Origin of the sequence: Nitrosococcus halophilus Nc 4 (assembly GCF_000024725.1) — a bacterium.
GTDB lineage: Bacteria > Pseudomonadota > Gammaproteobacteria > Nitrosococcales > Nitrosococcaceae > Nitrosococcus > Nitrosococcus halophilus.
Genome location: NC_013960.1, coordinates 3,863,611 through 3,920,343, shown reverse-complemented (window position 1 = coordinate 3,920,343; position 56,733 = coordinate 3,863,611). Strand labels below are relative to the sequence as shown.

Here is a 56,733-nt window from a genome sequence, read left to right as displayed (position 1 = left end):
AGAAATAGACTAAGAGCACCAATATCCCATAGGCGGAGGCAAACAATAATACCCCCTTTAGCAGGGTATGGAGGTTCATGGAGCTTTCTCAGTGAGGGTAGCCATCAAAAGCCCCGGGCTTTACGGATCTGATCATAAGCGGCGCCAATGGCTTTCGCCTTCTCGGTGGCGAGCGCCATCATGTCTTCGGGGAGTCCTTTGGCGACTAACTTGTCTGGATGATGTTGGCTCATAAGGCGACGATAAGCACGCTTGACTTCAGTATTGCTGGCATTTTCGCTAATTTCCAGGACAGCATACGCTTGTTTAAGATTGCTCTGCCGAATTCTGCCACTGCCCGCCGTTTCTTGCCTCCAGGTTCCCTGGAGCAGAGAGAGTAGAGCTTCAAACTCCCGCCGGGAAATCCCGAGGCGAGCAAAGATGTGCCATAATAATTGCTGCTTTGCGGTGTTGATAGGGCCATCCGCCGTGGCGGCTTGCAACTGAATCTGTAGGAATACTCGCACCAGGATATGGCGATAATGGCAATCGCGGTAGAATTGATCCAGCACCTCATCAAGGGGAAAGTTAGACTGTTTGCCTTGATTAAAGAGTTCAATGGCGGCTCGGCGCCGCTCCGGTGAGAGCTGCATTCGGGCCATGATGGACTCCGCCATCCGGATTTCATTGGGTGAGACCCAACCGTCTGCTTTAGCCAGATGTCCCATGACCGAGAAAGTGGTGGTGAAAAATGTGTTTTGGATCCGTTTTCGCTCTTCCGGACGGAGTCCCAGGGAGGCGATTTTTTCCAATCCGGTATCAATTTGGTGGCCTAGGGCGACTCCTAGCAGCCCTCCTAAGGGGCCTCCCAGCAGAAAGCCAAATGCACCGCCAAATGCTTTACCCCACCAACTCATTGTTTTAGCTCTCTCCTGTACCCTTTTTTAGGGGGTGCGTTTGTAAAAACCCCCGGTCTTGGGTGCCGGGGCTTTTTTCCCTTTGTCTTTTTTAACGCGGCTTTTTCTTGCCGCTGGATTTTGGAAAATATTCCATTTTAGACTGCTTTTCCCTGGAATTGGTGGGTAAAGACAAGTATAAATTGTGGCCTTGAGGTTATGCTGAGGTCGGGCGGACGTTGGAAATATTCTCCATTCAGTGAAATAATGGTTACTAATCCTTTGAAAGAAAAGCATATCCTACTCGCTGTTAGCGGTAGTATCGCGGCTTACAAGGCCGCTGACTTGGTTCGCCGGCTGGGAGAGGAGGGGGCGGAGGTGCAGGTGGTCATGACGGCCGCCGCCCAAGGATTTATTACGCCCCTTACCTTTCAAGCACTCACTGGAAAACCCGTGCATACGGATCTTATGGATCCAGCTCAGGAGGCGGCCATGGGGCATATCGCCTTAGCCCGCTGGGCAGATCTGCTATTAGTAGCGCCAGCCTCGGCTGATTGCTTAGCCCGGCTAGCCCAGGGCCGGGCGAATGATTTGCTCACCGCCATATGCTTGGCAACGGCAGCCCCTTTGGCCGTGGCCCCCAGCATGAATCAACAGATGTGGCAAGCGCTAGCGACTCAAGAAAACATCGCCATTTTGCGCCGCCGGGGGATACAGGTATGGGGGCCGGCGAGAGGAGATCAAGCCTGCGGTGAGCAAGGCCCTGGTCGGATGTTGGAGCCCCTGGAATTGATAGGGGCGGCAGCTAGGCTTCTGACTGAGCCTTACCTGGCAGGTCGGTCTGTGTTAGTGACGGCCGGACCGACCCGTGAATACTTGGATCCAGTCCGTTTCCTGAGCAATCGAAGCTCCGGCAAGATGGGGTATGCTCTAGCGGCGGCGGCGGCTGAGGCGGGAGCCGAGGTGACGCTGATCAGCGGTCCGGTGACCCTTGAACCTCCCCCAGGGGTACAGCGGGTTCAGGTGGAGAGCGCGCAGCAGATGTGCGATGCTACGCTCACCCGGGTGGTCGGCATGGATATCTTTGTTGCTTGTGCTGCGGTGGCGGATTATCGGCCCACTCGGCAGGCAGCCCAGAAAATTAAAAAGGGCTCCCAGGGCCTTACCCTGGAGCTAGAGCGAACTCCCGACACCCTTGAACAGATTGGTAAATTGGCCGATAAGCCCTTTATGGTTGGGTTTGCTGCGGAAACCGAGCATCTAGAAATCAATGGGCGCCACAAGCTTAACAGCAAGGGTCTTGATATGATCGCCGCCAATTGGATTAAGCAGGGGCGGGGATTTGAAGTAGATGACAATGCCTTAACCGTGTTATGGCATGGCGGCAAAGTAGAGCTGCCCATGGCTCCCAAAATTCAGCTAGCACGAGGACTGATAAAATTGATTGCGGAACACCATCATGCCAAAGATTCAGCTTAAGATTCTGGACTCGCGTCTGGGAACAGATTTTCCTTTGCCAGATTATGCCACTGTAGGGGCGGCTGGTTTGGATCTGCGAGCTTGTGTGGAGAGTCCCCTGGTGATTCCTCCAGGCGCTACGGAATTGATTCCGACGGGGTTGGCGATTTATATCGCCGATCCCCAGCTTGCCGCGGTGCTGCTTCCCCGCTCCGGGCTGGGGCACAAACATGGCATTGTCCTGGGTAATCTGGTGGGCCTAATTGATAGTGATTATCAGGGAGAGGTCCTCGTTTCTTGCTGGAATCGGGGTTCGGAGACTTTTACCCTTGCCGTAGGAGAGCGCATTGCACAAATGGTTTTTGTGCCAGTAGTGCAAGTAGAGTTCGAACAGGTGCAAACCTTTACCACGAGCCAGCGAGGGGAAGGAGGGTTTGGTCACACGGGGCGGCACTGATCGGCAAGTTATACCAATTTAGTTAAAGAATGCAATTTATTGAGGCTTCAAGTGGTTGTTTAGACTGAATCTATAGAATGCAAAATTACATGAAATTGGTATTAGCCCGGATTCCCCCATGCCGTGCCGGGGTTTTCAAGACCTATTTGGAGCTGTTGAGCAAGAACACAGGATCTTGGGGCAAGAATTGAATTTAAATTTAAGTAGTAAAATTAATAAAACAAGGGATGGAATCTTTGGCGGTTAAGTTTCCCTTCTTTAACAGGCAAAAGCAGGCTAAAGAGGGGCAGGCCTTGGGGCACTATACTCTGGCCGCTTTTTTGGCCGCAGGGTTAGTCTTCGCGGGTTTGGCGCTGCTTTTTTATCAACAATGGTTGCTTTCCTCTGAGCAGCAACTCAGTAAACATATTCAGTTGGAGGTTCAACGCCAAGCGGCGGCGGTCCATGCGAAGATTCGTGCTTATGGGCAAACCCTTGCTTCCATGGCCCGTAATCCTGTCCTTCTGCGCTTAATCGAGGAGGGAGATAAGCGGTTATTGCAGGTCAAAGAACGGGAATTGAGATATGCTTTCCCTGGGGCGGTACGGGTTCGGCTGCTACCCCCGGGGGTAAGTGATGTCGATGAGCAATCGGTGCCGCCACTGAGTTACTCCACGCTAGCCTTGTTGCGAACGGCAGAAAGCAGCGACAGGGCAACGCTTGCCGAGGTGCAGTTGCTAGGCCGCCCGGAGCAATATGTGGCCATGGCCCACCGCATCCCGTCACCGAATGGGGAGGTGGCGGGAATTCTCTTCTTAGCCCTTGATCCCAGCGTGTTTGCAAACGTTCTAAGCCGGTTAGGTTTATCGGACAGTTATCTGGAGCTGCGCCAGGGCACCAATCAGCGCCAGGTCTTTGCCAGGTATGGAAATGGGCAATTAGCGAGTCATCCACCCCAAGGGCTTATCCCTATTGAGGAAAGTCGCTGGCAGTTGGCCTACTGGTTATCCGCCCCAGGGGAAAGTGAAAGCGCCCACCTAATGTTTTGGGGGGGAGTGGCTGCTGGATTGCTAATATTAGGCCTTATTTTTTATGCCCGAGACCGGGTATTTGCCCATCTTTTGCGGGGCGATCTTATCACGCTAGTTAATCTGGTCCGTGACCTCCAAAGAGGCCAGCCGCAGGACCGCTATAAAGTCCATTTAGCCGATTTTAAAGGGGCAGTTGCCGTTATTCAGCGTATGACCTCGGAAGAGCAGGGGGAAGGGGAAGCCGTAGTTCCTGCCGCGGCTTCTAGCGGCAATGCCATCAGTGATGTGGTTTTTGAGGCAACAGAGGGCATGAAGGTGGAAGAACAGCTTCCTAAGCAGGGCGGTCCTATCGCCGCCTCTATTTTTAAAGCCTATGACATTCGCGGCGTGGTGGGAGAGACCCTCACTTCGGAGACCGTTTATGAGATTGGGCGGGCCATTGGGAGTGAGGCCCACGCTCAGGGTCAGCAAAACATTATCGTGGGTCGGGATGGTCGCCTCTCCGGTCCGGATTTGTCCCATAGTCTCATTGAGGGGCTTCGGGCAACCGGCCGAGAGGTGGTTAATATTGGCGTGGTGCCGACTCCCCTATTGTATTTCGCGACTCAATATCTGAGTACGGGTTCAGGGGTGATGCTAACAGGGAGCCATAATCCCCCTAACTATAACGGCATGAAAATCATGCTTCGTGGTGAGACGCTTGCGCTAGATGCCATTCAGGCGCTGCGGCGCCGAATCGAGTCGGGGGATTACACCAGCGGTACAGGAGATTTGCAGGCGGTGGATGTGGTGCCTGATTACATTGAGCGGGTAACCAGTGATGTAAAACTCATTCGCCCCCTGAAAATTGTAGTGGATTGTGGGAATGGGGCCGCCGGCGAGGTGGCCCCCCGTCTCTTTCGGGCTCTCGGCAGCGAGGTCATCGAATTGTATTGCGAGATTGATGGCCAATTCCCCCACCACCATCCCGATCCTAGCCAATCAGAGAATTTAGAGGATCTCATCAACAAGGTAAAGGAAGAGGGAGCCGATTTAGGGCTAGCCTTCGATGGGGATGGAGATCGTTTAGGGGTTATTGATTCCCAGGGCCGCATTATTTGGCCCGATCGCCAGCTCATGCTCTATGCGATGGATGTCCTCTCCCGGCATCCAGGAGCCACCATCCTTTACGACATTAAATGCTCTCGCCACTTAGATCAGATCATCACCGAATATGGGGGGAGTCCGCTGATGTGGAAAACCGGGCACTCCCTTATCAAGGCTAAGATGAGAGAGACCGGTGCCCTTTTGGCGGGTGAAATGAGCGGCCATCTCTTTTTCAAGGAACGCTGGTTTGGGTTTGACGATGCCCTCTATGCCGGGGCTCGGCTATTGGAGATTTTAGCGGCCGATACCCGGACTTCGGGGGAAGTATTTGCTGCCTTGCCAGAAGCGGTCAGTACGCCGGAGTTACGGGTAGAGATGGCCGAGGGGGAACATTTTCGATTTATGGAAAGATTATTACACCAAGCCCAGTTCCCAGATGCTGCCGTGACTACCATTGATGGGCTGCGGGTGGATTTTGAGGAGGGTTGGGGCCTGGTCCGTCCTTCTAACACCACCCCTTGCCTGGTGTTACGTTTCGAAGCCAATGATGGCGAGGCTTTAGAGTGCATTAAAGACACTTTTAGGCGCTTGCTGCTAGAAGTTGACCCTAGCCTAGCACTGCCGTTTTAAACGAAGGCGTTAGCTCGAAATTTTGGAAGTTGTCGAATTATGACTTTAACCGCTGATCGTGCCATGAATATTGCCCGGGTGCTGACGGAGTCCCTTCCCTATATCCGGCGTTTTGCAGGAAAGACGGTGGTCATCAAATATGGCGGTAATGCCATGGTGGATGACGATCTCAAAAATGGCTTTTCCCGTGATGTGGTCCTAATGAAGCTCGTGGGGATTAACCCGGTGGTGGTCCATGGAGGGGGGCCGCAGATTGGGCGCTTGCTAGAGCGCATCGGTAAGCAGAGTGAGTTTGTCCAGGGTATGCGGGTCACGGACAAAGAAACCATGGACGTAGTGGAGATGGTCCTTGGAGGACAGGTTAATAAGGAAATCGTGAATCTTATTAACCGGCATGGAGGGCGCGCCGTGGGCCTGACCGGCAAGGATGGCGCCCTAATCTATGCGGAAAAGTTACGTTTGACCCGGGATCAGGAGGATCCGACCGTCAATGTGCCCGAAATTATTGATATCGGGCATGTGGGTAAGGTGAAGCAAATCAATACCCGCATCGTGGATATGTTGGTTCAGAGCGATTTTATTCCGGTAATCGCCCCTATTGGGGTGGGGGAAGATGGCCAATCTTATAATATTAATGCGGACTTGGTCGCGGGGAAACTGGCGGAAACTTTGAGAGCTGAGAAATTAATTTTGCTCACTAATACGGCTGGTCTCTTGGATAAAGAGGGGAAATTATTGACAGGTCTTGATGCCGCCCAAGTCCAGAGCTTGATTGCAGATGGGACGATATCAGGTGGGATGTTGCCGAAAGTACAATGCGCTCTTGAGGCCGTAGATAGGGGGGTAAAGTCGGCTCATATTATCGATGGTCGGGTCGAACATGCGGTGATTTTAGAACTCTTTACAGACGAAGGGGTGGGTACCCTCATTCGTCAGGGTGGTGGGCCCCAAAGTTGTCACCCGTAGCCATCTGGTCCGGGCTGGGGGTTCCTAGGGGGAGGTGAACTACCTAAGTTCCCTAAAGCGTTTAAGATCTTTAGCAAATTTTTGCCGAATAGCGTCTTGTTCTTGGCGTTTCTTGGCAATATAGCGCTGGTTATTCATTAAACGGGTTTTGGCGGTTTGGATATTATTAAGCAATGGTTGCGGAAGGGGCTGGCCGTTACGCTCTAAATGAGCAGCTTGGTTTTGGTATTCAATCAGTGCCTGTCGCAGCGTTCTTATTTTGCCCTGAGCGAGTTTGATTAACCCTTCGATGGCTTCGAGCTGGCTGTCTCGGATTCGTAGCAGATCGGTTTCGGAGCTAAAGGTCGCTAGGAGAATACGATCATAGTTTGCTTGTTCTTGGGCCCGCCGCTGCTTTTCAGCCTCGATTTTGGCGAGGCGTGCTTCCTCAGCAAGTTGCTTTTTAGTCTTCGCTGGGGGGACGCGCTTAATCACCACCATCGTCTGGTCATTGATAACCTCATACCCTCCCTGGGTTGCTTCTGGGGGGAGATGACCGCTGAGCACCTGAGTCCCGCTTTCATCAAGGTAGCGGTAAAGCTCTCCCCCATAAACTGAAGGGCCAAAATGGCAGAGGACAGTCAAGCTCAAAACGCCTGGTAGGAATCGAATCTGGATAACGTTGCTTACTTTGGGCATAGGACAATTAAATGAAATCCATTAACTTGACCGTTCGCCACAATGCATTGGTTTGATCAAAGTGCTTTATTTCTGATTTCCCTGCTCGCCAATTTGTTTTCAGCCTTTAGTGGGGGAGGGGCAGGGCTAGTGCAGTTGCCAGCGCTCATTTTCCTGGGTTTGCCATTTGGTATCGCCTTGGCAACCCATAAGGTGGCATCCGTCGCCTTAGGTATCGGCGCGACTCTCCGACACTTGAGAGAAAATACCTTAGAGCAGCGCTTTGCCCTCTTTATCCTGGCTTGTGGTCTACCCGGGGTAGTCTTTGGAGCCAATGTGATTCTCAAGATTCCTGACCGTACAGCGGAGCTTGCTCTCGGTTGCCTAACCCTGGGGTTAGGTACTTATTCCCTGCTCAAACCGAATCTGGGGCAAAACTCCCACCTCCTAAACCGTCACTGGCAGGGGTATTTAGTCGGTGGCGGCATTTTATTCCTAATCGGCGTATTGAACGGTTCCTTGACCTCAGGCACTGGTCTATTCGTCACTCTCTGGCTGGTCAGATGGTTTGGCTTAGACTATAAGCGGGCAGTGGCTTACACTTTGGTATTGGTGGGGCTGTTCTGGAATGGGACGGGAGCCCTAACGCTGGGATGGCTGGGGAGTATCCAGTGGTCCTGGTTGCCGGCCTTGCTGTTGGGGTCTCTGCTGGGTGGGTATTTAGGGGCCCACCTTGCTATTGTCAAAGGTAACCGTTGGATTAAGCGAAGCTTTGAAATAGTCACTTTACTGGTTGGCTTTAAATTGGTTATAGGGTAAAAACCGTCTCTACGCCGTATTGTTTTTTGTAAGCTTGCATTTGATTGAGATGTTTCTCCATTGCAGGCTTTCCTTCTAGATGCCAGATCAAATGGTCTAAGCGGGTGATACTCACTACTGGGATACCGTGTTGAGCTTCCACCTCTTGGACCGCAGATTGTTTCCCTTGGCCTCGTTCCTGGCGGTCTAGGGAGATCACCACGCCAGCAGGGATGGCACCTGCAGCATGAATAATGGTGACTGATTCTTGCACTGAAGTGCCGGCGGAAATAACGTCATCGACGATCAAAACCCGCTGGCCTTCAAGGGGAGCTCCCACCACATTGCCTCCTTCCCCATGATCCTTGACCTCTTTGCGGTTGAAAGCGTACCCTACGTCTCGCCCGTGTTGTTCCATCAAGGCGATGGCCGTGGCCGCCACTAAGGGGATGCCTTTATAAGCGGGTCCAAATAAGACCTCAAAAGCAATCCCTGAATCGGAGATGGCGTGGGCGTAGAATCGACCAAGCCGTGCTAAGCTGGCGCCGCTGTTGAACAACCCGCTATTGAAAAAATAGGGGCTCACCCGGCCGGACTTTAGGGTAAATTCTCCAAAGCGTAATACTCCCTTTTCGATTGCAAACTCAATAAACTCATTTTGATAGTCCTTCATTGGTACCTCGTGACCAAAAATTCATTATTGTAGCGGGGCAGCATGTCCTTAGGAAACCCAGATTGTGAGCGCCTTTTTGTGAGGATACCCCCAGTTGATGATAAACGTTAAGGGCGCCTCTACTTGATTAAAACAAGGCAGGAGTACCTGCGCGTTATTTTTTCAGGGCGCATGCTGGTGGTTTTTCTGATGGGATTTTCCAGTGGTCTGCCTCTTTTGCTTACAGGGTCGGTATTGCAGGCCTGGATGCAAGAGGAAGGGGTGGATTTAGGGACCATTGGTTTATTTGCCCTGGTGGGGTTGCCCTATACGCTTAAGTTTCTATGGGCTCCCTTTTTGGATCGCTATTCATTGGGTCGCATGGGCCGCCGTCGGGGGTGGCTGTTGCGGGTGCAGGTGGGGCTTATCCTTGCCCTGATTGGACTTGGGCTCACCGAGCCGGCTATCAGTCCCTTGAGCGTTGCTGGTGCTGCTCTGCTGGTGACCTTTTTTTCTGCTACTCAAGATATCGTTATAGACGCTTATCGCCGGGAAAGCTTGGCTGACCATGAGTTGGGCTTAGGGTCCTCTTTTTACGTCAATGGTTACCGGTTGGGGATGCTGCTGGCCTCTGGCGGAGGATTAATTCTTGCCGATTATCTGCCTTTTCCTCAGGTTTATCAGTTGCTGGCCCTGGTGATGTTAAGCGGTGTCTTCACAACCCTGTTGGCTCCAGAGCCCGGGACTTCCGCTAATCTGCCTAAGACACTCCGTGAGGCGGTCATAGCGCCTTTTTTGGAGTATTTTCGTCGCCCTGATGCCTTCTTGATTCTGCTTTTTATCCTGCTTTATAAGATCGGCGATACGATGGCTAGTCACATGACGATTCCCTTCTATCTTGACTTAGGCTATTCCAAGACTGAGATCGGCGCACTTGTCAAGGGGTTTGGGTTTTGGGCCACTATTGTGGGAGGCTTGATAGGGGGAGGTGTCATGCTGCGGCTAGGGATCTACCGGGCACTATGGGCATTTGGTTTGCTCCAAGGAATTTCTACTGCTGGTTTTGCGGTGCTGGGAATTTATGGTTATAGCTTGCTAGGCCTTGCTGCCGTCATCGTCTTTGAGAATTTAAGCGGTGGCATGGGGACGGCTGCCTACATGGCATTCATGGCGAGCTTGACCAATAGGAAATTCACGGCCACCCAGTATGCTTTGCTTTCTAGCCTAATGGGGATTCCCCGTGTGATTGTTGCGGCCCCAACCGGTTTTTTCGCCGAGAGCTTTGGGTGGGTGCCGTTTTTTTCTTGCTGTGCCTTGATTGCAATTCCAGGGCTACTTTTGTTGCGCCGCTTTCAGTCTTGGTTATGACTTAGGTTCTTGGATAGCCTTTCTCGGCCCGTTTATCCAACCCTATCCTTCAGCCTTACTCTTAGGGGGAGCCATGCCCGGCAATAATTTAGCGGGTTTTTCAATGCACACCCGTTTGTCTCGGCCAGTGGCTCCTGAGAGCAGGCGGACTTGGCTTTTGCTGACCCGGAAGGTTTTGGCAAGAAAGCGGATCAAGTCAGCATTGGCTTTACCTTCCACGGGGGGAGCCGTGATTCGAACTTTTAGCCGGTCCCCATGGGGACCAATAATTTCGTCGCAACTAGCCCGTGGTTGGAGCCGTATTTGGATAATCAGAGCATCCTGTTCCCAATGATACCAAGGAATGGCCATGGGCAATCAGATGATGCGGGGAAACCAGGGCTCGATAAGCATGGAAGCCATTTGTAGACCAATCAGAACCACTAGTGGTGAGAGATCTAAGCCGCCGATGGGCGGTACTAAATTCCGGGCCGGCCGTAACAGCGGTTCGGTGAGATGGTATAGCAGTATGGTCGCCGGGTTGTAGCTGGTGGGCGCTACCCAGCTTAAGATCACCTGGATTAAGATGGCAATCTTGAGGATATCGAACGTTAGACTGATGAGGTCGCCGATGCTTGCCCATGCCAGTATGGATATGGCGGGGACTTTTACGGCTAAACTTGAGATGATGGCGAGTTTAACCATCGTGAGTACCAAGAGTAGGAAGAGGGAAGCCGTATCTAGGTTGCCGATAGGGGGTATAAAACGGCGCAGGGGACGGAGCAGTGGCTGGGTAATCGTGATCAGAAACTTTGCCAAGGGATTATGGAAATCAGCCCGTACCCATTGCAGGAGCAGGCGCAGCATTACCGCTAGAATATAAAGGCTAAAAAGGGTATTAACCAGAAAAATGAGCGGGGTGGAGAGATAATCGCTAGGCATGATCGGTTCCAAGTTCCTCGGCTAGTTCTCGGGTACGGTCACGGGCAGCACGCAAGGCATGAGCAAACGCTTCCCGGATGTTGGCTTCTTCTAAGGCGGTAATGGCTCGCTCGGTGGTCCCCCCCGGCGAGGTGACCCGCTGTCGGAGGCGGATACTGTCTTCTTCACTTTCCAAAGCCATTTTAGCGGCTCCGAAGGCGGTTTCGAGAGTCAACAAACGGGCAGTGCTGTCGTCCAGGCCTAAATCGATAGCGGCTTTTTCCATCGCCTCCATGACTAGGAAAAAATAGGCAGGACCGCTGCCCGATAGGGCGGTGACCACTTCCATGAGATTTTCATCCTTCAGCCATAAGGTGAGTCCCACCGCTCGTAGTACGGATTCTGCCATTTGCCGTTGCTGGGGGTTAGTTTGAGCATTGGCGAATAAAGCTGTAGCGCCTGCTTGAACTAACGCCGGGGTGTTAGGCATTGCGCGCACGATGGGTGCCGGACCACCGAGCCAGCGCTCTAAATCCGGGATCCGGATTCCCGCAGCAATCGTGAGCCAAAGGGGCTGGGAGGATGTGACCACGCTTTTGAGTCCGGTGGCCACCGTCCTCAACTGTTGGGGTTTGACTGCCAGGACAACCACTTCCGCTTCTTGAGCGGCCTGAAGATTATCGGGGGTGGTGTTGACGCTGAAGCGGTGATGGAGGGCATCTAGCTTGCTCCGATCCGGATCAGCGACCCAAATAGTCTGGGCATTGCGGCCATCGGCAATCAGGCCACCGATGAGACTGGTTGCCATGTTGCCGCCACCGATAAAAGCAAGGGTTTTTTCATTCATGGCTTCACTTTTAGCTCCATTCCAAATCCTGAGTTTACCTCATAATGGGGGTTAAGCTGAATGTTGCAGCAGGGTTTTAATGGAACCGGCCGGTTTAAGCGTCTTTTGGCGGCCGGCGACCAAATATCGCTGCACCGACCCGAACCAAAGTGGCGCCTTCCGCAATGGCGGCTTCTAGATCGTCGGTCATGCCGATGGAGAGGGTGTCTAGCTTTAGCCCCCCCTGGCGAAGCTCCTGCCATAATTGGTGTAAGGCGCGAAAAGGCTGGCGTTGCGCTTCAAAGTCAGAATTAAGAGGGGGCAGAGTCATTAGGCCTCGCAATGAAAGCCGGGGCATTTCAGCGACTGCTTTGGCTAGCTCGGTAAGTTCTTCGGGAGTGGTGCCAGATTTGGAATCCTCGCCACTAATATTCACCTGTAAACAGACATTAAGGGGCGGCAGTTCCGGCGGCCGTTGTTGGTTGAGGCGCTGGGCGACTTTTAAGCGGTCAACGCTGTGAACCCAATCAAAGTGGGCGGCGATATCCCGGGTTTTGTTGGATTGAATAGGACCAATGAAGTGCCATTCCAAATTTTCCGATTCCAACTCTTTAATTTTTGGCAAGGCCTCTTGCAGATAATTTTCTCCAAAAGCACGTTGTCCGCAGGCTATTGCAGCCCGAATGGCGGAAACTGAGCAGGTCTTGGTGGCTGCTACGAGGGTAACGCTTCCTGCTGGGCGGCCAAAACGCTGCTCAGCTTCGGCAATGCGGGTCTGAACTTGAGCTAATTGCTGTGCGATCTGGGTCATGTTTTGTATTTGTCGCCTCCTCGCGAACGTCTAGTCATTTTAAGTTTGGCTAAGCCTAGCCGATATTCCCAACGAAATAAGATACTCCATCAATACTGCGGAAACCATCTGAGGAAATCTATGGATATCGCCGAACTGCTTGCCTTTAGTGTCAAGAATTCTGCCTCTGACTTACATATCTCTGCTGGACTCCCTCCGATGATCCGGGTAGATGGCGACGTCCGCCGGATCAATTTACCACCCATGGAGCACAAGGAAGTCCACGCCATGATTTACGATATTATGAATGACAAGCAGCGTAAGGGTTATGAAGAATTTCTTGAAACCGATTTTTCCTTCGAGATCCCTGGATTAGCCCGTTTCCGCGTCAATGCCTTCAATCAAAACCGTGGGGCAGCGGCAGTATTCCGCACCATTCCCTCCCAGGTACTGACCCTCGAGGAGCTGGATGCCCCCGCTGTGTTTAAGGATATCGCCAACCATCCTCGGGGGATTGTGTTGGTGACTGGACCTACCGGCTCCGGAAAATCAACCACCTTAGCGGCCATGGTTAATTATAAAAACGAGAATGATTTTGCCCACATTTTAACTATCGAAGATCCTATTGAATTCGTTCATGAAAGCAAAAAAAGCCTTGTTAATCAACGTGAAGTTCATCGGGATACCCATGGTTTTAGCGAAGCGCTACGCTCGGCATTACGTGAAGATCCTGACATCATCCTAGTGGGTGAGATGCGGGATCTGGAAACCATTCGTCTCGCCTTAACGGCGGCTGAGACAGGCCACCTGGTTTTTGGCACCTTGCATACCAGTTCTGCGGCAAAGACTATTGACCGTATCATCGATGTATTCCCTGCGGCGGAGAAAGATATGGTGCGCTCAATGCTCTCCGAATCCTTGCGGGCGGTCATTTCTCAGACCCTCCTTAAAAAATTTGGCGGTGGTCGGGTTGCGGCCCACGAGATCATGATTGGCACTCCAGCCATCCGCAACCTCATTCGTGAAGATAAAATCCCCCAAATGTATTCTGCTATCCAGACGGGCCAAGGAGCAGGCATGCAAACCTTGGATCAGTGCCTGTTAGAGTTGACCCGCCGCAATGTGGTGACCAAACAGGAGGCAGTCAAGAAAGCAGTAAGCAAAGAACTTTTCCGCTAGGGTAACCCATGAAAGATCTAGCAGTTGACCTAGAGATTCTGCTGCAGGCCATGGTCAAGCATGATGCCTCAGATCTCTTTATTACGGCAGGATTTCCTCCTAGTTTCAAGATCCACGGTAAAGTTACACCGACAAGCCAGCGGTCTTTGTCAGAGAGCCAAGCAAAAGAGTTAGTGTTCAAGGCGATGACTCCCCAGCAGCAGGAGGAGTTTAACCAAACCCATGAGGGAAATTTTGCCCTTAGCAGAGAAAATCTCGGCCGGTTCCGTGTTAATGCCTTCTATCAGCGGAGTAGTGCAGGCATGGTGCTACGCCGCATCAAGACGGAGATCCCCAGCTTTGAGCAACTTCATTTGCCCACCACACTACGTCAGCTCACTATGATTAGCCGTGGCATGGTGATCTTCGTAGGGGGAACAGGATCAGGTAAATCCACTTCCCTTGCTGCCATGGTAGGTTACCGTAATCGCAACAGCAAGGGCCATATTGTAACTATTGAAGATCCCATCGAATATATTCATGAGCATGAAGACTGTATCATCACCCAGCGGGAAGTGGGTATCGATACCCAGTCTTACGAGGTGGCCCTTAAGAATACCCTACGGCAGGCCCCAGATGTGATCCTGATTGGCGAGATTCGGAGTCGGGAAACCATGGAATATGCGATGGCCTTTGCCGAGACCGGTCATCTGTGTTTATCCACGCTCCATGCCAATAATGCCAATCAAGCCTTAGAGCGCATTATCAATTTCTTTCCTGAAGATCGACGCCAGCAATTGTTGTTGGATCTTTCTCTGAACCTTAAGGCGGTGGTCGCCCAGCGCCTGATTCCGACCACGGATGGTCAGGGGCGGCGGGCAGCAGTAGAAATCCTCATTAATACGCCACTGGTTGCTGAGCTTATTTATAAGGGAGATGTCATCGGCATCAAGGACTTGATGAAACGCTCGACCGAACAAGGGATGCAAAGTTTTGATAGGGCCGTTTATCAATTGCATAAAGAAGGGGCCATTAGTTACGAAGATGCACTCCGCAATGCTGATTCGGCCAATGAAGTGCGCCTAATGGTAAAACTAGGGGGTGAGGGAATGGCCGAGAAACTAAGTGCCGCCATCGAAGGAGTCACTCTCCAAGGGCCGGAGCAGGGTTGAGCCCTTTGAAACAAGACTCAAATATAGAAGCCGGCTATGCAATAGGGTCTGGTAGCGGCGGAAGGGGGGGCTGTGGGCGGCGCGGCATGTCCATTCTCGCTAACATACCGCCATCCACTACGAAAGATTGACCGGTGACCCAATCGGCCGCTTTGCTGCAGAGATAGACCGCCATTTCCGCAATATCTTGTGGCCGTCCAAAACGCCCTGCAGGAATATGGGGCATCCAGTTGTCCTGTTGGGCTCGTAAGGTTTCCTGCGTCCGCTCTACCGGCACTACCCCTGGTGCAATACAGTTAACGCGGATGTGATAGGGTGCCCATTCTAACGCCATGACTCGGCTCATGGCCTCTAGGCCCGCTTTAGAGGCTGCATAGGCGCTGAAGTAGGGGACGCTCTTGGTGGCATGAATGCTGGAATTATTAAGGATAACACCCTCAACCCCTTCTTTAATCATTTGGTTTGCTACCTGGCGGCTAAGGAGATAGGGGGCTCGAAGGTTCACATTGAGGCTATCATCCCAGTAGGTCGCACCCGCATCGAGCGCGCTGGCCTTTAATACTACGCCGGCATTGTTGACTAACACGTCGATGCCATTCCAGGTTTCGACAATGAAATTAACCAGCTTCTCAATGGCTTTTTCTGATCGCAAATCAGCAGGGTATTGAAGGGCGGTGCCTCCTGCTTGCTGGATCGCTCTAACTGTCTGATCCGCCCCTTGTTCTCGGGTGCGGTAATGGACTAGAACGCGGCAACCTTGGCCCCCAAAGGCTTTGGCTATAGCGGCACCCAGTCCGCCCGAAGCCCCAGTGACGAGAACACGTTTGCCTGCAAGGTCTTTATGCATCCTTTTCCCCTTTTAGTCAATATCTTAATTGCTTAACTATAGTCGCGAAAATTACCCTATTTCAGCTATTCAACTCCTCTAGTATACAGGGGATGATATGGTACCCAAAAAAGATCTGACTTATTATTGGAAGTTCTGCCTTGGCGAAATGTCCATGTTCTCGTTAGGGGATATAAAAACCCTAGCTTCATCAAGTAAGGGCTTACAAGGGAGGGTTCCTTAGAGAAGGTGTGGTATAGCCAAGAGGTCAACGCCACAACGTGGGTCAGTTATCAAAGGCAGATGGGGAAATAAATGGTAAACAGGTACCTAAATTGAAAGAGCGTATCGACTTACAGCCATATCGCAATGATGAGGTTTAATTATAATTTGACCCAAAAATAATCCACCTGCTCTCCTGCTCCAAAGGGGGTGGCAGGTTGGAAAGGCAGGAGTAACAATGAATAAAGTAATGAAAAAATTATCGCAGAATGTTTTTTTTCTTATCGTAGCTGTTCTTTTTTGCACCCCTTTCGGGTGGGCGCAGGAGGAGGATCCGGTACAGGCTCCTGAGGTAGGAATACCTTGCGTGACAAAGGCTAAGGGGTTTATGGTGCACTTTACTGCTTATCAGCAAGTGGACATAGAAAAAGAGGAAGAAGAAGAGGGAAAGCGGAAGCTGGAATTTGAACGTTTTTGCCATGATCTACCCATCACCGGCATAACCCTTATTACCATTGATCTTATGGACCGTTATACCAGAAGCCGGCCAGTCGCTCTTCGAATTGTAGAAATCGCTACGGGTGAAAAGCCGGGCAATGTCATGGAAACACGCACACTTGTACAAGCTCCTGAAAAAAAATACCGTGCTGGTTTGATAGAAACACGGGTGGATTTTGACAAGCGAGGCCTCTACGCCGCTATCCTGACCATAGAGGGGGAAGAAATCAGTATCCCCATTCGAGTAGGTATAGAAGAAGAGATACCTTTAGTGCGGCGTATGTTGCCCATTATTTTTGGTCTCTTGATACTCGCTGCGCTCGGTTATGCTATTTATCGCTTTAGAAGCTCAAGCGCGGCAAAAGCAAAAGATAAAAAAGAAGAAGAAAAAGAAGAGAACGAAGAAAAAGAAGAAGAGAAGGATAAAGATTAATTTATAATCCATATCATTTTTCATGTAAATGCTCCGATCTCCCGGTCAAATTAAGCGAATAAATTACATCTAATAGAAAATTTCTCTTGTTGAAAAAATTTTCTGATCGGGTGATCGGAGTCTGTACTTTTAAGGTGAGTTATGAAATTGAAATTGTTAGCCTTGGTGTTGCTATTATTTTCTACGGCTCCATTGGCCGATATGCTTGAGGATCGGGGTCTTGCCCGATGGGATGTGGACTCAAGGAATTACTTAGAATGTTCTGAGGTAAATTTGTTCTTAAGGATACTTTGTGAACCTCTTGAGTTTGTCGGTAACATGGGAGCCCGTTGGCCCATCAATATTATTGAAGAAGGAGGGTTAAGCGCAAAAGAGTGGGGACGTTCTGCGGGGGATAAAGTTCCTGTGTTCGGCCATATTTTAGGTGGAATGGTAGGGCTTGGAATAGGTGCTTTTAAGGGTGTAGGAGAAGGTTTTATCCATTCCTTTCCTGCAGTGATTGAAAAGCCTGCGGTAATTGATTGATAAAGATATTTTTGAGTGCTTAATCGCCGCCGCGGCCTCCACCACAACTTGAACCGCAACCGCTGGTATCAGCAGAATCGCTAAAAAATCCTCTTGAACTCCCGTCACCTCCAGAATCTCCGGCACAGTAATTATTTTTATACATTGGAGGGGGCTCAGTTTGACAGTCAAGGGAATATTGAAACCCATCAGAATATTGAGCATTTATCGTTTGAGTTTCTAAGAAACTTTAATTAGGTTTCTTATAGATCGGCATTTTTCGGTTAAATGCCACTGTTACAACGACTAATAAAGCAAAGATGATCGTGGCCATATCCATGGTTTCCCCAATTAACATTACTGAGGCAGTAATTGTGATGAAAGGTTGAACTAATTGAGTTTGGCTTACACGCGCGATTCCGCCAAGGGCAAGGCCCTTATTCCATAGAAAAAAGCCGAACAATTGGCTCACCAACGCTAGATATAAGAAACTTATCCATACTTTACTGGGAAATTCATATATTTCCTGGGGAGCTTTCATTATTGCTGGAACTAAGATAATAGGTAAGGAGAGTACTAATGCCCAGCAAATGACTTTCCAGCCCCCTATTTCTCTAGAGAGCTTTCCCCCTACGGCGTAGCCTATGCCAGCGGCAATAACGGCGCCAAGCAAAGCGAGGTCTCCCCATAAAAAATCCCCTACTCCCCGGAAAAGGGAATAGGTCACCACCAAGGTAGCACCAAGGATCCCTGAAGTCCAGAAGCCTAGGGATGGCTTTTCCCTTGATATCAATACGCCGACAATCGCTGTTGTTAAGGGTAGAATGCCTAAAACTACGCCACCATGGGAAGCAGGTACAGTTTGCATTGCCCAGGCCGATAGAACAGGGAATCCGATAACTACTCCTAGGGCGACAATAATGAGCTGTATGATTTGCTTTTTATGAGGAACAGTTTCCTTTGCCAGTAAGAGCAAGACTCCTGCAACTAAAGCGGCAACAACTGCTCGTCCTAAACCAATAAATAGGGGATCAAAATAAGGCACCACAAAGCGTGTGGCAGGCAGAGTCAACCCAAATGCAGTCACTCCGAGAAAGCCTAAAATCAGTCCTTTGGTTTCATGATTCATGTTAATGTCAGTGAAATAGATTAAGGGATTACGGCAAAGTCAAGCTAAGAGACGTATAAATATACGATTAGCTAAAAAAGTATACCAAGAGTTCATAGGGACAGTGGGCCAGGGACCGGAAATGGAAGTCCGTTTTCGGTATGATAGAGCTACTTTATCAATATTAACCATCCCACTCTAGCCTTGAAAGTTCTATTAAGTCTGGAGAAGTAATCTTAGCGTCAGATAAAAAATAGTTAAATAATGGATATACTGAATATTGTTACTCTGCTGACCGTATTAGCTGCGACTTTTGGCTATTTAAATGCCCGTTTTTTGAAACTGCCAGACACCATTGGGTTAATGGTTATTGCCATCGTGTTCTCTACGGTGACCATAATGGTGGGTAGTATTTTTCCCGATATTCTCCAGTTTGAGAAAGAGCTTGTTGCGCAAATAGACTTCAAGGAAGTGTTGCTTGATGGCTTTTTGAGTATTCTTTTGTTTGCTGGTGCTTTGCATACCGACCTGGACTCACTCAAGGCGATGCGTGGCCCTATTATGATGTTTGCCACCTTGGGGGTGTTGGTCTCCACCTTTTTGGTGGGAGGTATGATGTTTGCCGGATTCCAGTTGTTAGGTTTGGAAGTTCCTTTTATCCATTGTTTATTGTTTGGCGCGCTTATTTCACCGACCGACCCCATTGCCGTTCTGGGCGTTTTGAAAAAAGCGGGGGTCTCTAAAATTTTGGAAATCAAAATAGTTGGAGAAAGCCTGTTCAATGACGGCATCGGGGTGGTGATATTTCTCACCATTTTTAGCATTGCCCATCTCGGTAGTGGGGAGATAAATAGCACAGGGATTGCCCTATTATTTTTTGAAGAGGTAGGAGGGGGTATCCTGCTGGGATTTGGTTTGGGCTATCTTGCTTATGGGCTAATGAAGTCTATTGATAACTACCAAATAGAAGTGCTGATTACATTGGCTATTGTTCTGGGGGGGTATTGGCTAGCCAACTACCTGCATTTCTCCGGACCCCTTGCCATGGTGGTTGCAGGACTCGTGATTGGCCATGAACGTTTCCGTTCTGGCGGCATGTCAGAAATCACCGAGGCTTATGTGGATAAATTTTGGGAGCTGCTCGACTTATTATTTAACGCCATCCTTTTTGTGCTAATTGGCCTGGAACTTATTATCATTTCCTTTGACGGTCAATATCTCCTGGCAGGAGTGCTGGCCATACCCGTGGTCTTGCTGGCACGTTATATGGCGTTATTTTTTCCCATTCGCCTTTTCAAAAAACGCCTGGGGTTAGCGCCCCAAACAGGGATAATCATGACCTGGGGTGGTCTCCGGGGGGGTATCTCGATTGCACTGGCTCTATCGCTCACATCGACTATGTCACGGGAACTCTTGATCACGGTGTGTTATGTCGTGGTGGTGTTCTCTATCGTCGTGCAGGGGCTGACTGTTGAGCGGTTGGCCAAAAAATACCGCAGCCTTTAGAAATTTTTGGATAACCTTGAAGTTAGCCTAGAAAGGACAGTTAACCTGAATTTTTTTTCACCACCAAGCTGATTTCTTTGTGCTCTTAGTGCCTTTGTAGTGATCTCATAAATTATCCAGGTTAACCGCTTGGATGAACCCTTTTAACATATTTCTCGAAGGGCCTTTGCCGCAGTTTCAATATCCGTCTGGGAAATGTCAAGATGGGTTACGGCGCGGAGCCGAGCTTTATCCGTGGCACCAATAAGCACGCCATAGGATTTAAGCTTGTCACTGATCTCAACCGCTGACAACCCAGTAGCCGTGACATCAAAAAAGACAATATTCGTTTCCACTGTTTCCAGGGCAACGGAGATACCGGGAATCTCGGCAATATATTCGGCAAATCGGCGCGCATTCCGATGATCCTCAGCGAGACGCTCAATATGGTGCTCTAGGGCATAGAGACCGGCGGCGGCGAGGATGCCGGCCTGACGCATTGCCCCCCCGAGGCGCTGTTTCCACCACCAGGCTTCCTCAATGAAAGCGGCACTTCCTGCCAGTACTCCTCCCACGGGGCAGCCAAGGCCTTTGCTTAAGTCAAACCACACGCTATCAAAGGGTGCCGTATACTTTTTTGCTTCGATGCCGGCCGCTATGACCGCATTGAAAAGACGTGCCCCGTCCATGTGCAGTGCCAGCTGGTGGGTTCGAGCCACTTCCGCTACTGATTGGATCGTCTCCAGGGGCCAGACGGTACCGCCACCTAGGTTGGCGGTTTGTTCTACGCAAACCAGCCGGGAGCGGGGTGTATGTCGGCTCTCTGGACGGATCCCTTGCTGGACTTGTTCCGCGGTGAATACACCATGGCTTCCTTCTAGGGGCCAGATAGAGGCGCCGCTGAGGGCGGCGGGAGCGCCGCCTTCCAAGTTAAGGATATGAGCCGTGCGGTCGGTAATGATTTCATCGCCGGGTCGGCAATGGACGCAGATGGCGATTTCATTGCACATGGTTCCTGAAGGCAAAAATACGGCAGCCTCCTTGCCGGTTAGTTCAGCCACCACCTCACAGAGGCGGTTCACGGTGGGGTCTTCACCTCGCTGTTCATCCCCCACAGGCGCTTCGGCCATGGCTTTTCGCATTGCCGGAGTGGGTAAGGTCTGAGTATCACTATATAAATTAATTCGGATCGGACTCATGGGTATTCAATTGATTGCCGTTAGGTGGAAGGTCAGGAGCCAGCAAGCAACTTCTTGAGGGTTTCCATTGGTGGCGGTTTTGTCAAATGATGGTCAAAGCCCGCCTCTTTTGCACGTTTTTTATCCTGTTCTTGGCCATAGCCGGTCAAGGCAAAAATCTTTATGTGTTGTCCATATTCTGCCCGCAAGTGGCGGGCCACTTCGTAGCCATCCATGCCTGGCAACCCAATATCCAAGAGGATAATCTCCGGCTGAAAGGTGCGAGTGGCTTTTAGGGCCGCTGGGCCGTCAGGTGCAGTTTGCACTTGATGACCCCATAAGCCAAGTAGAGTCTCAAAAGAGTGGGCAATATCCCGGTTATCATCCACCACCAGTACTCGTCGGCAAGAGACCGTCGGGGCCTCTTCTGCCCCTGGGGTAGCGGTAGGTTGGGGGTTTTCCTTGGCCAGGGGCAGTTGTACGGTAAAAGTGCTGCCTTGATCGAGTCCTGGGCTGGTCGCCCCTATCTGGCCGCCGTGCATCTCCAGCAGGCTTCTGGCCAAGCTAAGCCCCAAGCCAAGGCCGCCTTGGGGCGAGGGGTGGTTTAACGGACGCTCGCTATAAGCAAAGCAGTCAAAAATATGGGGCAGCAACTCTGGGGGAATCCCAATGCCGTTATCGGTAACCGTCAGTACTGCCTGTTGCCCTTCTTGGGTTAAGGTGAGCGTAACCCGTCCCCCCTCATGGGTATATTTCGCGGCGTTATGGAGGAGATTTTCTATCACTTGGGCAAGGCGCACTGGGTCAGCTTCTACCTGTAGCGGAAAAGGGGGGAGCTTAAGGGTTAAGTCATGGCCTTTTTCATCCAAGAGGGAGCGGATTGCCTCCACGGCTTGGACGACACAGCGGGCCATGTCTACCCGACTCTTTTGCAAAGTAATGCGGCCGCGGGTAATCCGGGCCACATCGAGCAGATCATCTACTAGACGGGTGAGATGGTTGAGTTGGCGTTCAATAAGCCCGCAAGCCTGCTGGAGATGAGGCAGGGATGGCTCTGACTGAAGTTTGAGTAATTGGACTGCATTGCGGATAGGGACCAAGGGATTGCGCAGCTCATGGGCCAGCAGGGCCAGAAATTCGTCCTTGCGTCGATCCGCTTCCTGTAATGCTTTTTCCGCCCGTTTACGTTCCGTGATATCTTGAAAGACTGCGCAGAGATAAGTATGACCCTGGATCTGTAATGGTCTTCCGGTCACCAACACATCATGGATTTTCCCCCTTTTGGTCCGATAATGGGTTTCGAATTCCTGTTTGTCTATTCCCAGTGCTTGGACAAAATAGCAGGCATGCTCCAGGCTCTGTTCAGGGGAGGTGGCAGCCTCGATATCCGGCAGGGTGAGCTGCGCAAACTCCTCTCGGGAGTAGCCTAGCTGGAGGTGGGCCTGGTCGTTGAACTCGACAAAAGTCAAGTCGGAGGGATTCAGCATCAAGATACCCGAAGGTGAGCCGTCGAAAAGGGCCCGATAGCGGGCCTCACTGTCACGCAGCGCCTCCTCTGCCCGTTTAAGATAGGTGATATCCTGCAAAACATTAATAATTTCTATGACTTTTCCTTCCCGATTTTTAATCGGGTCAATATTCGCCAGGGCAATGACCCGTGAGCCGTCTGGCCGTTCGATGATAACTTCCCGGTTGCGGTAGCTGATGCCCTGGGTCAAGGCAATGGCCATGGGTGATTGGGGGTGGGATAGGGTAGCCACATCTCTTTGGTATAGCTTCAAGGGACCGCAAAGCTGCTCTTCGTCATCGTTGCATAGGGGCTCTCTTCCCCAGAGTTCCACGGCCTGTTGATTGTAATATTGCAGGGTGCCTTTGGGCGCCTTGCAGGTATAGACGGCCACCGGGAGCAAATCCGCCAATTTACGATAGCGGGCCTCACTCTCCCGTAGGGCCTCTTCAGCCTGCTTGCGCATGGTGATATCCATGGCATACCCAATCATCCCTGTGACTGCACCCTCTTGGTCCATCAACAGAGAGAGGGCCAGATGGGCATAGAAGTCCTCCCCCGATTTTCTGCGTAAGCGGACTTCCACTTCATGGTGGCCCTTTTCCTCCAGGGGACGGATGACTTGCTGCTCAAGAAAAGTATGTTCTTCCTCCGGATAGATGAAGGAAATATGCTTTCCCAGTGCCTCTACGGCACTATAACCACTTAGCCGCTCCGCCCCTTTGTTCCAATAGGTAATAGCGCCTTTCAAATCGATGCTGGTGACAGCATCGTGGATCTGATCGATGATTTGTGCTTGAAGCCGATATTGAGCTTCTCGTTCTCGCAGTTCTTCGTTCATTTGGGTCATTATGTAAGCCGCTGAACTGTTAGCAAGCTAGGCAAGGTTTAGCCCACAAAAGGGTGCCTCATATACCTTGAGTTTAGGAGAGGGAAAGGGAAGTGGGTAAAAATTCGTCACTGAGCCTAGGCGCAGGCGACTACTCATGCTTAAGCAAAAGCAGATCTAGCAGAAAGCGACTAAACTCTTTAGCCACAACTTCATTGTGGAGCAATTGGGCCGCTATTTCATGATGATTTTTTAAACTCTCCATGACTGCCTGCTGTACCGCCTGAGAGAAATCATTCAATAGAAGCGGGTCCTGGTCCTGTGGCTGGTTTTCTAGCTGGGCGGCGATTGCTGGGTTTTCTAGAAGTTTGTCTTTGATGGTGTGTAGATAGTTCAAGCGATCTTGGCCACTAAGTCTTTCGCCTGCCAGTAGGGGGTTAAGGCGGGCGATGAGGAACTCCTTCTCCACCTGGCAACCCGTCTTTTCGGCGTTACGGGGTTTGTTTTGGGTTTCCTGCTGGGCAGTTTTAAACTCCTGTTCGCAAATCTTATTCAGCCGGTAGTGCTCAAATTCCCCGGCGGATAGATCATCGATAGTTTCATCCCACTGCTTCTCCTCCAGGAGGGGGTGGAGGTAGCGGGCATAGATATTGAGTTTCTCCAACTCCTGGTCGCCATAGTCCACGATCTGGGAGATGAACTCATAGCAGCAAATAAAGCTGGTCAGATTTTTCTTGAACTGATCCAGGGTTTCCTTGGCTTCCCCAGCCTGTTGAAAATCGTGGCGAGCGTTTTCCCTGCGGATCCTATCGCCGGTAGCGGTGGCCTTCCATTCCGCTTGTTGGGCTGCCTGGGTAATCTTGGTAACCTCCCGGTACCGCTCCCGGAAGCGGTCCACCGCAGGTTGGCAATGGTAGTGCAGCCGATCCAAAGCTTGTTTAGGATCAAAGAAGGCGGCGGCAAAGGATTCCACATCCTGCCAGGTATAGATGCGTGCCTCATCTAATTGAGCTTGGAGCTGATAAATTCCTTCGGGATTGGAGACAGTGGTCAGCTCAGCATCGGGATAATCGGGCCGAAAGGCATTCAATATCTGTTCCGGCGGGTTGACGAAGTCTAGAATGAAGGGGGTCCTTTTGCCGGGATAGGGGCGATTTAGCCGCGATAGAGTCTGGACGCAATCGGTGCCAGCAAGTTTCTTGTCCACATACAGGGCGCAGAGTGTGGATTGAGGAAAGTCCCCTTGAAATTTATGGGTGCCAATTATCACCTGATGATAGTCGTGTAGGGTTTGGATGTCCTGATACTGCTGAGTAGCGGTGTAGTGCTGAAAGGCTTGTTGGTAACGGACTGCTGCTTGAGAGGAGGGGGTGATCAACACAGCCTTGGCTTGACCGCTCAACAGTCGGGCCACATGGTGACGGAAGTGTTCAATAATGACCATAGCCTTCCGCTCAATGTCCAAGCTATCGGGAGGCCATTGCACCCAGGGGAATACGGGGTAGGTACGCTCTCTTTCTTTATCTAGGGAGCGTTGCTGCTCGGCGAGCTTAGAGGCCATGGTGTAGGTCATGTAGCGTTTGAGCACATCAAGGATGAAGCCTTCTTCGATGGCCTGCCGGAAAGTAGATGGGGGGGCCTTATTCACTTAGTCATCCCTATTCCAGATAAGCGCAAAACTCAGTCTCAGCTTCCCTGTTATTCCAGCCGTTAAGTATCTCAGTAAAAGTTTTGACGTATTCCTGGAGCGAGCAGGTGGTGTGGAGCCAGGGGACAGGGAACACCGCTAGCTCGCTCCTAAAACACCTTATATTTTATTCATAGGTATTTATCCTACCCCTGCCGGAATCATGATAAAGGTAATTTTGTAAATTACATGGGAGATATCCATCCGGGGTTCATTGGCTTCTTACGGCTTATTCTTCGCCGTCTGAGTAATCAGAGGCCTTGGTCTTTGCGGCGACGTGTTCGGATGATTCCTCGGTAGGCCCTGGTTTATCGGCTTTGATGCCGATGTGATAAGCGGCGTAACCAGGTATTGTCACCTGATTGAGGGCCATGCCGAGGACCCGGCCGTCATAGGGGGAAACAATAGCTGTCTCCTGATTGGTGATTGGATCGGTAATGATTCCTAGCTGCTGGCCTGCCTTGATTGGCTCACCGAGTTGGACCTTAGAGAGCAGGATTCCCGCACGATGGGTACGTATCCACTTGGTTTGGTGGAACACGGCTTCTGGAACAGATTCTGTTTTGGCCCCCTTAAGCATGCCTAACTTTTTCATTAAGCTTTTAATTCCTTTTAAACCTTGGTTGACTTCCCGAAGTTGCAAGCGCTTGGGTTCTCCGGCTTCAAGGGTAATACTGGGAATACCGACTTCCGTGGCTGCCCGGCGCAGGGTTCCAGAGATGCCTTCGCTGTGGACTACGGCTACGCCACCGAAGCCATAAGCTAGTTCCAGAACTTTGGGATGGCTTAGGTCTGCCCGTACTTGGGGAAGATTAGTCCGGTGAAAAGAACCGGTATGCAGGTCTACCAAGGCATCGCAGTGGGTAATGATCTGATGGAAAAAGGAGTGGGCAATGCGGGCGGCTGAACTGCCATTGGGACTTCCGGGAAAGTACCGATTCAAGTCTCGTCGGTCTGGTAAGTAACGGGAACTGCGGCGATAACCGTATAAATTGACAATGGGGACGCCAATAACAGCACCGTTAAGCTGATCAGGTTTAATATCGGCAATGGCTCGATGGACCATTGCAATACCATTGATCTCATCGCCATGAATCGCTGCGGTGAGACATAGTGTTGGTCCGGCATAATCCCCATTTATGACGAGTACCGGGGCGGAGATGGGGACCCCTTCAAAGGTATAGCCCAAGCTCCAAAAGATTCGTTTTTTCATGCCAGGGTCGATGCTTTTCTCAAGCAGTTGTAGGGGGGGGTTAGTCGCTGTATCCCCCTTAGGCATGGGAGCCTCCTCTGGACGAGGGTTTTCCTGTAGCCCCGTTACGGCTTGTTTTAAGCTGGGGGGAGCCTGGATGCTGTGATCCACGGCTTCCTGCCGTGCCTCTAGGGTCGTTGTTGCAATAGTGAGGCTGAGCAATAGATGAACAGAAAATAGCTTATATAGGAGGTGACGAGTACGTCCTTTTATTCTCTGGAGTGGCCAGCTATGGGTTTTGATATGGTCTTCCATTATGAATCGTCCGTAACCTTTTATGGATGCCAAAGTTTTGACGTGATAAGCATCAAAAAATTGTCAGCGCCATCACTTGAAGCGTAGTGAATTCTAACTGCCCTATATTTAGGTATCGTTTCCCAAATAATTGCGGGAGTTAAGCCCTGTAACTCTAAGTATTTGTCGCGCTAGAAGTAATATCCAGTATATAGTATAGGCACTTTTCTATTGTGCTAATGACGTGCCCGGTTGCCAATACTAACCATACTTTTATGCTGCTATCGACTTTAAATATGCAAATTAAATGCCACATGATCAGCCACGCCTAAGTACTGATTAACGGTGAGATAAGTTAATGCGGAGTGTGAGAAAATAACAAGAATGTGATGGTATTATTAGTTTAATCATCATTTTTATCTTGTTGAGGTCCATAAAAAGCAATGCATTATTCTCAAGTAGGCAGATTCATTTAATGGCTGGAAATATTTAAAGGGGCAGAGTAGTGGCTTCTAAAAAACAAAAATATATTTATTGGTCCCGTATAGGACTAGCCATGCTGACAAGTCTGTTTGTCATTGTTGCATGCACAGAGGATAGTACGAAAAAAACTTTATCTGTCCATGACGCGGAGAAACTACTGACAGAGAAATTAATCTTTGAACCTGTGCTGGCTTATTTTGATGTTCAGGAGTTTATCCATAAATCAGCACTACCTAAACTCAAAGAGTCATTAACGCCTTTAAAAAATAAAGGGTTTATTACTTATCAACAGTTTGAGTCGCAACAAAACTCAGATTATTTTTATGTGTTGATTAATATGACGGAGAAAGGTAAAAAGTATGCCGCTGGAATAAAAAAAGTATACGAAAAGGGGATCTTCATAGAAGTAAAGTCTTGCGAAAAAAAATTAATGCAGGTCACTGAAATTCAACAAAGGAGAAATTCTGAAAACAAGTGGGCCATTGTTAGGTATGAGTGGGTTTATGATAAGCTGACGCCATTTTCCTATCTATCCCCTAAGTGCCAAGAAAAAGGGGCTGTCCATACGGGGAACTACACTTTTACCCTCGATGATGATGGTTGGAAGATAGGAGAGCCTGTTATAGATTTCTAAGGCAAGTTTAAAAAAGTTTTAATCCTCATACGAAGAAGGATTAAATTTAAATTCCGATGTCTTCGTCCAGTTTGCGATTTTCAATGGCGTGCACGGGTGCATCGGGTTTGCAATGGGGACGGGTAGTGAAGGTACGGGTAACGTCAATGAACCCCAGGTGCTCGATGGTACGTCGACCGAACAAGATAGGGTAGGTTAAATCACTGCGGTCATTTAAGGTAAACTGTTCCTCGTAAATTTCACCTCCAAGACAAAGTTTCATCAATACGGAAGGGCGGCGGTTACCGTCACCATTCGAGCTGATGATTTTTACAAAGCGATAAACCGGCCGTTCAAATGCTTGTTGAACCCACTCTTCCTTTCCACGCTGATCCTCGATTTTAATGGTGAATCGTACCCATTCATCGCCATTGCGCTGAAAATATTCCAGATCGGTTGCATGTAGTGAGGAACTTAGTGCGCCGGTATCCATTTTGACTTTGGCGATTGCCCCCCAACCCACAAATTCAGCAAGTTCGACCCATCCGAGTACAGACTGTAGTTCTTTCTCCTCTTTTTCCTGTGCTGACATAGGGGTACTGGCTAAAAGAGAAAGAACAAGCATAATCCAGGCGGAGTAGCGCAAGATCATCAATTTCTCCTTAGGCTATTCTGGGGCTTGTCGAATTATATAGTGGGATCCTTTATCTACCAAGCCCCTTGCATGGAGTTGGAATGGTGGTGTTTCACTTAGTTTCAAAGTGAAGACGCCTATGAACTCAAGCAAATTAGTCCTAGTGAATTGCAATTCCCTTCTAACCCTAGAGAAGAATCCTGGTGAATAATGATGCCTAAGGGAGTGTATAACACGCGTATTGCGGTTTGTCCTCGTCTAGAAGTTGGAGGGATTGGCTATGAGTTTTGTAAAATGGGATAGTTTATTTGTGCCTGTACTGATAAGTATATGGTTGCTTTTTATTCCATCAGTTTCTTTAAGCACCCCTATTCAGGGAAATTTGGGGGAACCTGTATTGGGGGGTGGTATGTGGGTGGTTGAAGACGGGGAAGTCACCGCAGAGTATGTTAGTAAAAATGCTAGATACTCCCACCACTTATATCTAATTCGTCCGACAGGAGAGGATCTATTAATTTTTGACAGCACTGTGGACGCCATTGGCTCAACGGTAAGTCTTGGTCGATTTGACAGCAGTACGGAGCTAATTTTTCGGCTTTTTGCTTTTTATACGGCTCCTAACCTTATCGTACGGGATAATTTTTTCAGTGGTCCGGCTGAGCGTAATCGTGATGGTGTTGCCCACGCCTTAGCCGTCACAATTTTTGATGAGTTATCTTCCCAATATATTACCGAAGTAGCGTTTGAGGACTTGTATGGAGGAGGCGATCAAGATTATAACGATTTCGTTTTTCAGTTGACAAATATCCGAGATCCTCTGCCACCGGCTGCTGTGTCTGAACCGTCTTCTTTGGCTTTGATAGGCATGGGTATTGCCTGCCTAAGTTTTGTTGGCTGGCGAGCCGTTTAGGGGCGGAGTGTTTCTTTTAGTTGCTCCCAGTGAATAGTCGTAAGTGCTATCCTTGAATTTAATTTTCAACGAACGGATAGCGGGAAATCAGATGCCTTACCGTACGATTATTAGTCCAACGGAACTTGCAAGGGTCCTAGGCAATTCTAACAGCGTTATCTTTGATTGCCGTTTCAATCTCATGGATTCATCGGCAGGTCGGTATGCCTATCAGCAGAGTCACCTCCCGGGAGCCCACTATGTTCACTTGGAAGAGGACCTGTCAGGTCCGGTGACTCCTGCCACGGGGCGTCATCCTTTGCCCGATCCGGCGCAACTTGCGGGAAAATTGGGCCGCTGGGGTGTGGACTCGGCTACCCAGGTCATCGCCTACGATGATGCCTCGGGTGCCTTTGCCGGGCGTTTATGGTGGTTGTTGCGCTGGTTAGGCCATGAGGCAGTAGCGGTTCTCGATGGGGGATGGCAACGTTGGCGAGGAGAGGGTCATCCACTGACTACCGAATTGCCCGAGTCGGCTGCGGCTCACTTTGAGACTCGAGTCCAGCCCTCTATGACGGTTACCACAGAAGATGTAGAACATGCCTCTCTGCTTGGATACCTACTCCTTGATGGGCGTACGCCAGAACGCTTTCGGGGTGAACTGGAGCCTATCGATAGGGTGGCCGGTCATATTCCAGGGGCCAAGAATCACCCTTTTCAGCAAAATTTGGATGAGCAGGGAAATTTTTTGTCGCCGCGTGAGCTAGCGCTTGCTTTTCGAGCGCAGATGGGTGAGGTTCCGCCAGAGCAAATCGTGTGCATGTGTGGCTCGGGGGTAACTGCCTGCCATAATTTGTTAGCTATGGAAATCGCCGGGCTCCAGGGGGCCCGGTTATACCCCGGTTCCTGGAGTGAATGGATCACCGATGGGACTCGGCCTGTGGCGACGGGCGATGAAGCCCATGAGTGAAGCTCCTCCGTCCAATCAAAGATTTTGCCGGGAGTGTATTGCGACTCGCTGAAAAATTAAAAACAACTCAATCTTGCTCGAAGGTAAGAGGTAGGATGGTCAGTTTAGAGTGGGGGAGGTTATAGGCGGCGCCGGTATCGATGAAATACACATTACCCACGATTTTGATGTCGCCATCTTCGTTGACAGTGTGCCCACAGTAAACTCGATCAATACCTTCAATAGGGTGGGTATATCTGCCCATGGCGCGATTGCGGCTCCAAAGGGCGTATTCATGGACGGAGTGATTACCCTGCTCGAGGGCGGCGGTAAATTGTGCCCAGCTAAGTTCTGGGGGGACGTCGGCATGGACGATACCAATCTTGCCGCCATCCGTTTCAACCTCTAGAGCAAGCGGGAGTTGTTGGAAGCGATCCGAAAAACGTTGTTGGGCGGCTGGGTCCATAGTAAGCCACCACTCTCCTCCATTGACTAGCGCCCACCACCTCACATCAAAGTCTGGGTTCTGGGCGTTAATCACGAACTCGTCGTGATTTCCTAGGCAGGAGTGGAACCAGGGGTAGTCAAGCCACTTGAGGGCTTCGGGTGATTCAGGCCCCCGATCTACCAGATCGCCTGCTGAGAATAGCCGATCTTGGCTGGAGTTGAAATTGAGGCGTTCCAGTTCCCGGGTCAATAAACTATAGGTCCCGTGTATATCACTCACCACATAGTCTTTGCCCACCAGATTTTTGGAAAAGTATTTGACCCTCACTGTAGGCGATACTTCAGGATATTTTAAAACTAGTCAGTAAGCGGCCCGGACAGGGTGCCAAGCATCGGGCACACTTAATCATGCGCGGGCTTAGGGAATTTGAGTTCTTTTGAGCAAGTAGTCCCTTGAATGCCAAAAAAAGTTCCCTATTACTGGGCTGTTTTAACATCGGACATGTCGTGTATCATTTCTTTATATCTAGCCCACTCGGTAGCCGGCCATACTTCGGCGTGGGCATGGCCATAGGTGCGAATAAGGGTAGATACTTTCGCGGCAACCTCATTATCGGGGGCATTAAAGACATCTAAATAATCATAGGGGCCTAGGACAGCATAGTTTTGTAGCCATTTGACTTGAGGGCATTGAGCTTGAATTTGTTCCATCACCTTATGCTCCAACTCTTCAAGGGATTTTGGTGACTGGGCTCCGTTTGTTTCGACCCGCGTTAGCATAATGAATGTAGGCATAGGGTTTCCCTCCTAAAGCTTATCTGAGGGCGGCCGCCGCCGCCATTGCTAATGGCTTTAGCAAATTTGGGTATCACATATTTCTAAATTGTCCATAATAAAGTGTAGACCATTGCCAGGATTGCAGAAATGCTAAGGGGGCCATTTAGCCGGTTTTCAGCCTTATGCTTTGTCTGCACAGCTATGGGTTTCAATTTGGACGGTGGAGTGATCAATCCCATATTGTTTCCGAAGACATTCCTTGATGGCGACCAAGGTATGATCGTAATTAGCCCCTTGGCGGACACTGGCATGCAGTGTTAGGAGCGGGTTTTCAGAGGTGAGTAACCAGACGTGGACATGGTGGATGTCCTCTACCTCTGGGATAGCCTCTGTCAGCCTCCCACGCAATTCCTCCACATCCAACCAGTCGGGGGTGCCTTCTAGCAGGATATGGGCTGACTTTCTCATCAGCATCCAAGCACTGCGGAGAATGAGAAGCGCAACAAATAAGGACAAAAGGGGATCAACAGGAGTCCAACCGGTTCCTAGAATAACGCCAGCCGCTGTTAGCGCAGCTATGGAACCGAGCAAATCCCCCCAGACGTGCAACAAAGCCCCTCGAACATTAAGATTATGGTGGTCGCCACCATGGAGGATGATGAAAGCTAGGAGATTGATAAGCAACCCGGCGGCAGCCACTATTAGCATAATCCCGCCAAGTACCTCGACCGGTTCCAATAGCCGGGCAACAGCCTCAATCAGGATCCAGATAACAATAAAAAACAAAGCTATCCCATTAATTAAGGCGGCAAGCACCTGAAGTCGTTGATATCCATAGGAACGGCGCGTATCAGCAGGTTTACGGCCAATACGAAAGGCGAGCCAGGCGAGCACCAGGGCGGCGGTGTCCGCCAGCATATGGCCCGCGTCGGCCAGCAAAGCCAGGGAGCCGGAAAGTATTCCGCCGATGGCTTCTACAATGGTAAACGTACCGGTAACTAATGCGGCCCAAAAGACTCGCCTCTCGTTTTTGGAGGGCAAATGTGGTTTTTTTTCTTTTACTTCTACCCTACTCACAGTAAATCGCTTAGAATTGCAAATTCAAGTGGTCGGTATCTGGGGCTTCTGTTTCCGTGAGCCCCAAGTGTTGTGAAATTGGCGTATCTATCCAGACTCTAGCCCAGCTCCAGTGCTATTGTTGCATGAATCTGCCTTTGTCCCTAGGTATTGGGGTATGGTGCACGCAAACGACGGCATTGGTTGAAGAACTGGCCGATTTACCTTGGGAAGTCGGTAAAGGGCTGAAAATGGTTGCAAGATCTTGAACAAGAGGACCGTCCAGCAAGGATCGCTCTTTATCATGAAGGAGGAGCCCCGTGGACGGTCGAATTATCGCGATTCGCTGTTTTTGTATGGTTTAAGCCCACCACGTCTCATGTACTTGCATAGGCGCTAACTTGGATTACTTAACTTCAAGCGTACCGCCACGGCCTAAGCCACCTTTCACATCTTGTGCTTCGTAGTTTCTCAGAGCCTGCACCATACCATTATAGGCGTCGATAAAAGCAGCGACGGTAGCTTTACCCTCGGGTGTTTTTGAAAAACCGCCTAGCCCCCCCGCCGCGGTTCCTCCAAATGCACCTAATGCTGCGCCATAATTGGTGGCTGTTGAACTACCCTCAGAGGCCGAAATTTGAACAGCGGAGCGGATATCATACAGGGAAAGGGTTACTACCGATGCTTTTGCTTCCAGAGCTCCGGCCAGGGCTCCCACGGTGCTGTTGACTAATCCGCCGAGCGCCCCTCCGACTTTACCAATAGAGGAATTATCAATAATGATTTGTGGCTCTAGGTAATAATCGGCGGCAACTCGCTGCCCTTTGTGTTGCTTTGAGCCGGCACGATATTCACCAGAGTTACGCTGTAGTTCAGTGATTCGGGTAAGACGGCTATCGGTGCGCAGATTGCCTATCGTGGTAATGACGAAACAGTTCGATTGCTGCACCGCAAGTCGGAGTAGCGGTTCAATTGAGGTGACATTAGTGGCACTGCCAAAGCGGCCATACCAATCTGCTGCACGGCCATCATCAACTGCTAGTGTTCCAACCGGTTGATCGCATCGTTCTAGAGATGAGTTAGCATCTACGCTGGTTCCTCCCCCCGCTGATCCTGACACTGCGGTGCCTTGCCCTCCCGTTGTAACACAGCCGGTAAAAATGAAACAACAACCTAAGATAAGAAAATTTTGTAATTTAAAGAGATTGGACATAATGTTTTTATTCTCCATTTACAAAGAGTAGGGTCCCGAGTCGGCGTAATTCCAGGATATACAGTTTGATCCCTTCGTTATTATCTAGGGCGCTGGTAGTAGACCCAAAACTGTTTCTGATACTGTTTAACTCATAAAGCGTTATCAATTTTGATTCCCAATCCACTGCCATTCCCCTGCGGCGTCCTTGATTAGGTTGCCTGACACCATAGCGCAGTGGGTTGGTTTACGCTGCCTTACTCCAGGTAGCTCTAAATTCGCATTAAATTTTAAAAGTCACGACATAATATGCCAATTGTGAATTACCAGACAGCTCTATTTTTTTTGGGGCTTTCCTGTCCGATAATGCGTGTAGTGTATCCAGATATTTGTATTGTGCAATTGGTTTTGTACCGAGAAATGTTTGGATGGGCGTTTTGCCGTGGCAGTATTTTCCTGAATATGACCGCAGTTAGGCAAAGCTGAAAGGCCTAAAATTGAAGTAGAAAAAAAGAATTAATTTAAGAGGTAAGGTATGCGACTTTTGTTTTGGTTGGTATTGGGTGCGGTATTGCCAGCCTGCGTACAACCCCCTCCGTCGGAAACCATGCGTGTTTGCAATTCTGATGGTTGTTCATATCGCCCTAGTGATGCCGCCTCCTATGATCCATCTGCTGCGGTGCCAAATGGTGACGCGGAGAGACGTATTGTGGCCCTGGAAGAACTTGCTCGCCAAGATCCCCGTGCTGCGTATGATCTGGGGCTGCGATTCTTTCGGGGTGATGGGGTGCCTCGGGATAGCTACCGGGCATTACAATGGATGCGGGAGGCAGCAGAAAGAGGCGATCTCAATGCGCAATTAGCTCTTGGACAACTTTATCTGACCGGTCTTGAGGAGTTGGGGTCAGATCCCCGCGAGGCTGAAAAATGGTTGTCCATCGCTGCAGGTCGTGGCAATGAAGAAGCGCAGAAGCTCTTGGCAGAAGCAAGAGATGCCCGAAAAACAGAAGATGCCTACTTCCGTTGGCATAACCGTTGGCAACCACTATTCTACCGCTATTGGTTTCACGATTATCGCTATAAATACCACTGGCGTAAGGACAGTTGGCACTACAAATATTAAGTGCAATTTCAGGAAAATTTTGCTGTCGGTGAAAGGTGGAGCAAGACCGGAGGATAAGCCCCTATTAAGTGTTTAAATGTCGGTGGGTACGGCGCTAACACGCCTTAACCCACCCTACCCATAAAGGGATGTTCCAATAGTTTCCAAACCCAAGTGTTTTCAAGGCTATCCACTGGATTTTCTCCATGTGAACGTCAAATTAATCATCGGAGACCCGACAATTAGAAGATGAGGAAAGCCCTATTTATTTTCACTCTCTAGTGTACGTTGGTAGGCTTGTTCTGAAATAGCCTCCCAGGCATCAAACTTTTGCCGGAAAGCGGTGTAGGCTTCATAGACTCGCTTAAATTGGGGATCGTCAGCAGCCTGTTCGTTGAGGGTTTGCTGGGTAAGCCGGCGCAGTTTGGCCAGTACATCCTCTGGAAAAGCTAAAAGCTTAGTATGGCTTTGTTCTTGGAGTTCCTCCAGTGCTTGTGCATTTTTAGCCTCCATTTCTGAACTCATTTGCAAATTCTCGGCCTGGGCAGCCACGGAGATGATGGCTTGGAGGTCTTTAGGAAGGGACTCCCAGGCCTCTTTGTTGACGATAAGCTCCAATACTGTACCTGGCTCATGCCAGCCGGGATAATAGTAGTACTGGGCCGCCCGGTTGAGGCCTAAGCGTTGGTCATGGAAGGGGGCAATCCATTCGGTAGCATCGATAGTATTACGCTCTAAGGCGGTATAGACTTCAGCTCCTGCTAAAAGCACTGGATTACCGCCGGCTTTAGCGAAAACCTTGCCGCCAAGGCCAGGGATGCGCATTTTAAGTCCTTTAAGATCCTCAGCCGATTCAATTTTCTTATTAAACCATCCGCCCATTTGGACTCCGGTATTTCCCAGCGGAAAGGGGACCACATTGAAAGGAACATAAATTTCTCGCCACATTTTCAGCCCGCCACCGTCATAAAGCCAAGTATTCATTCCCTTGGCCGTCATGCCAAAAGGGACAGTGGAGAAAAATTGCGCAGCAGGAATTCTACCCGCCCAGTAATAGGCCGACCCGTGGCCCATATGCACCGCCCCCTGGGAAACCGCTTCAAAGGTTTCTAAGGGGGGGATCAGTTCTCCTCCCGCGAAGACTTTGATCCTGAGCCGTCCCCCACTCATGGCTTCGATATTTTTGGCAAAACGTTCGGCTCCCTCCTGGAGGACCGGAAAACCGGGGGGCCAAGTGGTCACCATCCGCCAGCGAATAATTTGGTTTGAGGGGCCTTCGATGGTTGTGCTTGGAGGTTCGGAGCCACAGGCGTTGAGGTTGAGCAGTACCAGGAAAAAGAAGAATGTTGAAACCAATTTCATCATTCGAACCATAAGTGTTTCCTTAAGTTTTGAACTCTCGACTGATCCCAGCGCTAAGGAGCGGGAGAGGCAAGTTATTTTTATCGAATATCAAACAATTTGGAGATTGGCATAGGTCACTGCCAGCCATTTAGTCCCTGCTTGGTTGAAATTGACTTGCACCCGCCTATGCTCGCCTTTTCCTTCCAAGCCTAGGATCACCCCCTCTCCAAACTTAGGGTGCTTGACTCGTTGACCCCGTTGCAAGCCTCCATCAGAGGCCATGGGTTCTTGGGGAGCATAACCGGGACGGATAATATGGGTTTGCGGCCGGAGTTCATGGGTGAGTTCGGTGGGAATTTCATAAAGAAAACGGGAAGGTTTGGGGTAGCTCTCCGAACCATAAAGCCAACGATGCTCTGCATGAATGAGATAGAGATGATATCGAGCCCGGGTCATTCCCACATAGCAGAGTCGACGTTCCTCCTCCAGCCGCCTGGGCTCATTGAGGGATTGGGGGCTTGGAAATAGGCCTTCTTCCATGCCGACGATAAATACAAGGGGGAATTCCAGGCCCTTCGCCGCGTGTAAAGTCATCAATTGCACGCAATCCTCCCGATCCTCGGCCTGGGTATCCCCTGCCTCCAGTGCCGCATGGGCTAAAAATTCTGGTAACGTTTCCAGGCTAGGATCTTCGGCTTTAAATTGGGAGGCGGCATTAATCAGCTCTTTCAGGTTATCTAAGCGTGATTGGCCTTTTTCGCTACGGTCTTTGCGGTAGTGGTCAAACAAACCACTTTGTTCAAGCACAAGCTCCATTTTTTCCGGGAGGGTAAGGGCCTTGATGGCTGTCGCCATGCCTTCGATAAGTCGGTGAAATTTTTGGAGGGCATTGGCGCTTCGAGGGGAGAGGGTCCGCGTGTTGATCAATTGGGTTGCCGCTTGCCACAGGGAGAGGCCGGCCTGGCGGGCTTGTTCCCTGACTTGGGAAAGGGTTCGTTCGCCAATGCCGCGAGGGGGAGTATTCACCACCCGCTCGAAGGCAGAGTCATCGTTTTGATGGGCCACTAGACGCAAATAAGCCAGGGCATCTTTAATTTCCGCCCGCTCGAAGAACCGCAGTCCCCCATGGACCCGATAGGGGATGCCGGCCTCCACCAGGGCCGCCTCTAGGATCCGGGATTGGGCGTTGGAGCGGTAGAGTACGGCGATATCAGCGCGCCTTTCCCCTTGGTTTTGCCAGGCTTGGATACGCTCGACCACAAAATGGGCCTCGTCCCGTTCATTAAAGGCCCGGTAGATTTGAATGGGCTCGCCCTCTTCGCCATCGGTCCAAAGGTTTTTCCCCAGCCGTTGTGCATTGTGGGCAATGACCGTGTTAGCCGCGGCGAGGATAGTGCCCGTTGAGCGGTAGTTTTGTTCCAAGCGCACTGTCCGTACGGTGGGAAAGTCCTGGGTCAGTTGTTGAATATTTTCAATCCGTGCCCCCCGCCAGCCATAGATGGATTGATCGTCATCGCCGACGATAAAGAGTTTTCCCTGGTTCCCGGCCAGCAATCGTAGCCAAGCATATTGGATGGCATTGGTATCCTGGAATTCATCCACCAAAATATGAGTAAAACGGTTTTGGTAGTGTCCCAGTAGGGCGGGATGGTCTCGCCACAGTTCATGAGCCCGCAGCAAAAGCTCCGCGAAGTCCACCAAGCCGCTGCGTTCGCAGTGGCTCTGATAGCTGTGGTAGATGCGGATCTGTTGCCGGAGATAGGGGTTACCGTCATCCTCAAGATGCTGGGGGCGCAGGCCCTCGTCCTTACGGCCGTTGATAAACCATTGGGCCTGGCGTGGTGGCCACCGGGTTTCATCTAGGTTGAGATTCTGCAAGATCCGACGAATTAGACGGTACTGATCCTCCGAATCCAGAATCTGAAAGTCCTGGGGGAGCTGGGCCTCTTGCCAATGGGTCCGTAACAGGCGATGGGCCAGTCCATGAAAGGTGCCCATCCACATACCCCCCGCCGGCATTCCTAGTAACTCTTCGATTCGCCCTCGCATTTCCCCGGCAGCCTTATTGGTAAAAGTCACTGCCAAGAGACTAAAAGGAGAGATTCCTTGGCTTCGGATCAGCCAAGCAATTCGATGTACCAATACCCGGGTTTTACCGCTGCCTGCACCGGCGAGCACTAAATGATGTCCTGCGGGGGCGGCGACCGCCTCACGCTGGGCTTTGTTAAGCGGATTGAGCAAATAGGAAATATCCATGGGCGCGATTTTAACAAATTGCGCCCCGCTAGGGGATTGGCGGTTCGTTTAAGGGGAATAAGGGCGATGGCCTGCGATAACCTTGACTTGCTCTAGCTTAGCGCTCTCCAGGCGTTTTTGTCCCTGCCAATCTTGGTAGTTAAGCGCATCACCTGTTTGCCGTACTTTGTCGATGGCTTCAAGGTCTAGATCGGTAAATATCCACTGGGGTTCGTTGATTTTACCAATGGTCAGGATACCGTCATCGGGAAAACCCCGAGCTGGAGGAGCATAGGCCGCAGCCGCCCCCATTCTGATCTGGGTTGCTTTGGAGCGCGGTGTAGCGCAGGTGACAGTCGCCGCTTGGAGGACATAGCACTGATTTTCCAGAGCCCGAGCTTGGCAGCCAATGCGAATCCGGTGGTAGCCTGCCAAGCTGTCTGTACAGCTTGGGACCAGCAGCAATTTAGCCCCGGCCTCAATCTGATAGCGGGCAATTAGTGGAAATTCGATATCGTAGCAGACATTGATGCCGAGTTTGCCAAAATCAGTGTCAAAAACCTTAATGTCATCACCGGAACGGAGGCGCATCTGCTCGGTCTCAAACCGGGTGATTTGCAGTTTATCTTGGAAAACCATTGCCCCCCTAGGGCCTAATAGGTGGGCGCGATTGCGAAAGCCTTCCGCGACCCGGACGGGGAAAGTTCCTGCGAGAATGTAGACTTGGTGGGCTTTCGCTAATTGCCGGAAGAGGGCCAAAAAATTAGGTAGGGATTCTTGCAGCGCTGCCAACTGCCGCGCCAGAGTTCCTTCTTTTTCATTGCCGAACAGGGCAGTGAGCTCCAGGGAAAAATATTCGGGAAAAAGCAGGAGTTGGGCTCCTTGGGCCACTGCCCGTTCAACCCATTGGGTAATTTTGGCTTCATATTCGCTCCAACTCTGAAGATCACTAATATCATACTGGGCGGCAGCAGCGCGAATTTTCATACTTAAAATTGAGTCAATCCTTGTCCTAATTTTGAAAGTAGCGAATAGGGATTTAGATGTCTCCTAGTCGCTACTTCATGGATTTATCGGTTAGGGTGATAATTCAGCCAGTACCCGCTCTGCAGCCTGCAGGGTGGCCTCTATCTGTTCGTCACCGTGGGCGCTAGAGACAAAACTGGCTTCAAAGGCTGAGGGTGCAAGGTAAATCCCTTGCTCTAGCATCCCGTGGAAAAAGAGTTTAAAGCGATCCAGATTGCAGTTCGTGGCTTGATAATAGTTGGTGACTTCTTCTTCCTCGGTGAAGAAGAGGCCAAACATGCCGCCTACCTGGTTTGCCGTCATGGGAACCCCCCCGTTGCGAGCCCGCTCAAGAAAGCCCTTAACCAGCTTTTGAGTTTGCTGAGATAAACGTTGGTGAAATTCGGGGGCCTGGATAAGCTTGAGGGTGGCCAGTCCGGCAGCCATCGCCACTGGATTACCGGAGAGCGTACCCGCTTGATAGACAGGACCTAAAGGCGCAATCATCTCCATGATTTCTCGGCGGCCACCAAATGCCCCTACCGGTAGGCCACCACCAATCACCTTCCCCAAGGTAGTTAAATCCGGAGTCACTTTATAAAATTCCTGGGCACCGCCCAGGGCTACCCGGAAACCGGTCATGACTTCATCAAAAATGAGGACGCTGTCGTACTCATTGCAGATAGTTCGCAGCCCTTCTAAAAAGCCGGGGGCAGGAGGGATGCAGTTCATATTCCCAGCGACTGGTTCGACAATCACGGCGGCGATTTGTCCACCGAAATGGGCGAAGGCCTCCTGGACCGCATCCAGATTGTTGTAGCTGACGGTCAGGGTATGCTCGGCTAAAGCCAGGGGAATACCAGGTGAGGTGGGGACACCCAGGGTCAAGGCACCGGAGCCTGCCTTTACTAATAAAGAGTCGGCGTGACCATGGTAGCAACCCTCAAACTTTAAAATTTTGTCTCGCCCCGTAAATCCCCGGGCTAAGCGAATGGCGCTCATGGTGGCTTCGGTGCCCGAGCTGACCATGCGGACTAGATCCATGCTGGGGACGAGGCGGCATACGGTTTCCGCCATTTCGATCTCAATGGCGGTAGGGGCGCCAAAGCCAAGTCCTTCGGCTGCCGCCTCTTGGACTGCTGCGACTACCTCAGGATGAGTATGGCCAACAACGAGTGGGCCCCAGGAGCTGACGTAATCAATATAGCGGTTGCCGTCAACGTCGTATAAATAAGGACCCTCGCCGCGGGCAAAAAATACGGGTTTGCCGCCCACACCTTTGAAGGCGCGTACTGGAGAGTTCACCCCGCCGGGAATATGGGCTTGTGCCCGTTGGAACAATTCATCTGAATAGGTCATGGCAGAACCTCTGCAACTATTTGAAACATGGTGTGAGTTGGAAAAGTTGAATGATCTTCTACCCAAACTCGCCAATAGGGCCTTATTCTTTCCCGCAGCAATATACCATAAGGGTAGGCTAGCCTCCCTCACAGGCGGGTAAAAAGCGAGTTTTGCTGCGGCCTTGAGTCAATAAGGAGCCTTATGATTAGCGGCTAGCCGGTTGTCTTTTCATGGGGGCTAGCTGTATCCGGCTTGGGCAGAGCATGAAATATTTAAGATATAACAGCATTTCTGGTTTGTTCAAATTCGTCCATATCATGAGGTTGAGGGGGCATTCCCCAATTTAATGTTCTTTGGGGGAATGGAATTTCAATCCCGAGCTCATCAAAACGGTTTTTGATCCGCCGTCGGCATTCCCGGGCTACCTCCCACTGTTTACTGGTTATAGTTTTAAAACGGCAGCGAATAGTGATCGCTGATTCTCCAAAATTTTCCACGCCAAACATTTCAAATTCTTTGATTAGCCTCCCGTATTTTGGAGTCTGGCGCATTTCCTCCGCCACCGTTTTCATCACTTCCATGACCTGGTCAACATTTTCTTTGTAGGCGACGCCAATGTCGAGAACAATCCGTCCATAGTCTTTGGTAAAATTAACCACGGTTTTAATTTCCCCGTTGGGAATATAGATGGCTCGTCCCTCAAGATCCCGTAGTTTGGTATGGCGTAAATTGACCCCCTCGACGACTCCCACAAACTCACCGATCTGAACGATATCATTAATGTTATATTGTCCTTCTATCAGAATGAAAATGCCGTTAATGATATCTCGGATCAGATATTGTCCCCCAAAGCCAAGAGCAAGGCCCACAATTCCTACGCTGGCCAAAACCGGAGCCATGTTAATCCCGAATTCATCCAGGATAAGATAACCAGCGGTAAGAATAATGAGGATGGTGCCTAGCCAATTGAGCAACAATACCAAGGTTCTGAGTCTGGCGCTGCCTTCTTGGACTTCCTCTTTTTTAACCGCAGCGCTTTCAAACCGATTGACGGCGACTCTCTTTAGAAACCAAATAATCAGGGCCACTAAAATAATCCAGGCCGCAGTCGTTGCTTTCTCAAGAAAAGTTCGCTTTGCAGCTCTTTGCTTCCTTAATTCAGCAAATTCCTGGCGGAGTTTTTCAATTTCAGTTTCAGTAGTCGTCGCCTTTTCTTGGGCTGCTTGTTCTTTAACCTCCAGGGTGGCAAGCCTTTTTTCCTCGGTGGTGGCGGCTTTTTCAAGTTTTTCTGCTTCTTCCGCTAATTTTTCAACTTCTCTTTGGTCTGCTAAACCCCCCGTAGCCTGAGCTTTGGCTTTTGCTGCCTCTAATTGCTGTTTGGCTGCCAGGGCCTCTTGTTCTCTTTTTTCTACTTCCTTTTGTAGCGCTGCTTTCTCGGTGGCCGCTTGTGTGGCTTCCAGTTTGGCCTCCTCAACGGTTTCTTTGACCTGTTCTATTTTTTCAGTGGTTTCTTCAGCTTTCTTTTCCAGTGCCTCCACTTCAGCTTTTCTTCCTTGTTCTTCTAATGCTTGCTTTTCCTGCCCTATGGCGGCAGGAGGTTTGACTTCAAAGCTGAAGGGGGTGGAGTTTTGTCCTTCTGGGTTGGTCACTTGCACTTTCCAGGTGGAGGGTCCCGTGGAGACGTTGGCGTAAATTGCCAATTCCCCGTCGTTGAGCCATTTCGTTCGTTCAGAAGGGATGGGGAAAATTCGCTCCCCGAGTTGCAGGGTAACCTTCGAGCCCGAGGTAAAGCCTGAGCCGATTATCCTGATCCATTGCCGTTGCTGGGCACCGATAACGGGATTGGGTTTAACTGTCGTGACCATCGGAGGGGCCGATTCTTTTGCTATCGTCGGTTCTTCAGCCTGGCCATTTCCCATCGTTAAGGAAATGGCCATGAGTAACAATATACGCCAATACCCCATTGGAAAACTTATCCTGTACTTAAAATTCTTGCTTATAGAGGATAGAGGAGAAAATTTCGTCTGGCTCAGTGAAGATAACGAAACATTTGTCGCCGGTAACGGGGAACAAGCTCATGATCGGGACCGAGAATGTTAAACACGGCCAGCAAGGCTTTACGGGCTGCCTCATCCCCATATTTTGGGTTTTGTTTAAGCAGTACCATGAACTGTTCCAAGGCATCCTGGTAATCGCCAGCAAGCGCTTGCTGGGCACCGAGTAGATAACGGGCTTCGGAATCCTCCGGATTGGCTTTGAGGCGCTGCTTTAAACTATGGATGTCGGGCGCCTTCTCGGTAAGAGTGGCAAACTCAATTTGCGCCAACAGGCCGCTAGCAGGTTCTTCTCCTCGCACTTCTAAAGGCAGTGCCTTCAGCATCTGTTCGGCCTTGGTCATTTTTCCTTGCTTGAGAAGAGCGCCTGCTAGCGCCACAGAGACCAGGTAATTTTCTGGATCTATCTCCGCGGCTTTATGCAATAAATGAAGGCCTTGTTCCTCTTGTCCGGCCGCCAAGGCTGTTTGGGCTTGTTCTAATAGCCGCTCAGATTCCCGGACCAGGTGCCGATCAATGGCGGCGCGGATCACCGATTCCGGCTGGACGCCCACCAACTCCTCCACCACTTCGCCGTGGCGGAACAATTTCAGGGTGGGTAGGCCGCGTACTCCATACTGGAGGGCTAAGTTTTGTTCTTCGTCAGCATTCACCTTGGCTAACCAAAATTGGCCTTGGTAGTTTTCAGCCAACTGCTGCAAAAGCGGCATGAGCATTTGGCAGGGTTGGCACCAAGCAGCCCAGAAATCCACGAGGACAGGGGCTTGGTGGGATTTTGCCAAAACCTGCTCGGCAAAATTAGACTCAGTGGCATGGATAATATAGTTGTTGTCGCTCATAAACGCATCAATAAGCTCGAATATTCAATGTATTAAGAAAATTAAAAAGAATGGGGCGCAGGTAAATGCTGGCTTAGAAATTGCTGCTGATAGGCAGCAGCCGTCGCGCGGATATCCTGGCTTTTAAAAAGTCCGCCGATAATGGCTACCGCATTAGCCCCCGCCTCAATCACCTGAGGCGCGTTTTCTGTGGTGATGCCGCCGATGGCGACAATAGGAAGTTTTAATTTTTTTCGGGCCTCCCTTAATAGCTCTAGGGAGGCTTGGATAGCTTCTGGCTTGGTTCTGGAAGGAAAAAAACGGCCAAAGGCTACATAATCGGCGCCGGCTTGCTCGGCGGCGATGGCCCGCGCCAGTTCGTTGTAACAGGAGACGCCAATAATGGCGTCTGCGCCTAAGATCTGTCGGGCTGAACTGGGAGCAAGGTCATCCCGCCCTAGATGAACCCCGTCAGCACCAATTTCGGCAGCGAGTAGGGTATCGTCATTGATAATCAGAGGGACCTGATGCTGGCGGCAGATTTGCTGTAAGGACTTGGCCTCTTGGTAACGTCGTTTCTCCTCCTGGCTTTTATCTCGGTACTGGATTAAGGAGGCCCCCCCTAGTAATGCAAGGGCGACGGCGTTGCCCAAGTCCTGGTGGGGCAGAAGATGAGTGTCAGCAATGGCGTAAAGGCCGCGGATTAGCTCATTCATGGGTGTTTATAGGCTGAAGAGTTTAGTTTTAAAGTTTATCAATATCTCAGGTAGGATGCGATTTTCCAATAGTGAAAAAACATGCGAGAATCCGCCCATCGTAACCATTAGTTTTTCTTAATTTTCATAATAATAATTGAGCGAGTAGCCTATGAAGCGCTATATGTGCATTATTTGTGGTTTTATCTACGATGAAGCAGAGGGCTGGCCTGAGGATGGTATTCCCCCTGGCACCAAGTGGGAAGATGTTCCTGAGACTTGGGTTTGTCCAGATTGCGGTGCGGGTAAGGATGATTTTGAAATGGTCGAGATTTGAAATCGTTGGGTACCCTAAGGGTGGGACGTTAATCTTCTTGGGGCTGCTGGGGTTTCCAGGGAAAAGCCTGGTTTGAAAGAGGTTAACCGGTAATGCCTATTTATGAGTTCTATTGTATGGACTGCCATACGATATTTAATTTTTTCTCCCGTCGTATCAACACGGAGAAGCGTCCGAACTGTCCCCGCTGTGGCCGGCCCGAGCTAGAGCGGAAATTATCGCTGTTTGCTATCTCTAAAGGCCGCAAGGAGGAGGATAGCGGTGAGGCGTTTCCGGATCTTGATGAGGCGCGAATGGAGCGAGCCTTTGAAGCCCTTGCAGGGGAGATGGAAGGGGTTGACGAAAACAATCCCAAGGCGATGGCCCAGATGATGCGCAAGCTTTATGACGCCACTGGCCTTAAGTTAGGTCCAGGAGTAGAAGAGGCTATTCGCCGGATGGAAAAGGGGGAAGATCCGGAACGGATCGAGGCGGAGATGGGAGATATTCTAGAGGAAGAGGTTCCTTTTACCTCCCCAGGCAAAGGTAGTCTCAAAAATGTACGTCGGCATTTTCTTCCTCCTCAGGTGGATGAAACCTTATACGAGCTTTGAGGGACTCCTTGAGGGTTGAATTTGTCTAATTTCATTTATTGAGAATCATTTATATTTGCATTAATATTAGCTGTGAGTGGGTTGACGATAGGGTTATTTTTGGTCATTTGCCTGAATCATTCAGTGAAATGACCCAATTTCTTTTCCAGTCTTGAGGAGGGGGCTTTTTAATTTTTGATTTTGCTCGTAGTTTTTTATGGAATGAATATTGCTTATTTAAGCAACTATGTTAAATGCAAAGAATATTTTGGTGCCTGGCTGTGACCCAGGGCGTGGTTGAAACCGTTGTCTTTATCAGTTGTCTTTATATATTATTCAGCGTGGCCGCTGGAATGCAGATGTAATGTGTGCTTACCACTTCGTTATTTAAGTTAAGATATTTTTGATCGCTACTTTAATTCTTTGACCCTAAATTTATTTCTAAGGTAGCAATTTCCTGGTCTCTAAGGCATCCCGAGGGTATTCCCTTTTGCTTTAGGGTCTAAACCAGAAATTCTAGTGGGTCTGCGACCGCCTAATCATATTTAGGGTCTCCCAAACTAAGTTTCATTTCGTCAGCCTTAATTATGGGGTGACGAAGAAGCGTGCTATCTGGAGAGTTGAAGATCAAGATTATGCCACAGAGGATGGTTAAAATAGGGTTCTGTGCATTTTTAGCCCTGAGTGCTGTGTATGGGATGGGGACCATGGCGGCTTCATTGGAAGCGGCTATTGATACTCAGGTCAAGACGGATCAGGCTGCGGCGAAATCCCAGGATAAGATTGATGCCCTGTCAGAGGAAACGACAGAACTGCTAGCGGAATATCGTCAAGTCACTGCCCAGCTTGATAGTCTTCGTACCTATAATCGCCAATTAGGGAAACTCATTCGTTCCCAAAAGGAAGAATTTACCTCCCTCCAGCAGCAGCTTTCGGAGATTGAGGTGACCCAGCGGGAAATCGTGCCCCTGATGTTGCGCATGGTTTCATCACTGGAGCAGTTTGTGGCCTTGGACATTCCTTTTCTTCCCCAGGAGCGCCAGACTCGCATTCAGCAGCTCAAGGCCCTGATGGACCGGGCTGATGTGGGGTTGTCGGAGAAATACCGGCGTGTGGTCGAGGCCTTCCAGGTAGAAGTGGAATATGGGCGTACCATTGAAGCCTATCGAGGCACTTTAGCAATGGAAGGCAAATCTCGTACCGTGGATTTTCTTCGCATAGGACGGACAGCCTTGTTTTTTCATACCCTGGATGGCAAGACCTGTGGCCGTTGGGATGTCCATAAGCAGCGTTGGTCGATCCTCCCCGATCGATATCGCTCTGCAGTTACCCAGGGTCTGCGTATTGCCCGCAAGCAGGCTCCCCCGGACTTATTATTGCTGCCTATACGGGCGCCGGAGACTGTGCAATGAGGGCTATCAAGCTTGGCATGCTGTCCGGGGATAGGCATTTATTTCTAAAAGCTAAGGGAGTCGCTACCCTTATTGGGATCATAGTGTTAGGCGTGCCTATGGGCTCTTGGGGTGCGAATACCCCGGAAACCTTGGATCAGCTTCTGGAACAGGTTCGACAAGATAGCATTCAAGAACGCAAGCTGAATGCAGAGCGAGAAGCTCGCTTTCTCTCCGCCCGAGACCAGCAAAAAAATCTGCTTAATAAGGCCAAGGCCGAGTTGGCGGCGGCGCAAAAACGGGAAGAAAAGCTTAAGCGGATTTTTGAGCAGAATGAGAAGACCCTCGCTGAAAAGGAAGCTGCCCTTAAGGAACGCTCGGCTTCTCTGGGAGAGCTTTTTGGCGTAGCCCGACAGAGCGCCCATGATCTGTTGCATATTATTAATAATTCCTTGGTTTCGGCCCAGCTTTCGGGGCGCACTGAGGTGCTGGAAACCATTGCGGAACGTAAGCAGTTACCTACCATTGATGAGCTGCAGCAATTGTGGTTGAGTTTGCAGGAGCAGATGACGGAATCGGGGAAAGTAGTGACTTTCTCGGCCCCAGTGATCATTGCAGGAGGAGAAGTCGAAGAGCGACAAGTTTCCCGAATCGGTACCTTCACGGCAATCTCCGAGGGCACCTACCTGCGGTATCTCTCTGAGCCGATTAACGGGCTCGTGGAGCTTAGTCGGCAGCCCCCCTCCCGCTTTCTCGAAGCGGCCGCTGAATTTGAAAAGGCAGAAAGAGACGAGGTGGTGCCGATGGCGGTAGATCCCAGCCGTGGCGCTATCCTCGCACTATTCGTCCAGAAACCTAACTTGCAAGAGCATATCCAGCAGGGGGGGTGGATTGGTTATTTAATTTTGGGCCTAGGGGCAATCGCTTTGCTGATTGCGTTGCAGCGGTTTATTTATTTGCAAATCATCGGCCGCCGCATCCATCGCCAGCGACAACAGGAGACGCCACAGGACAATAACCCCCTGGGTCGCATCCTGGGGGTTTACAAGGATAATGGCCAAGATGTGGAAACACTTCATCTCAAGCTTGATGAGGCCATCCTCAAAGAAATACCCCGTTTGGAGCGAGGACTGCCCACCCTAGCCATTTTGGCTGCCATTCCACCCTTGCTCGGGCTGTTGGGTACCGTCACTGGCATGATTGAGACCTTCCAGTCGATCACCCTCTTTGGCACGGGCGATCCTAAGCTCATGTCGGGCGGGATTTCTGAGGCCCTGGTAACTACCGAGCTGGGCTTGTCGGTGGCTATCCCCATCTTGCTGATCCACAGCGGGCTTTCCAGTAAGAGCAATCGGCTGGTGCAAGTGCTGGATGAGGAGAGTGCCGCCATTGTGGCGCAGCGAGCGGAGAAGCAGAATGGGCGCACTGACGGACAACCTGTTTCAGATTGAACTCCTGTTGGAAAGAGGCGGGGGCGTTCTCTGGGTCATTCTGGTGGCTTCGGTCTTGATGTGGGTGCTGATTATTGAGCGTTATTATTTTATGTTGGTCGTTTACCCTTCACAGTTGCAACGTTTGATCGACCATTGGCAACAGCGCCAGGAACGTTATTCCTGGCAGGCGCAGCGTATTCGAGAGGGGATGATTGCCGAGCTTTCCCAGAACCTGCGCAAGTTTCTATTGCCCATTAAAACCCTGACGGCCGTACTGCCCATGTTGGGCCTGCTCGGTACTGTGATTGGAATGATCCAGGTGTTTGATGTGATGACAGTGTTTGGTACCGGCAACGTTCGCGGGTTTGCGGGGGGGATTTCCGTGGCTTTGATTACGACGATGGCGGGGTTAGTGACGGCTTTGTCGGGTCTCTACTTTAGCGCTAACTTGGAACATCGAGCCCAGCGAGCTATCCAGCACGCAAGAGATCTGCTGCGGCGGGAGTAAAATCTATGAGGCAACGACACAGCCAACGGCAGAGTGGCTCGGCGGTCAATATCAACCTGACACCGCTCATTGACATGGTTTTCATTTTATTAATTTTCTTTATCGTGACCACCTCTTTTGTCAAAGAAACGGGGGTAGAAGTCAATCGGCCCTCAGCACAGACGGCGGTTCGTGAGGAGCGGGGCAATATTTTAATTGCCGTGCGCGCCAATAACGAGATCTGGATGGATGAGCGCCAAATTGATATCCGTACAGTACGGGCCAATGTGGAGCGTATGCACGCCGAAAACCCAGAGGGAGCTGTAGTCATTGTGGCCGACAAGGACTCCAAAACCGGATTGGTGATTAACGTGATGGACCAGGTCAGGTTGGCTGGAGTGACGGATGTCTCCATTGCAGCCACTAAAGCGCAGTGAGATTTCTCGTCGCTATTGCCATTGCGGGGTTAGTCAACCTGGGGCTATTCCTGCTGATGTCTTATATGATTGCTGGACAGGATGGCGTGCGGCCAGAGGACGAGAATATGACCATGGTGGAGTTTGTGCGGTTGAAGCGAGAACCGGATTCGCCGGAGCTCAAGCAGCGGAAATTACCGAAAAAACCTCCGCCGCCAGAGAAATTACCGCCGCCACCCACCACAATGCCAAAGTCGCGGCCTCCCCAGCCTAATGTACCCACACTGCCGGCTGAGGTTCCCGCCATTGATTTGCCCCTGAGCCTTAAGGGAACGGGACCCTATCTAGGGGACTATAAGGTCTCTCCTTCTGCCCCGGCATCAGGAGAGACGATTCTCTCGGCCCGTGAAGGTGAAGTCATTCCCTTGGTGCGAACCCTTCCACGTTATCCACGGAATGCAGCGCGCCGCAGGCTTGAGGGTTCGGTTACCATAGAGTTTATTATCATGAAGGATGGCTCGGTGCGTGATCCTAAAGTGGTTGAAGCTCATCCGCCGGGGGTGTTTGACCGGGCTGCCCTAGAGGCCATCAAGAAGTGGAAATTCAAGCCCAAACTGATGGAGGGGGAGCCGGTCGAGCAGCGTGCGACTCAAGAAATCGAATTTAACCTGCCCGGATGAATAGGCAAGCTGTGATCCAATGCTTTCATTTGAGTCCCTGGCTGGAAAAGGGGCCGGCTGACTTAGCAATAGGGGACCGGGGTCGGTTTCAGGGCTGGTTTTTGGGTAGTGCTATTTGGGCTGTCTCACTGTTATGCTCGGGCGTCCAGGCGGCTGCTCCCTATTTACTATCTCCCCCTACTTATGAGGCACTAACGGCGGCCCATGAACTTATGGACCAGCAGCAGTACCGGAAGGCCATAGAAAAACTGACGGTGCTCCAAAAGCGGGTTAAGGGTTCAGGTGAACAGAAGGCCTATGAAGAGGCCATGGTTTTGCAAACTCTCGGGTATGTTTACTCCTCGGTAGAGGATTACCCCAGGGCGATCCAAGCCTTCAAGACTAGTCTGGCCCTGGATGCGCTGCCGGCAGAGGTCGACCGTGATCTGCGCTACAGTCTAGCCCAGCTTTATATCGCCACGGAGCAATATGGAGAAGGGACCAAGTTTCTAGAGGCGTGGCTAAAGGAAGCGGAAGCGCCTCCCCCGGAAGCCCACCTGTTGGCGGCTAGTGCCTACTATCATTTAGAGCAGTACGCCAAAGTGATCCCTCCTATCATGGCAGCCATTGAGCTTGCTGAAGAACCCCAAGAGTCTTGGTATCAACTGCATCTGGCAGCGCGCCTGGAATTAAAGCAATACTCGCAGGCTACCCAGGTGTTGGAAACTCTGATCGAATTGCATCCTGAAAATGAGCGTTACTGGAAACAGCTGGCCGCTGTATATTCGGAAATCAAGGAAGATAAGCGGGCATTGGCAGTGCAAGCCTTGGCGGAAAAAATGGGGCATCTTGAAGGCCAGGCATTGATCAATCTTTCTGATTTTTATCGTTACCTTGATATTCCCTATAAGGGGGGGCAGATTCTGCAACAGGCTCTGGATACAGGGGCTATTGAAAGCACCACCCAGAACTGGGAGCGTTTGGCCAATACTTGGATTGCCGCTCGTGAATGGGAGAAAGGAATTAAGGCCCTAAGTAGGGCAGGACGAGTGAGCCAAAAAGGTAAAGCAGATCTACGCCGGGCCCAGCTCTTTATGGAACTTCAGCGTTGGGATGAGGCCAGCGCTGCCCTGCAGCAGGCGCTGCGCAAAGGGGGTTTGGATAAGGGGCAGGCGCAGTTCCTATTGGGACAAGTCCGTTACGAACAGGGACAATTGGCTGAGGCCATCCAGGCCCTAGAGGTAGCCCAGCGGTCACCGGAATATGCCAAACGGGCTACCCAGTGGATCAAACATCTGCAGCTCCTCCAAAAGCAAAAAGTATCCGGATAGGGTTGAGAAATTTAGCCATCCCAGGCCTGAGAAGCTCAAGCCCGAGACCAATTAGGGAAGCTTTCCCCTTTATCCCAATAAGGTTTTTACTAAAAAGACCTTGCTTTTTCTCAAAATTTTGCTAAATATTTTCTTGAGGGAACTTAACTGTTGTATTACAGGAAGTCATAAACCTCAGTCTAATCACAAAAGGGAGAGAGCTTATGAAGTCTTTAAGACGCTGTTTAATGGCTCTGTGCGCTTTAACCTTCGCAGTAGGGGTGGCAGGGTGTACTGGATCTGGACCGGCGGATATGTCACCGGAAAGTTCGGCACCCTTTAGCCAACTCAACCGCTAAAGTTTATACGTTTCTGCTTTTTATAAGGGGTTCCACCCGCGACTGAGGGAAGATAAGAATATAACTATAGGGAAAGATTACAGGGAAAGATTGCAGGGAAAGCTAAATTTCAAGTATTGAGTAAGCATATAGGGAGAAAATTATGAGATCAGTGAAATTAGGTCTATTATTGCTATGCGCCGTCGCTTTTACGGTAGGATTGGTTGGATGCGAGATGGAAAAGTCTGATATGGCACCAGATCAATCCTCCTTCCTCGAGCAGTTTAACCGCTAAAGCTTGCATGCCTTACACACAGGAACTCCTTAGCTGCGCTAGAGGCAAGACGAAAGGGTTTTTGTATGGGGCTAGTTTCTATCTTAATCAAGATAAGCAATTAGCCTTTGCTCTAAGTAGCCTCAGGTGGAAAAGGTGTGGCGGGTAGTAAGTTAAGACCGGGGGAGCTTGAAATTTCAACTCAAGCTCCCCTTTGTTTTTTTAAGCGTTCAGGAAAACAAAGAGTTATACCAATTTAATCAAAGAATGCAATTTATTAAGGCTTCAAATGCTTGTTTAGACTGCATCTATACAATGCAAAATCACATGAACTTGGTATTAAGCCCTTCTTCTCTTAAACCTTAAAACTTTGGGAGCAAGGTGAGGAGGGAGCGAACCGCAGCTCGCCATGGTGAAAATCCAATTGTAGCTACGATTCATCCAGAATTTCTGTAATCTCACCACGAATGCGGCCCCTTGCTAAGCGGGCTTCAATCCTCGCCCCAGGCTCAACCTGACTGGCTTTACGTAGCACGACCCCCTGGGGCCCAGTGACGATGGCGTACCCTCGCTCTAATGTGGCCTGGGGGCTTACCGCTTGAAGGGCCCGTTGCGCCATCTCAAACCGCATCCGTTGCTGCTCTAAGTGTTGCTGTTGGGAGGCCTGAAGACGCCGGTCTAAATCCACTAAGCGCGAGTGGTAAACTTCTAAACGCTGTGCTGGGCTTAATCTTTGCAAGTGGGTCAGCAGTCTTTCAAGCCGGTGGAACCGTTCTCTCTCCAGGGTGGTATAGGCTCGATGAAGGCGTTGTTCTAATTCATCTACCCGTTGGGCCCACTCTTGCAATCGAGTATGGGGGTGGCGGAGGCGTTGGGTTAGGCCCTCGAGTGAGTGCCGTAAGTGTTGTAAACGCTGCTGGAATAAAAAGCCAAGCCGTTGTTCTAGATTCAGGAAGTGTTGGCACCATTCACGGCTGTCGGGAACTGCTATTTCCGCTGCTGCCGAGGGCGTGGGCGCTCGTTGATCGGCGGCAAAATCGGCAATGGTGAAGTCTATTTCATGGCCGACGCCACAGATTATGGGAAGGGTGCAGTTGTAGATAGTGCGCGCTAGCGTTTCGTTATTGAAGGCCCATAGATCTTCCAGGGAGCCGCCACCCCGAGCCAGGATCAGGAGATCGCAATCGCAGCGTTGCTCGGCCTTGGCAATAGCTGCAGCGATTTTCTGGGATGCTCCTTCCCCTTGGACGGGGGTGGGATAAATAAGGACGGGGATTGCCGGGAAGCGCCGTTTAAGAACGCTTAGGATATCCTGGATGGCGGCGCCAGAAGGGGAGGTGATGACCCCCACTTGTCTGGGTAGAGTGGGTAGGGGGCGTTTATGTTCAGGGGCAAATAGTCCTTCTGCGGAGAGTTTCTGCTTGAGTTCTTCAAAGGCTCGCCGCAGGGCCCCGTCCCCTGCTTCTTCCAGGTACTCAACTATGAGCTGGAATTCGCCCCGGGTTTCATAGAGGCCCACTTGAGCCCGCGCCAATACTTGCATCCCATCCTCAAGGGAAAATCCCAGTAGACGGTTGCGATTGCGAAACATGGCGCAGCGTACCTGGGCTGTTTTGTCCTTAAGCGTAAAGTAAATATGCCCAGAGGAGGGCTGCGATAAGTTGGATATTTCCCCTGCAACCCAAAGTAGGGGAAAGTTCCTTTCCAGGACGTAACGGGCTTCACGCACTAAGCGTGATATGGTGTAGATATCTTGCGCAGATTTTGGGTTGGAGGACACATTAGCCATTTTTTAATAATAATATACTGGGCATTTGGTGGTGAAAATCCGTATAATTAGAAAATTTTTACCTTTTTAGATTACTCAACAAATTTTGCTTTATGCGCATGATCCAGGAAGCTCTTACTTTTGATGACGTTTTACTCCTTCCCGCCCACTCCTGCGTCTTGCCGCGAGAAGCAAACTTGGCAACTCAATTGACCCGCGGTATCAAGCTTAATATTCCCCTTGCCTCCGCGGCAATGGATACGGTGACCGAGGGTCAATTAGCTATCAGCCTTGCTCAGGAAGGTGGCATTGGTTTTATCCACAAAAATATGAGTGTGGAACGCCAAGCGGCCGAGGTGCGAAAAGTTAAAAAATTTGAGAGTGGGGTTATCAAAGAGCCTATTACGGTCACCCCAGACACCAGTATTGAGGAAGTTTTGGCCCTAACCCGCGCCCATCGCATTTCCGGTGTTCCTGTGGTTGAAGGGGAAAAATTGGTGGGCATTGTCACCAGCCGGGATCTGCGCTTTGAAACCCATTTCGATAGCCCTGTTTCCAATATTATGACTCCTAAGTCCCGCTTGGTCACGGTACCGGAAGGCGCAGACCGTGACGAAGTGGTGGAGCTCCTACACCAATACCGTATTGAAAAAGTCTTGGTGGTGGATGATCAATTCAGGCTCCGGGGGCTGATTACGGTCAAGGATATCCAGAAAGCCACGGAATATCCCTTGGCATGCAAAGATGAATATGGACGGCTTCGCGTAGGGGCTGCAGTAGGAATTGGCCCCGGGGGTCAGGAGCGGAGTATTGCCCTCGTTGAGGCGGGGGTGGATGTCCTAGTGGTGGATACTGCCCACGGCCATGCCCAAGGGGTACTGGATCAGGTGCGCTGGGTTAAGACGGAGTATCCTGATCTCCAGGTGGTTGGTGGCAATATCGCCACCGGGGAAGCGGCCCGGGCTCTGGTGGAAGCAGGGGCTGATGGAGTCAAGGTGGGGATTGGTCCAGGTTCTATTTGCACGACCCGGGTGGTTGCCGGCGTGGGGGTGCCCCAGATTACCGCCATCACCAATGTGGCTGAAGCTTTGAAGGATACTAATGTGCCGCTCATCGCCGATGGCGGTATTCGCTATTCGGGTGACTTTGCTAAAGCCATTGCTGCGGGCGCCTATTCGGTCATGGTGGGGAGTATGTTTGCCGGTACCGAGGAAGCGCCGGGAGAGGTGGAACTATACCAAGGCCGAGCTTATAAGTCCTACCGGGGCATGGGTTCCCTCGGGGCGATGCAACAAGGTTCCAGTGATCGTTATTTCCAGGAAAATTCGGGGGAAGCCGATAAGCTCGTTCCAGAGGGCATTGAGGGCCGGGTTCCTTACAAAGGCAGTCTCAGCGCGGTTGTTCGCCAATTAGTGGGTGGCTTACAGTCGAGCATGGGATACACGGGGTGCGCCACTATTGAAGAAATGCGCACCCGGCCCACATTCATCCGGGTGACTGCGGCAGGTGTGAGGGAAAGCCATGTCCATGATGTGGCCATTACCAAGGAAGCACCGAACTATCGCATGGATTGACATGAGTGATCTCTACAGCCACCGTATCCTGATCCTCGATTTTGGTTCCCAATATACCCAGCTGATTGCCCGCCGCGTCCGGGAGGCGGGGGTCTATTGCGAGATCCATCCTTACGACCTAGATGACAGGGCTCTGCAATCCTTTGCTCCTCGGGGGATTATCCTTTCCGGAGGGCCGTCATCTACCGTGGGAGAAGCCGCTCCCCGGGTCTCTCCATTGGTGTTTAAGCTGGGAGTGCCGCTGCTGGGAATCTGTTATGGCATGCAGGCGATGGCGGCCCAATTGGGGGGGGAAGTAGAGGTTTCCACCCACCGGGAGTATGGTTATGCCCAGGTCCGTGTCCATGGCCATTCCCAGTTACTTCAGAACATAGAGGACCATACCACTGCCGAAGGTAAGGCCCTGTTGGATGTCTGGATGAGCCATGGCGATCGGGTGATGAGTTTGCCCGAGGGGTTTAAGCGGATTGCTTCAACAGATCATGCTCCTCTGGCGGCGATGGCGGATGAAGCACGGCGTTTCTATGGTCTCCAGTTCCACCCGGAAGTGACCCATACCCGCCAGGGAGTTCGCATTCTGGAGCGTTTTATTTATGGGGTTTGCGGTTGTGAGGGCCTTTGGAAACCCGGCCACATTATCGCTGAGAGTATTGAAAGCATCAGGGGCAAAGTGGGCACGGATACAGTGTTGCTAGGGCTCTCCGGCGGGGTTGATTCTTCCGTCGCTGCGGCTTTGTTGCACAAGGCTATCGGCAATCAGCTCATTTGCGTATTCGTGGACAATGGCCTGTTGCGGCTGGGAGAGGCGGATCAGGTGATGGCCACTTTTGCCCGTCATCTGGGGATCAAAGTCATCCGCATCGATGCCGAATCCCGGTTTTTGGAAGCCTTGGCTGGGGTGGTTGATCCAGAGGCTAAAAGGAAAATCATCGGGCGAGTATTTATCGAGGTTTTTGAGGAGGCAGCGGCCGAGTTGCCTAATGTCCAATGGCTCGCTCAGGGCACGATCTATCCTGATGTAATTGAATCGGCAGGGGGTAAAACAGGAAAGGCTCAGGTTATCAAGTCCCACCATAATGTGGGGGGACTGCCCGAGGAACTCAATTTGAAGCTCCTTGAACCCCTGCGGGAGTTATTCAAGGATGAGGTGCGTCACCTGGGCACTGAACTGGGCTTGCCCTTTGATCTTGTTTATCGACATCCTTTTCCGGGGCCAGGGCTCGGGGTGCGGATTTTGGGGGAAGTTAAAAAGGAATATGCGGATCTACTCCGCCTGGCGGATGCCATTTTCATTGAAGAATTACACGCCCATGGTTGGTACGATAAGGTGAGTCAGGCCTTCGCCGTATTCTTGCCGGTAAAATCCGTTGGCGTGATGGGGGATGGGCGGTGCTATGATTTTGTGGTTGCGCTGCGGGCGGTGGAGAGCGTGGACTTCATGACTGCCCGGTGGGCCCATTTACCCTATGATTTTCTGGATCATGTTTCCCGCCGTATTATTAATGAAGTCTCGGGTATTTCCCGAGTCACCTATGATATTTCCGGAAAGCCCCCCGCCACTATCGAGTGGGAGTAGGCTGTCTATAACTTATTGTTTGTTAATGATAAAATGTGCTCTTTGAGCATATGAATCACATGATCAATGAGCCGGCGAATCATAAATATCAATGAATTGGCTGTCCCTGGCCAAGAGGCTCTCATTTCCGATGATATTGTTGATGGTATAGGGAGTACCGCTCGCACCAAATCTGGGTAGCCGTTCTTCATTCTCAATTCCTGATGCGTTTCCATAGGCCGGTCATCAAAAGGCGCTGGGTCGCTCACGTGGTTTTCTCGTGGATCTTGCCGGTACGGTGAGTCAGCACCACCTGCCCGCGCGGCTGGATGATGACCTCCAGCCCCAAGATGCGCAGCGCCTTCAGAACCTTGCCGATCTCGGCCGTTTCCCTCCCCCGTTCGAACTCCGACAGAAAC

53 protein-coding genes (2 of these 53 cut by a window edge) are annotated in these 56,733 nt (G+C 50.7%); 25 read left to right on the top strand and 28 right to left on the bottom strand.

Annotated elements, in window-relative coordinates; all coding sequences use genetic code 11:
- Together NHAL_RS18460 and djlA are read right to left on the bottom strand one after the other, a co-directional pair.
- Nucleotides 1-79, bottom strand: the 5' portion of a protein-coding gene (locus NHAL_RS18460; protein WP_013034670.1) for an alpha/beta hydrolase. Its footprint begins 764 nt before the window's first position; the window shows 79 of its 843 coding nt (coding positions 1-79); it begins with the start codon at nt 77-79; the stop codon falls past the left edge of the window.
- 25 nt (nt 80-104) lie between these two features.
- Entirely contained in the window at nt 105-896 is a 792-nt protein-coding gene (gene djlA, locus NHAL_RS18455) for a co-chaperone DjlA (RefSeq protein ID WP_013034669.1), read from the bottom strand.
- 246 nt (nt 897-1,142) lie between these two features.
- On the opposite strand from djlA, the gene coaBC reads away from it, so the two are divergent.
- The 4 genes from coaBC (at nt 1,143) to argB (ending at nt 6,482) form a co-directional block, all read left to right on the top strand.
- The gene (coaBC, locus tag NHAL_RS18450) at nt 1,143-2,354 is read left to right on the top strand and encodes a bifunctional phosphopantothenoylcysteine decarboxylase/phosphopantothenate--cysteine ligase CoaBC (protein WP_013034668.1); all 1,212 of its coding nucleotides are present in this window, start codon (nt 1,143-1,145) and stop codon (nt 2,352-2,354) included.
- Nucleotides 2,335-2,790, top strand: coding sequence for a dUTP diphosphatase (gene dut, locus NHAL_RS18445; protein ID WP_013034667.1), 456 nt, complete (start codon nt 2,335-2,337; stop codon nt 2,788-2,790). The genes coaBC and dut overlap by 20 nt, the downstream gene beginning before the upstream one ends.
- A 227-nt stretch (nt 2,791-3,017) precedes the next feature.
- On the top strand, nt 3,018-5,516 hold the full coding sequence (locus NHAL_RS22305; RefSeq protein WP_013034666.1) for a phosphomannomutase/phosphoglucomutase: 2,499 nt from the start codon (nt 3,018-3,020) through the stop codon (nt 5,514-5,516).
- Nucleotides 5,517-5,555: 39 nt separating this feature from the next.
- Nucleotides 5,556-6,482, top strand: coding sequence for an acetylglutamate kinase (gene argB / locus NHAL_RS18435; RefSeq protein ID WP_013034665.1), 927 nt, complete (start codon nt 5,556-5,558; stop codon nt 6,480-6,482).
- 39 nt (nt 6,483-6,521) lie between these two features.
- Here argB and NHAL_RS18430 read toward each other — a convergent pair whose 3' ends face one another.
- On the bottom strand, nt 6,522-7,106 hold the full coding sequence (locus tag NHAL_RS18430) for a hypothetical protein (RefSeq protein ID WP_238985396.1): 585 nt from the start codon (nt 7,104-7,106) through the stop codon (nt 6,522-6,524).
- 96 nt (nt 7,107-7,202) lie between these two features.
- Here NHAL_RS18430 and NHAL_RS18425 point away from each other — a divergent pair, with 96 nt between their 5' ends.
- Nucleotides 7,203-7,958 (top strand): sulfite exporter TauE/SafE family protein, encoded by a 756-nt coding sequence (locus NHAL_RS18425; protein WP_013034663.1) that lies wholly within the window; start codon nt 7,203-7,205, stop codon nt 7,956-7,958.
- Here NHAL_RS18425 and pyrE read toward each other — a convergent pair.
- On the bottom strand, nt 7,948-8,610 hold the full coding sequence (gene pyrE / locus NHAL_RS18420; RefSeq protein ID WP_013034662.1) for an orotate phosphoribosyltransferase: 663 nt from the start codon (nt 8,608-8,610) through the stop codon (nt 7,948-7,950). The genes NHAL_RS18425 and pyrE overlap by 11 nt on opposite strands.
- 123 nt (nt 8,611-8,733) lie before the next feature.
- On the opposite strand from pyrE, the gene NHAL_RS18415 reads away from it, so the two are divergent.
- Nucleotides 8,734-9,957, top strand: a complete 1,224-nt coding sequence (locus NHAL_RS18415) for an AmpG family muropeptide MFS transporter (protein ID WP_013034661.1) — start codon at nt 8,734-8,736, stop codon at nt 9,955-9,957.
- Nucleotides 9,958-9,999: 42 nt separating this feature from the next.
- Here the strand turns inward: NHAL_RS18415 and NHAL_RS18410 are convergent, their stop codons facing one another.
- The 4 genes from NHAL_RS18410 to NHAL_RS18395 form a co-directional block, all read right to left on the bottom strand.
- Nucleotides 10,000-10,308, bottom strand: a complete 309-nt coding sequence (locus tag NHAL_RS18410; protein WP_013034660.1) for a DUF167 domain-containing protein — start codon at nt 10,306-10,308, stop codon at nt 10,000-10,002.
- A gap of 6 nt (nt 10,309-10,314) precedes the next feature.
- Nucleotides 10,315-10,878: a YggT family protein gene (locus tag NHAL_RS18405; RefSeq protein ID WP_013034659.1), complete on the bottom strand. Its 564-nt coding sequence runs from the start codon at nt 10,876-10,878 to the stop codon at nt 10,315-10,317.
- Entirely contained in the window at nt 10,871-11,704 is an 834-nt protein-coding gene (proC, locus tag NHAL_RS18400; RefSeq protein ID WP_013034658.1) for a pyrroline-5-carboxylate reductase, read from the bottom strand. Before proC ends, NHAL_RS18405 begins: the two co-directional genes overlap by 8 nt.
- Before the next feature lie 94 nt (nt 11,705-11,798).
- Nucleotides 11,799-12,494 carry a YggS family pyridoxal phosphate-dependent enzyme gene (locus NHAL_RS18395; protein WP_013034657.1) on the bottom strand — a complete coding sequence of 232 codons (696 nt, stop codon included), beginning with the start codon at nt 12,492-12,494 and terminating at the stop codon, nt 11,799-11,801.
- 120 nt (nt 12,495-12,614) lie between these two features.
- Between NHAL_RS18395 and NHAL_RS18390 the strand changes: the two genes are divergently transcribed.
- Nucleotides 12,615-13,652 carry a type IV pilus twitching motility protein PilT gene (locus NHAL_RS18390; protein WP_013034656.1) on the top strand — a complete coding sequence of 346 codons (1,038 nt, stop codon included), beginning with the start codon at nt 12,615-12,617 and terminating at the stop codon, nt 13,650-13,652.
- An 8-nt stretch (nt 13,653-13,660) separates the two neighbouring features.
- Nucleotides 13,661-14,803: a PilT/PilU family type 4a pilus ATPase gene (locus NHAL_RS18385; RefSeq protein ID WP_013034655.1), complete on the top strand. Its 1,143-nt coding sequence runs from the start codon at nt 13,661-13,663 to the stop codon at nt 14,801-14,803.
- A 34-nt stretch (nt 14,804-14,837) separates the two neighbouring features.
- Here NHAL_RS18385 and NHAL_RS18380 read toward each other — a convergent pair whose 3' ends face one another.
- Nucleotides 14,838-15,650, bottom strand: a complete 813-nt coding sequence (locus NHAL_RS18380) for an SDR family NAD(P)-dependent oxidoreductase (RefSeq protein ID WP_013034654.1) — start codon at nt 15,648-15,650, stop codon at nt 14,838-14,840.
- Between the two features lie 439 nt (nt 15,651-16,089).
- On the opposite strand from NHAL_RS18380, the gene NHAL_RS18375 reads away from it, so the two are divergent.
- Nucleotides 16,090-16,782 carry a hypothetical protein gene (locus tag NHAL_RS18375; RefSeq protein WP_013034653.1) on the top strand — a complete coding sequence of 231 codons (693 nt, stop codon included), beginning with the start codon at nt 16,090-16,092 and terminating at the stop codon, nt 16,780-16,782.
- Between the two features lie 141 nt (nt 16,783-16,923).
- Complete coding sequence (locus NHAL_RS18370; RefSeq protein WP_013034652.1) at nt 16,924-17,307, top strand: hypothetical protein; 384 nt, start codon at nt 16,924-16,926, stop codon at nt 17,305-17,307.
- A 229-nt stretch (nt 17,308-17,536) separates the two neighbouring features.
- Here NHAL_RS18370 and NHAL_RS18365 read toward each other — a convergent pair whose 3' ends face one another.
- The gene (locus NHAL_RS18365; protein ID WP_013034651.1) at nt 17,537-18,415 is read right to left on the bottom strand and encodes a DMT family transporter; all 879 of its coding nucleotides are present in this window, start codon (nt 18,413-18,415) and stop codon (nt 17,537-17,539) included.
- A 243-nt stretch (nt 18,416-18,658) separates the two neighbouring features.
- On the opposite strand from NHAL_RS18365, the gene NHAL_RS18360 reads away from it, so the two are divergent.
- Nucleotides 18,659-19,900, top strand: a complete 1,242-nt coding sequence (locus NHAL_RS18360) for a cation:proton antiporter (protein ID WP_013034650.1) — start codon at nt 18,659-18,661, stop codon at nt 19,898-19,900.
- 143 nt (nt 19,901-20,043) lie between these two features.
- Here NHAL_RS18360 and NHAL_RS18355 read toward each other — a convergent pair whose 3' ends face one another.
- The 4 genes from NHAL_RS18355 to NHAL_RS18340 all read right to left on the bottom strand — a co-directional run bounded on the left by NHAL_RS18355 (nt 20,044) and on the right by NHAL_RS18340 (nt 26,587).
- Nucleotides 20,044-21,078, bottom strand: a complete 1,035-nt coding sequence (locus tag NHAL_RS18355) for a threonine aldolase family protein (protein ID WP_013034649.1) — start codon at nt 21,076-21,078, stop codon at nt 20,044-20,046.
- Nucleotides 21,079-21,110: 32 nt separating this feature from the next.
- Complete coding sequence (locus tag NHAL_RS18350) at nt 21,111-23,414, bottom strand: PAS domain S-box protein (protein WP_013034648.1); 2,304 nt, start codon at nt 23,412-23,414, stop codon at nt 21,111-21,113.
- Between the two features lie 130 nt (nt 23,415-23,544).
- Nucleotides 23,545-25,041, bottom strand: coding sequence for an HsdR family type I site-specific deoxyribonuclease (locus tag NHAL_RS18345; protein WP_049780692.1), 1,497 nt, complete (start codon nt 25,039-25,041; stop codon nt 23,545-23,547).
- Nucleotides 25,042-25,309: 268 nt separating this feature from the next.
- A complete protein-coding gene (locus tag NHAL_RS18340; protein ID WP_013034646.1) occupies nt 25,310-26,587 on the bottom strand; it encodes a succinylglutamate desuccinylase/aspartoacylase family protein in 1,278 nt (425 codons plus the stop codon).
- Between the two features lie 484 nt (nt 26,588-27,071).
- Here NHAL_RS18340 and NHAL_RS18335 point away from each other — a divergent pair, with 484 nt between their 5' ends.
- Complete coding sequence (locus NHAL_RS18335; protein WP_041355194.1) at nt 27,072-27,683, top strand: hypothetical protein; 612 nt, start codon at nt 27,072-27,074, stop codon at nt 27,681-27,683.
- Between the two features lie 46 nt (nt 27,684-27,729).
- On the opposite strand, the gene NHAL_RS18330 is transcribed toward NHAL_RS18335, so the two are convergent.
- Nucleotides 27,730-28,314, bottom strand: a complete 585-nt coding sequence (locus NHAL_RS18330) for an ATP-dependent zinc protease family protein (protein ID WP_013034644.1) — start codon at nt 28,312-28,314, stop codon at nt 27,730-27,732.
- A gap of 262 nt (nt 28,315-28,576) precedes the next feature.
- On the opposite strand from NHAL_RS18330, the gene NHAL_RS18325 reads away from it, so the two are divergent.
- Nucleotides 28,577-29,206: a DUF4114 domain-containing protein gene (locus NHAL_RS18325; protein WP_013034643.1), complete on the top strand. Its 630-nt coding sequence runs from the start codon at nt 28,577-28,579 to the stop codon at nt 29,204-29,206.
- A gap of 52 nt (nt 29,207-29,258) precedes the next feature.
- Nucleotides 29,259-30,155 carry a sulfurtransferase gene (locus NHAL_RS18320; RefSeq protein ID WP_238985395.1) on the top strand — a complete coding sequence of 299 codons (897 nt, stop codon included), beginning with the start codon at nt 29,259-29,261 and terminating at the stop codon, nt 30,153-30,155.
- A gap of 67 nt (nt 30,156-30,222) precedes the next feature.
- On the opposite strand, the gene NHAL_RS18315 is transcribed toward NHAL_RS18320, so the two are convergent.
- From NHAL_RS18315 to NHAL_RS18300, 4 genes are all read right to left on the bottom strand, one after another.
- Nucleotides 30,223-30,909, bottom strand: a complete 687-nt coding sequence (locus NHAL_RS18315; RefSeq protein ID WP_013034641.1) for a metallophosphoesterase — start codon at nt 30,907-30,909, stop codon at nt 30,223-30,225.
- Nucleotides 30,910-31,058: 149 nt separating this feature from the next.
- Entirely contained in the window at nt 31,059-31,376 is a 318-nt protein-coding gene (locus NHAL_RS18310; protein WP_013034640.1) for a GYD domain-containing protein, read from the bottom strand.
- Nucleotides 31,377-31,538: 162 nt separating this feature from the next.
- Complete coding sequence (locus tag NHAL_RS18305) at nt 31,539-32,435, bottom strand: cation diffusion facilitator family transporter (RefSeq protein WP_013034639.1); 897 nt, start codon at nt 32,433-32,435, stop codon at nt 31,539-31,541.
- Between the two features lie 385 nt (nt 32,436-32,820).
- Nucleotides 32,821-33,627, bottom strand: a complete 807-nt coding sequence (locus NHAL_RS18300; protein WP_013034638.1) for a hypothetical protein — start codon at nt 33,625-33,627, stop codon at nt 32,821-32,823.
- A gap of 514 nt (nt 33,628-34,141) precedes the next feature.
- Here NHAL_RS18300 and NHAL_RS18295 point away from each other — a divergent pair.
- Nucleotides 34,142-34,729: a tetratricopeptide repeat protein gene (locus tag NHAL_RS18295; protein ID WP_013034636.1), complete on the top strand. Its 588-nt coding sequence runs from the start codon at nt 34,142-34,144 to the stop codon at nt 34,727-34,729.
- Nucleotides 34,730-34,969: 240 nt separating this feature from the next.
- On the opposite strand, the gene NHAL_RS18290 is transcribed toward NHAL_RS18295, so the two are convergent.
- The 7 genes from NHAL_RS18290 to thiE all read right to left on the bottom strand — a co-directional run bounded on the left by NHAL_RS18290 (nt 34,970) and on the right by thiE (nt 44,221).
- Nucleotides 34,970-36,082, bottom strand: a complete 1,113-nt coding sequence (locus NHAL_RS18290; protein WP_013034635.1) for a TRAP transporter substrate-binding protein — start codon at nt 36,080-36,082, stop codon at nt 34,970-34,972.
- Between the two features lie 78 nt (nt 36,083-36,160).
- Nucleotides 36,161-38,308: a DNA helicase II gene (gene uvrD, locus NHAL_RS18285; RefSeq protein WP_013034634.1), complete on the bottom strand. Its 2,148-nt coding sequence runs from the start codon at nt 38,306-38,308 to the stop codon at nt 36,161-36,163.
- 48 nt (nt 38,309-38,356) lie between these two features.
- A complete protein-coding gene (locus NHAL_RS18280) occupies nt 38,357-39,274 on the bottom strand; it encodes a carbon-nitrogen hydrolase family protein (RefSeq protein WP_013034633.1) in 918 nt (305 codons plus the stop codon).
- 90 nt (nt 39,275-39,364) lie between these two features.
- Entirely contained in the window at nt 39,365-40,651 is a 1,287-nt protein-coding gene (gene hemL, locus NHAL_RS18275; RefSeq protein ID WP_013034632.1) for a glutamate-1-semialdehyde 2,1-aminomutase, read from the bottom strand.
- Between the two features lie 254 nt (nt 40,652-40,905).
- Entirely contained in the window at nt 40,906-42,597 is a 1,692-nt protein-coding gene (locus NHAL_RS18270) for a mechanosensitive ion channel domain-containing protein (RefSeq protein ID WP_013034631.1), read from the bottom strand.
- Nucleotides 42,598-42,662: 65 nt separating this feature from the next.
- A complete protein-coding gene (trxA, locus tag NHAL_RS18265; protein WP_013034630.1) occupies nt 42,663-43,526 on the bottom strand; it encodes a thioredoxin in 864 nt (287 codons plus the stop codon).
- Between the two features lie 41 nt (nt 43,527-43,567).
- A complete protein-coding gene (gene thiE / locus NHAL_RS18260; protein WP_013034629.1) occupies nt 43,568-44,221 on the bottom strand; it encodes a thiamine phosphate synthase in 654 nt (217 codons plus the stop codon).
- A 151-nt stretch (nt 44,222-44,372) separates the two neighbouring features.
- Between thiE and NHAL_RS18255 the strand changes: the two genes are divergently transcribed.
- The 8 genes from NHAL_RS18255 (at nt 44,373) to NHAL_RS18220 (ending at nt 50,826) form a co-directional block, all read left to right on the top strand.
- Nucleotides 44,373-44,537, top strand: coding sequence for a rubredoxin (locus tag NHAL_RS18255; protein ID WP_013034628.1), 165 nt, complete (start codon nt 44,373-44,375; stop codon nt 44,535-44,537).
- 92 nt (nt 44,538-44,629) lie between these two features.
- A complete protein-coding gene (locus tag NHAL_RS18250) occupies nt 44,630-45,130 on the top strand; it encodes an FmdB family zinc ribbon protein (protein ID WP_013034627.1) in 501 nt (166 codons plus the stop codon).
- 614 nt (nt 45,131-45,744) lie between these two features.
- On the top strand, nt 45,745-46,521 hold the full coding sequence (locus tag NHAL_RS18245; protein WP_013034626.1) for a DUF3450 domain-containing protein: 777 nt from the start codon (nt 45,745-45,747) through the stop codon (nt 46,519-46,521).
- Nucleotides 46,518-47,951: a MotA/TolQ/ExbB proton channel family protein gene (locus tag NHAL_RS18240; RefSeq protein ID WP_013034625.1), complete on the top strand. Its 1,434-nt coding sequence runs from the start codon at nt 46,518-46,520 to the stop codon at nt 47,949-47,951. Before NHAL_RS18245 ends, NHAL_RS18240 begins: the two co-directional genes overlap by 4 nt.
- Nucleotides 47,917-48,441 carry a MotA/TolQ/ExbB proton channel family protein gene (locus NHAL_RS18235; RefSeq protein WP_013034624.1) on the top strand — a complete coding sequence of 175 codons (525 nt, stop codon included), beginning with the start codon at nt 47,917-47,919 and terminating at the stop codon, nt 48,439-48,441. The genes NHAL_RS18240 and NHAL_RS18235 overlap by 35 nt, the downstream gene beginning before the upstream one ends.
- A gap of 5 nt (nt 48,442-48,446) precedes the next feature.
- Complete coding sequence (locus NHAL_RS18230) at nt 48,447-48,857, top strand: ExbD/TolR family protein (protein WP_013034623.1); 411 nt, start codon at nt 48,447-48,449, stop codon at nt 48,855-48,857.
- Nucleotides 48,854-49,516 (top strand): energy transducer TonB, encoded by a 663-nt coding sequence (locus NHAL_RS18225; protein ID WP_013034622.1) that lies wholly within the window; start codon nt 48,854-48,856, stop codon nt 49,514-49,516. The genes NHAL_RS18230 and NHAL_RS18225 overlap by 4 nt, the downstream gene beginning before the upstream one ends.
- Nucleotides 49,513-50,826, top strand: coding sequence for a tetratricopeptide repeat protein (locus NHAL_RS18220; protein WP_013034621.1), 1,314 nt, complete (start codon nt 49,513-49,515; stop codon nt 50,824-50,826). Before NHAL_RS18225 ends, NHAL_RS18220 begins: the two co-directional genes overlap by 4 nt.
- A 1,021-nt stretch (nt 50,827-51,847) precedes the next feature.
- Here the strand turns inward: NHAL_RS18220 and xseA are convergent.
- A complete protein-coding gene (gene xseA / locus NHAL_RS18215) occupies nt 51,848-53,206 on the bottom strand; it encodes an exodeoxyribonuclease VII large subunit (RefSeq protein WP_013034619.1) in 1,359 nt (452 codons plus the stop codon).
- Between the two features lie 92 nt (nt 53,207-53,298).
- Between xseA and guaB the strand changes: the two genes are divergently transcribed.
- Nucleotides 53,299-54,759 (top strand): IMP dehydrogenase, encoded by a 1,461-nt coding sequence (guaB, locus tag NHAL_RS18210; protein WP_013034618.1) that lies wholly within the window; start codon nt 53,299-53,301, stop codon nt 54,757-54,759.
- Nucleotide 54,760: 1 nt separating this feature from the next.
- Nucleotides 54,761-56,335 (top strand): glutamine-hydrolyzing GMP synthase, encoded by a 1,575-nt coding sequence (gene guaA, locus NHAL_RS18205; RefSeq protein ID WP_013034617.1) that lies wholly within the window; start codon nt 54,761-54,763, stop codon nt 56,333-56,335.
- Nucleotides 56,336-56,579: 244 nt separating this feature from the next.
- On the opposite strand, the gene NHAL_RS18200 is transcribed toward guaA, so the two are convergent.
- Nucleotides 56,580-56,733, bottom strand: the 3' portion of a protein-coding gene (locus NHAL_RS18200; protein WP_013034616.1) for a helix-turn-helix domain-containing protein. 131 nt of this gene lie beyond the right edge of the window; 154 of the gene's 285 nt are visible here — the last part of the coding sequence; its start codon lies beyond the right edge, outside the window — the gene reads right to left on this strand; it ends in the stop codon at nt 56,580-56,582.

What these genes read in the sequence shown, in the direction of transcription:
- NHAL_RS18365 (WP_013034651.1), bottom strand. Translation starts at nt 18,415, where the DNA reads ATGAATCATGAAACCAAAGGACTGATTTTAGGCTTTCTCGGAGTGACT.
- trxA (WP_013034630.1), bottom strand. Translation starts at nt 43,526, where the DNA reads ATGAGCGACAACAACTATATTATCCATGCCACTGAGTCTAATTTTGCC.
- djlA (WP_013034669.1), bottom strand. Translation starts at nt 896, where the DNA reads ATGAGTTGGTGGGGTAAAGCATTTGGCGGTGCATTTGGCTTTCTGCTG.
- NHAL_RS18385 (WP_013034655.1), top strand. Translation starts at nt 13,661, where the DNA reads ATGAAAGATCTAGCAGTTGACCTAGAGATTCTGCTGCAGGCCATGGTC.
- NHAL_RS18295 (WP_013034636.1), top strand. Translation starts at nt 34,142, where the DNA reads ATGCGACTTTTGTTTTGGTTGGTATTGGGTGCGGTATTGCCAGCCTGC.
- NHAL_RS18245 (WP_013034626.1), top strand. Translation starts at nt 45,745, where the DNA reads ATGCCACAGAGGATGGTTAAAATAGGGTTCTGTGCATTTTTAGCCCTG.
- NHAL_RS18410 (WP_013034660.1), bottom strand. Translation starts at nt 10,308, where the DNA reads ATGGCCATTCCTTGGTATCATTGGGAACAGGATGCTCTGATTATCCAA.
- NHAL_RS18380 (WP_013034654.1), bottom strand. Translation starts at nt 15,650, where the DNA reads ATGCATAAAGACCTTGCAGGCAAACGTGTTCTCGTCACTGGGGCTTCG.
- NHAL_RS18230 (WP_013034623.1), top strand. Translation starts at nt 48,447, where the DNA reads ATGAGGCAACGACACAGCCAACGGCAGAGTGGCTCGGCGGTCAATATC.
- NHAL_RS18405 (WP_013034659.1), bottom strand. Translation starts at nt 10,878, where the DNA reads ATGCCTAGCGATTATCTCTCCACCCCGCTCATTTTTCTGGTTAATACC.
- dut (WP_013034667.1), top strand. Translation starts at nt 2,335, where the DNA reads ATGCCAAAGATTCAGCTTAAGATTCTGGACTCGCGTCTGGGAACAGAT.
- xseA (WP_013034619.1), bottom strand. Translation starts at nt 53,206, where the DNA reads ATGGCTAATGTGTCCTCCAACCCAAAATCTGCGCAAGATATCTACACC.
- NHAL_RS18355 (WP_013034649.1), bottom strand. Translation starts at nt 21,078, where the DNA reads ATGAGTCCGATCCGAATTAATTTATATAGTGATACTCAGACCTTACCC.
- NHAL_RS18270 (WP_013034631.1), bottom strand. Translation starts at nt 42,597, where the DNA reads ATGGGGTATTGGCGTATATTGTTACTCATGGCCATTTCCTTAACGATG.
- uvrD (WP_013034634.1), bottom strand. Translation starts at nt 38,308, where the DNA reads ATGGATATTTCCTATTTGCTCAATCCGCTTAACAAAGCCCAGCGTGAG.
- NHAL_RS18280 (WP_013034633.1), bottom strand. Translation starts at nt 39,274, where the DNA reads ATGAAAATTCGCGCTGCTGCCGCCCAGTATGATATTAGTGATCTTCAG.
- NHAL_RS18390 (WP_013034656.1), top strand. Translation starts at nt 12,615, where the DNA reads ATGGATATCGCCGAACTGCTTGCCTTTAGTGTCAAGAATTCTGCCTCT.
- NHAL_RS18240 (WP_013034625.1), top strand. Translation starts at nt 46,518, where the DNA reads ATGAGGGCTATCAAGCTTGGCATGCTGTCCGGGGATAGGCATTTATTT.
- guaA (WP_013034617.1), top strand. Translation starts at nt 54,761, where the DNA reads ATGAGTGATCTCTACAGCCACCGTATCCTGATCCTCGATTTTGGTTCC.
- pyrE (WP_013034662.1), bottom strand. Translation starts at nt 8,610, where the DNA reads ATGAAGGACTATCAAAATGAGTTTATTGAGTTTGCAATCGAAAAGGGA.
- hemL (WP_013034632.1), bottom strand. Translation starts at nt 40,651, where the DNA reads ATGACCTATTCAGATGAATTGTTCCAACGGGCACAAGCCCATATTCCC.
- NHAL_RS18310 (WP_013034640.1), bottom strand. Translation starts at nt 31,376, where the DNA reads ATGCCTACATTCATTATGCTAACGCGGGTCGAAACAAACGGAGCCCAG.
- NHAL_RS18370 (WP_013034652.1), top strand. Translation starts at nt 16,924, where the DNA reads ATGAAATTGAAATTGTTAGCCTTGGTGTTGCTATTATTTTCTACGGCT.
- NHAL_RS18300 (WP_013034638.1), bottom strand. Translation starts at nt 33,627, where the DNA reads ATGTCCAATCTCTTTAAATTACAAAATTTTCTTATCTTAGGTTGTTGT.
- NHAL_RS18255 (WP_013034628.1), top strand. Translation starts at nt 44,373, where the DNA reads ATGAAGCGCTATATGTGCATTATTTGTGGTTTTATCTACGATGAAGCA.
- NHAL_RS18360 (WP_013034650.1), top strand. Translation starts at nt 18,659, where the DNA reads ATGGATATACTGAATATTGTTACTCTGCTGACCGTATTAGCTGCGACT.
- NHAL_RS18395 (WP_013034657.1), bottom strand. Translation starts at nt 12,494, where the DNA reads ATGACCCAGATCGCACAGCAATTAGCTCAAGTTCAGACCCGCATTGCC.
- NHAL_RS18330 (WP_013034644.1), bottom strand. Translation starts at nt 28,314, where the DNA reads ATGATCTTGCGCTACTCCGCCTGGATTATGCTTGTTCTTTCTCTTTTA.
- NHAL_RS18235 (WP_013034624.1), top strand. Translation starts at nt 47,917, where the DNA reads ATGGGCGCACTGACGGACAACCTGTTTCAGATTGAACTCCTGTTGGAA.
- coaBC (WP_013034668.1), top strand. Translation starts at nt 1,143, where the DNA reads ATGGTTACTAATCCTTTGAAAGAAAAGCATATCCTACTCGCTGTTAGC.
- NHAL_RS18340 (WP_013034646.1), bottom strand. Translation starts at nt 26,587, where the DNA reads ATGGAAGACCATATCAAAACCCATAGCTGGCCACTCCAGAGAATAAAA.
- proC (WP_013034658.1), bottom strand. Translation starts at nt 11,704, where the DNA reads ATGAATGAAAAAACCCTTGCTTTTATCGGTGGCGGCAACATGGCAACC.
- NHAL_RS18425 (WP_013034663.1), top strand. Translation starts at nt 7,203, where the DNA reads ATGCATTGGTTTGATCAAAGTGCTTTATTTCTGATTTCCCTGCTCGCC.
- NHAL_RS18350 (WP_013034648.1), bottom strand. Translation starts at nt 23,414, where the DNA reads ATGACCCAAATGAACGAAGAACTGCGAGAACGAGAAGCTCAATATCGG.
- NHAL_RS18375 (WP_013034653.1), top strand. Translation starts at nt 16,090, where the DNA reads ATGAATAAAGTAATGAAAAAATTATCGCAGAATGTTTTTTTTCTTATC.
- NHAL_RS22305 (WP_013034666.1), top strand. Translation starts at nt 3,018, where the DNA reads ATGGAATCTTTGGCGGTTAAGTTTCCCTTCTTTAACAGGCAAAAGCAG.
- argB (WP_013034665.1), top strand. Translation starts at nt 5,556, where the DNA reads ATGACTTTAACCGCTGATCGTGCCATGAATATTGCCCGGGTGCTGACG.
- NHAL_RS18290 (WP_013034635.1), bottom strand. Translation starts at nt 36,082, where the DNA reads ATGGTTCGAATGATGAAATTGGTTTCAACATTCTTCTTTTTCCTGGTA.
- NHAL_RS18325 (WP_013034643.1), top strand. Translation starts at nt 28,577, where the DNA reads ATGAGTTTTGTAAAATGGGATAGTTTATTTGTGCCTGTACTGATAAGT.
- NHAL_RS18220 (WP_013034621.1), top strand. Translation starts at nt 49,513, where the DNA reads ATGAATAGGCAAGCTGTGATCCAATGCTTTCATTTGAGTCCCTGGCTG.
- NHAL_RS18250 (WP_013034627.1), top strand. Translation starts at nt 44,630, where the DNA reads ATGCCTATTTATGAGTTCTATTGTATGGACTGCCATACGATATTTAAT.
- guaB (WP_013034618.1), top strand. Translation starts at nt 53,299, where the DNA reads ATGCGCATGATCCAGGAAGCTCTTACTTTTGATGACGTTTTACTCCTT.
- thiE (WP_013034629.1), bottom strand. Translation starts at nt 44,221, where the DNA reads ATGAATGAGCTAATCCGCGGCCTTTACGCCATTGCTGACACTCATCTT.